51 protein-coding genes (1 of these 51 cut by a window edge) are annotated in these 55,964 nt (G+C 70.8%); 26 read left to right on the forward strand and 25 right to left on the reverse strand.

Features of this window, described 5'->3' with window-relative positions; genetic code table 11:
- The first annotated feature begins 146 nt into the window (after positions 1–146).
- The 5 genes from AB0M02_RS18960 to AB0M02_RS18980 all read left to right on the forward strand — a co-directional run bounded on the left by AB0M02_RS18960 (position 147) and on the right by AB0M02_RS18980 (position 5,652).
- Complete coding sequence (locus AB0M02_RS18960; protein ID WP_364228379.1) at positions 147–2,183, forward strand: GAF domain-containing sensor histidine kinase; 2,037 nt, start codon at positions 147–149, stop codon at positions 2,181–2,183.
- Positions 2,180–2,827 carry a response regulator transcription factor gene (locus AB0M02_RS18965; protein WP_364228381.1) on the forward strand — a complete coding sequence of 216 codons (648 nt, stop codon included), beginning with the start codon at positions 2,180–2,182 and terminating at the stop codon, positions 2,825–2,827. The genes AB0M02_RS18960 and AB0M02_RS18965 overlap by 4 nt, the downstream gene beginning before the upstream one ends.
- 242 nt (positions 2,828–3,069) lie before the next feature.
- Positions 3,070–3,765: a response regulator transcription factor gene (locus AB0M02_RS18970; protein WP_364228382.1), complete on the forward strand. Its 696-nt coding sequence runs from the start codon at positions 3,070–3,072 to the stop codon at positions 3,763–3,765.
- The gene (locus tag AB0M02_RS18975) at positions 3,758–5,113 is read left to right on the forward strand and encodes a histidine kinase dimerization/phospho-acceptor domain-containing protein (RefSeq protein ID WP_364228384.1); all 1,356 of its coding nucleotides are present in this window, start codon (positions 3,758–3,760) and stop codon (positions 5,111–5,113) included. The genes AB0M02_RS18970 and AB0M02_RS18975 overlap by 8 nt, the downstream gene beginning before the upstream one ends.
- A gap of 35 nt (positions 5,114–5,148) precedes the next feature.
- Positions 5,149–5,652: a hypothetical protein gene (locus tag AB0M02_RS18980; protein WP_364228386.1), complete on the forward strand. Its 504-nt coding sequence runs from the start codon at positions 5,149–5,151 to the stop codon at positions 5,650–5,652.
- Positions 5,653–5,660: 8 nt separating this feature from the next.
- On the opposite strand, the gene AB0M02_RS18985 is transcribed toward AB0M02_RS18980, so the two are convergent.
- Both AB0M02_RS18985 and AB0M02_RS18990 read right to left on the reverse strand, forming a co-directional pair.
- Positions 5,661–6,431: a DUF5995 family protein gene (locus AB0M02_RS18985; RefSeq protein ID WP_364228388.1), complete on the reverse strand. Its 771-nt coding sequence runs from the start codon at positions 6,429–6,431 to the stop codon at positions 5,661–5,663.
- A gap of 176 nt (positions 6,432–6,607) precedes the next feature.
- On the reverse strand, positions 6,608–9,421 hold the full coding sequence (locus AB0M02_RS18990; protein WP_364228390.1) for an AAA family ATPase: 2,814 nt from the start codon (positions 9,419–9,421) through the stop codon (positions 6,608–6,610).
- Between the two features lie 176 nt (positions 9,422–9,597).
- Here AB0M02_RS18990 and AB0M02_RS18995 point away from each other — a divergent pair, with 176 nt between their 5' ends.
- The 3 genes from AB0M02_RS18995 to AB0M02_RS19005 all read left to right on the forward strand — a co-directional run bounded on the left by AB0M02_RS18995 (position 9,598) and on the right by AB0M02_RS19005 (position 14,995).
- The gene (locus tag AB0M02_RS18995; protein ID WP_364228392.1) at positions 9,598–10,266 is read left to right on the forward strand and encodes an adenylate/guanylate cyclase domain-containing protein; all 669 of its coding nucleotides are present in this window, start codon (positions 9,598–9,600) and stop codon (positions 10,264–10,266) included.
- Positions 10,267–10,379: 113 nt separating this feature from the next.
- On the forward strand, positions 10,380–12,461 hold the full coding sequence (locus AB0M02_RS19000) for a DNA topoisomerase IV subunit B (RefSeq protein WP_364228393.1): 2,082 nt from the start codon (positions 10,380–10,382) through the stop codon (positions 12,459–12,461).
- Positions 12,462–12,475: 14 nt separating this feature from the next.
- Positions 12,476–14,995, forward strand: a complete 2,520-nt coding sequence (locus AB0M02_RS19005) for a DNA topoisomerase IV subunit A (protein ID WP_364228395.1) — start codon at positions 12,476–12,478, stop codon at positions 14,993–14,995.
- A 259-nt stretch (positions 14,996–15,254) separates the two neighbouring features.
- Here AB0M02_RS19005 and AB0M02_RS19010 read toward each other — a convergent pair whose 3' ends face one another.
- Positions 15,255–15,698 carry a MarR family transcriptional regulator gene (locus AB0M02_RS19010; protein WP_364228397.1) on the reverse strand — a complete coding sequence of 148 codons (444 nt, stop codon included), beginning with the start codon at positions 15,696–15,698 and terminating at the stop codon, positions 15,255–15,257.
- Between the two features lie 70 nt (positions 15,699–15,768).
- On the opposite strand from AB0M02_RS19010, the gene AB0M02_RS19015 reads away from it, so the two are divergent.
- Complete coding sequence (locus AB0M02_RS19015) at positions 15,769–16,143, forward strand: cupin domain-containing protein (RefSeq protein WP_364228398.1); 375 nt, start codon at positions 15,769–15,771, stop codon at positions 16,141–16,143.
- Between the two features lie 286 nt (positions 16,144–16,429).
- Here AB0M02_RS19015 and AB0M02_RS19020 read toward each other — a convergent pair whose 3' ends face one another.
- The gene (locus tag AB0M02_RS19020) at positions 16,430–17,386 is read right to left on the reverse strand and encodes an aldo/keto reductase (RefSeq protein ID WP_364228400.1); all 957 of its coding nucleotides are present in this window, start codon (positions 17,384–17,386) and stop codon (positions 16,430–16,432) included.
- Between the two features lie 165 nt (positions 17,387–17,551).
- Between AB0M02_RS19020 and AB0M02_RS19025 the strand changes: the two genes are divergently transcribed.
- Positions 17,552–18,052, forward strand: a complete 501-nt coding sequence (locus AB0M02_RS19025; RefSeq protein ID WP_364228402.1) for a hypothetical protein — start codon at positions 17,552–17,554, stop codon at positions 18,050–18,052.
- Here the strand turns inward: AB0M02_RS19025 and AB0M02_RS19030 are convergent, their stop codons facing one another.
- The 10 genes from AB0M02_RS19030 to AB0M02_RS19075 form a co-directional block, all read right to left on the reverse strand.
- Entirely contained in the window at positions 18,053–18,253 is a 201-nt protein-coding gene (locus tag AB0M02_RS19030) for a hypothetical protein (protein WP_364228403.1), read from the reverse strand.
- A gap of 53 nt (positions 18,254–18,306) precedes the next feature.
- A complete protein-coding gene (locus AB0M02_RS19035; protein ID WP_364228405.1) occupies positions 18,307–19,137 on the reverse strand; it encodes a class I SAM-dependent methyltransferase in 831 nt (276 codons plus the stop codon).
- Positions 19,134–20,453, reverse strand: a complete 1,320-nt coding sequence (locus AB0M02_RS19040; RefSeq protein WP_364228406.1) for a GH1 family beta-glucosidase — start codon at positions 20,451–20,453, stop codon at positions 19,134–19,136. Before AB0M02_RS19040 ends, AB0M02_RS19035 begins: the two co-directional genes overlap by 4 nt.
- Before the next feature lie 67 nt (positions 20,454–20,520).
- Positions 20,521–21,528, reverse strand: coding sequence for an ABC transporter ATP-binding protein (locus AB0M02_RS19045; protein WP_364228408.1), 1,008 nt, complete (start codon positions 21,526–21,528; stop codon positions 20,521–20,523).
- Positions 21,525–22,586: an ABC transporter permease gene (locus AB0M02_RS19050; protein ID WP_364228410.1), complete on the reverse strand. Its 1,062-nt coding sequence runs from the start codon at positions 22,584–22,586 to the stop codon at positions 21,525–21,527. Before AB0M02_RS19050 ends, AB0M02_RS19045 begins: the two co-directional genes overlap by 4 nt.
- Positions 22,587–22,589: 3 nt before the next feature.
- Positions 22,590–23,570 carry an ABC transporter permease gene (locus AB0M02_RS19055; protein WP_364228411.1) on the reverse strand — a complete coding sequence of 327 codons (981 nt, stop codon included), beginning with the start codon at positions 23,568–23,570 and terminating at the stop codon, positions 22,590–22,592.
- Positions 23,567–24,622, reverse strand: coding sequence for an ABC transporter ATP-binding protein (locus tag AB0M02_RS19060; RefSeq protein ID WP_364228413.1), 1,056 nt, complete (start codon positions 24,620–24,622; stop codon positions 23,567–23,569). Before AB0M02_RS19060 ends, AB0M02_RS19055 begins: the two co-directional genes overlap by 4 nt.
- 73 nt (positions 24,623–24,695) lie before the next feature.
- The gene (locus tag AB0M02_RS19065) at positions 24,696–26,381 is read right to left on the reverse strand and encodes an ABC transporter substrate-binding protein (RefSeq protein WP_364228414.1); all 1,686 of its coding nucleotides are present in this window, start codon (positions 26,379–26,381) and stop codon (positions 24,696–24,698) included.
- A 149-nt stretch (positions 26,382–26,530) separates the two neighbouring features.
- Positions 26,531–27,532 carry a LacI family DNA-binding transcriptional regulator gene (locus AB0M02_RS19070; protein WP_364228416.1) on the reverse strand — a complete coding sequence of 334 codons (1,002 nt, stop codon included), beginning with the start codon at positions 27,530–27,532 and terminating at the stop codon, positions 26,531–26,533.
- Positions 27,533–27,675: 143 nt separating this feature from the next.
- Positions 27,676–28,530 (reverse strand): NAD-dependent protein deacetylase, encoded by an 855-nt coding sequence (locus AB0M02_RS19075; protein WP_364228417.1) that lies wholly within the window; start codon positions 28,528–28,530, stop codon positions 27,676–27,678.
- A 104-nt stretch (positions 28,531–28,634) separates the two neighbouring features.
- On the opposite strand from AB0M02_RS19075, the gene AB0M02_RS19080 reads away from it, so the two are divergent.
- From AB0M02_RS19080 to AB0M02_RS19090, 3 genes are all read left to right on the forward strand, one after another.
- Positions 28,635–28,970: a hypothetical protein gene (locus AB0M02_RS19080; RefSeq protein WP_364228418.1), complete on the forward strand. Its 336-nt coding sequence runs from the start codon at positions 28,635–28,637 to the stop codon at positions 28,968–28,970.
- A 77-nt stretch (positions 28,971–29,047) separates the two neighbouring features.
- Positions 29,048–29,740: a hypothetical protein gene (locus AB0M02_RS19085; protein WP_364228420.1), complete on the forward strand. Its 693-nt coding sequence runs from the start codon at positions 29,048–29,050 to the stop codon at positions 29,738–29,740.
- Positions 29,741–29,839: 99 nt separating this feature from the next.
- Positions 29,840–30,886, forward strand: a complete 1,047-nt coding sequence (locus tag AB0M02_RS19090; RefSeq protein ID WP_364228422.1) for a phosphatase domain-containing protein — start codon at positions 29,840–29,842, stop codon at positions 30,884–30,886.
- Between the two features lie 4 nt (positions 30,887–30,890).
- On the opposite strand, the gene AB0M02_RS19095 is transcribed toward AB0M02_RS19090, so the two are convergent.
- A complete protein-coding gene (locus AB0M02_RS19095) occupies positions 30,891–31,052 on the reverse strand; it encodes a hypothetical protein (RefSeq protein WP_364228423.1) in 162 nt (53 codons plus the stop codon).
- 17 nt (positions 31,053–31,069) lie between these two features.
- On the opposite strand from AB0M02_RS19095, the gene AB0M02_RS19100 reads away from it, so the two are divergent.
- The 3 genes from AB0M02_RS19100 to AB0M02_RS19110 are packed head-to-tail and all read left to right on the forward strand — an operon-like array spanning position 31,070 to position 35,077.
- A complete protein-coding gene (locus tag AB0M02_RS19100; RefSeq protein ID WP_364228425.1) occupies positions 31,070–31,720 on the forward strand; it encodes a hypothetical protein in 651 nt (216 codons plus the stop codon).
- Between the two features lie 5 nt (positions 31,721–31,725).
- Positions 31,726–34,485 (forward strand): AAA family ATPase, encoded by a 2,760-nt coding sequence (locus tag AB0M02_RS19105; RefSeq protein ID WP_364228427.1) that lies wholly within the window; start codon positions 31,726–31,728, stop codon positions 34,483–34,485.
- A gap of 34 nt (positions 34,486–34,519) precedes the next feature.
- On the forward strand, positions 34,520–35,077 hold the full coding sequence (locus AB0M02_RS19110) for a YceI family protein (protein WP_364228429.1): 558 nt from the start codon (positions 34,520–34,522) through the stop codon (positions 35,075–35,077).
- 85 nt (positions 35,078–35,162) lie between these two features.
- Here AB0M02_RS19110 and AB0M02_RS19115 read toward each other — a convergent pair whose 3' ends face one another.
- The gene (locus AB0M02_RS19115) at positions 35,163–36,860 is read right to left on the reverse strand and encodes a DEAD/DEAH box helicase (RefSeq protein WP_364228431.1); all 1,698 of its coding nucleotides are present in this window, start codon (positions 36,858–36,860) and stop codon (positions 35,163–35,165) included.
- 178 nt (positions 36,861–37,038) lie between these two features.
- Between AB0M02_RS19115 and AB0M02_RS19120 the strand changes: the two genes are divergently transcribed.
- Positions 37,039–37,890, forward strand: a complete 852-nt coding sequence (locus AB0M02_RS19120) for a sigma-70 family RNA polymerase sigma factor (RefSeq protein WP_364228433.1) — start codon at positions 37,039–37,041, stop codon at positions 37,888–37,890.
- A gap of 54 nt (positions 37,891–37,944) precedes the next feature.
- Here the strand turns inward: AB0M02_RS19120 and AB0M02_RS19125 are convergent, their stop codons facing one another.
- A complete protein-coding gene (locus AB0M02_RS19125) occupies positions 37,945–38,460 on the reverse strand; it encodes a hypothetical protein (RefSeq protein ID WP_364228435.1) in 516 nt (171 codons plus the stop codon).
- A gap of 172 nt (positions 38,461–38,632) precedes the next feature.
- On the opposite strand from AB0M02_RS19125, the gene AB0M02_RS19130 reads away from it, so the two are divergent.
- Complete coding sequence (locus AB0M02_RS19130) at positions 38,633–40,936, forward strand: ATP-binding domain-containing protein (RefSeq protein WP_364228436.1); 2,304 nt, start codon at positions 38,633–38,635, stop codon at positions 40,934–40,936.
- Between the two features lie 50 nt (positions 40,937–40,986).
- Positions 40,987–41,829 carry a GNAT family N-acetyltransferase gene (locus tag AB0M02_RS19135; RefSeq protein WP_364228438.1) on the forward strand — a complete coding sequence of 281 codons (843 nt, stop codon included), beginning with the start codon at positions 40,987–40,989 and terminating at the stop codon, positions 41,827–41,829.
- Positions 41,830–42,136: 307 nt separating this feature from the next.
- Here AB0M02_RS19135 and AB0M02_RS19140 read toward each other — a convergent pair whose 3' ends face one another.
- Positions 42,137–43,060 carry a sigma-70 family RNA polymerase sigma factor gene (locus AB0M02_RS19140; RefSeq protein WP_364228440.1) on the reverse strand — a complete coding sequence of 308 codons (924 nt, stop codon included), beginning with the start codon at positions 43,058–43,060 and terminating at the stop codon, positions 42,137–42,139.
- 202 nt (positions 43,061–43,262) lie between these two features.
- Here AB0M02_RS19140 and AB0M02_RS19145 point away from each other — a divergent pair, with 202 nt between their 5' ends.
- Positions 43,263–43,763: a DUF456 domain-containing protein gene (locus tag AB0M02_RS19145; protein WP_364228441.1), complete on the forward strand. Its 501-nt coding sequence runs from the start codon at positions 43,263–43,265 to the stop codon at positions 43,761–43,763.
- Between the two features lie 185 nt (positions 43,764–43,948).
- Here the strand turns inward: AB0M02_RS19145 and AB0M02_RS19150 are convergent, their stop codons facing one another.
- Positions 43,949–45,205, reverse strand: a complete 1,257-nt coding sequence (locus AB0M02_RS19150; RefSeq protein WP_364228939.1) for a D-alanyl-D-alanine carboxypeptidase — start codon at positions 45,203–45,205, stop codon at positions 43,949–43,951.
- A 5-nt stretch (positions 45,206–45,210) separates the two neighbouring features.
- Positions 45,211–45,642: a hypothetical protein gene (locus AB0M02_RS19155; protein ID WP_364228442.1), complete on the reverse strand. Its 432-nt coding sequence runs from the start codon at positions 45,640–45,642 to the stop codon at positions 45,211–45,213.
- Between the two features lie 200 nt (positions 45,643–45,842).
- Here AB0M02_RS19155 and AB0M02_RS19160 point away from each other — a divergent pair, with 200 nt between their 5' ends.
- Complete coding sequence (locus AB0M02_RS19160; protein WP_364228444.1) at positions 45,843–46,193, forward strand: Lsr2 family protein; 351 nt, start codon at positions 45,843–45,845, stop codon at positions 46,191–46,193.
- A gap of 119 nt (positions 46,194–46,312) precedes the next feature.
- Here AB0M02_RS19160 and AB0M02_RS19165 read toward each other — a convergent pair whose 3' ends face one another.
- The 4 genes from AB0M02_RS19165 to AB0M02_RS19180 all read right to left on the reverse strand — a co-directional run bounded on the left by AB0M02_RS19165 (position 46,313) and on the right by AB0M02_RS19180 (position 49,374).
- Entirely contained in the window at positions 46,313–47,194 is an 882-nt protein-coding gene (locus tag AB0M02_RS19165) for an LLM class flavin-dependent oxidoreductase (protein WP_364228446.1), read from the reverse strand.
- 21 nt (positions 47,195–47,215) lie between these two features.
- A complete protein-coding gene (locus AB0M02_RS19170) occupies positions 47,216–47,671 on the reverse strand; it encodes a MarR family transcriptional regulator (protein WP_364228448.1) in 456 nt (151 codons plus the stop codon).
- A 55-nt stretch (positions 47,672–47,726) separates the two neighbouring features.
- Complete coding sequence (locus tag AB0M02_RS19175; protein ID WP_364228449.1) at positions 47,727–48,869, reverse strand: PP2C family protein-serine/threonine phosphatase; 1,143 nt, start codon at positions 48,867–48,869, stop codon at positions 47,727–47,729.
- 106 nt (positions 48,870–48,975) lie between these two features.
- The gene (locus AB0M02_RS19180; protein ID WP_364228451.1) at positions 48,976–49,374 is read right to left on the reverse strand and encodes an ATP-binding protein; all 399 of its coding nucleotides are present in this window, start codon (positions 49,372–49,374) and stop codon (positions 48,976–48,978) included.
- A gap of 131 nt (positions 49,375–49,505) precedes the next feature.
- Here AB0M02_RS19180 and AB0M02_RS19185 point away from each other — a divergent pair, with 131 nt between their 5' ends.
- Entirely contained in the window at positions 49,506–51,308 is a 1,803-nt protein-coding gene (locus AB0M02_RS19185; RefSeq protein ID WP_364228453.1) for a sigma-70 family RNA polymerase sigma factor, read from the forward strand.
- A gap of 9 nt (positions 51,309–51,317) precedes the next feature.
- Positions 51,318–52,313 carry a glucose-6-phosphate dehydrogenase (coenzyme-F420) gene (gene fgd, locus AB0M02_RS19190; protein ID WP_364228455.1) on the forward strand — a complete coding sequence of 332 codons (996 nt, stop codon included), beginning with the start codon at positions 51,318–51,320 and terminating at the stop codon, positions 52,311–52,313.
- A gap of 4 nt (positions 52,314–52,317) precedes the next feature.
- Here the strand turns inward: fgd and AB0M02_RS19195 are convergent, their stop codons facing one another.
- Positions 52,318–53,340 (reverse strand): glycosyltransferase family 2 protein, encoded by a 1,023-nt coding sequence (locus AB0M02_RS19195; protein ID WP_364228457.1) that lies wholly within the window; start codon positions 53,338–53,340, stop codon positions 52,318–52,320.
- Between the two features lie 209 nt (positions 53,341–53,549).
- Between AB0M02_RS19195 and AB0M02_RS19200 the strand changes: the two genes are divergently transcribed.
- The 3 genes in view from AB0M02_RS19200 to AB0M02_RS19210 are tightly spaced (at most 49 nt apart) and all read left to right on the forward strand, a layout consistent with a single transcriptional unit that may run on beyond the window.
- Positions 53,550–54,407: an LLM class F420-dependent oxidoreductase gene (locus AB0M02_RS19200; protein ID WP_364228458.1), complete on the forward strand. Its 858-nt coding sequence runs from the start codon at positions 53,550–53,552 to the stop codon at positions 54,405–54,407.
- Positions 54,404–55,063, forward strand: coding sequence for an HAD family phosphatase (locus AB0M02_RS19205; RefSeq protein ID WP_364228460.1), 660 nt, complete (start codon positions 54,404–54,406; stop codon positions 55,061–55,063). Before AB0M02_RS19200 ends, AB0M02_RS19205 begins: the two co-directional genes overlap by 4 nt.
- A 49-nt stretch (positions 55,064–55,112) precedes the next feature.
- On the forward strand, positions 55,113–55,964 hold the 5' portion of the coding sequence (locus AB0M02_RS19210) for a sodium:solute symporter family protein (RefSeq protein ID WP_364228462.1). The gene runs 804 nt beyond the window's last position; the window shows 852 of its 1,656 coding nt (coding positions 1–852); the start codon lies at positions 55,113–55,115; its stop codon lies beyond the right edge, outside the window.

Raw genomic sequence — 55,964 nt, forward strand, 5'->3', positions numbered from 1 at the left:
TGTCTCGTTGACGGGGAGAACTCTGTCCGGGACGCGTCCCGGGCGGTCAGGGCCGCGCGTCACCGGGTGCGTCCCCACGTTTGTCCCGGGCCGGCCGGGACAAACGCCTAACGACCGGGGGACACCCTGCCTGCGACGATGGGCGCGTGAAGAAGGCAGCGGTCGCGGTCGTCGCGGTTTCGGTGGTCGCCCTGGTCGTCGCGAGCGTGCTCGATCTCGCGGTGCCGTCCGCCTACCGGGCGGAGATCGACTCCGACACTGCGTGGAACGCCGCGCTGGCCGGGCTCGGGCTCGCCGTACCGGGCGCGCTGCTGCTGCACCGGATGCCCCGGCACCCGATCGCGTGGCTGCTCTGCCTCGCCGGGACGCACTGGAGCCTGGACGCCGCCGCGTGTTCCTGGCTCACCTACTCCAGCCTGCACGATCTGCCCGGTGCCTCGACGTCGTTCTGGATCTACCAGCGGCTCGGCGCCACGCTGATGGTCTGGGTGCCGCTGCTGCTGGTCCTCTACCCGGCCGGGCGGCTGCCGGACGGCCGGTGGCGGATCGCCGCGTACGTCAGTCTCACCCTGTCCGCCCTGATGCCGCTCGCCGTGCTGCTGGTCCCGTCGGAGGTCGCCCAGGGCCGTGCCGGTGTCCCGATGCCCGAGCCGCTCCAGGAGCTCAACCTCGACCCGCTCACCCTCCCGCTGCCGGACGGCTGGTGGCCGGCGCTGCTGGACCTGAGCTTCGTGGCGCTGCCGTTCGGCATGCTCGTCGCGTTCGCCGTGGTGGCCGGCCGGTTCCGCGGTTCGGCCGGCGAGGACCGGCTGCGGATGCGCTGGCTGCTCTGGGCCGCGATCGTCAACCTGCTGGTGGTCGGCGGCGTGCAGACGGTTCCCGAGCTGTCGGACCTGGCACTCGGCCCGGTGGTCGGCTTCACCGGTGTGGTCGTCGCCGTGGCGATCGCCCGCCCGCGCCTGCTCGACATCGACCGGTTGCTCGGGAGCACGTTCGTGTACGCCGCGCTCGCCGCCACCGTGCTCGTGGTGGACGCGTCGGTGCTCGCGCTGACCGGGCTGCTGCTGGGGCAGAGCCTTCCCGAACGGGACGCGGCGGTGGTCGCGCTGCTGCTGGTCAGCATCGGGTACGGCCCGCTGCGGCACCGGCTGTGGCTGCTCTCGCGGCGGCTGGTGCTGGGACGGCGCGACGACCCGTACCGGGTGGTGGCGGGCCTCGCCGAGCAGCTGGAACGGTCCCGCTCCGAGGAGGACGAGCTGCTCACCGTGGCCTCGGCGGTCGCGTCGGCGTTCAAGTCGCGGTTCGTGTCGGTGGAGGTGGACCGGCCGGACGGCAGCAGGCTGATCGCCGGGCTGGGTACGGTCGCGGGGGAGACCACGACGCTGCCGATCTCGTACCGGGGCGAGCCGGTCGGGCGGGTGATCCTGCCGGCCGGCGGCCCACGGGTGGCGCTGTCGCCGCAGGACGAGCGGCTGCTCGGCGACATGGTGCGGCAGGCCGCGATCGCCGCGCGGCACGCGCATCTGCTGCGGGAGCTCCAGCACAGCCGGGAGCAGATCGTGACCGCGCGGGAGGAGGAGCGGCGCCGCCTGCGCCGGGACCTGCACGACGGTCTGGGGCCCATGCTCGGCGGTGTGGCGCTGCGCATCGAGGCGGCCCGCAACCTGGTCGGCCGCAACCCCGGCGAGGCGGACAAGCTGCTGAAACAGGCCCGGGAGGACGCCGGCACGGCGGTCGCCGACGTGCGGCGGCTGGTGCACGACCTGCGGCCGCCGGCCCTGGACGACGTGGGGCTGGCCGGGGCGGTCCGGCAGCAGGCGGCCCGGCTGCGAGCACCGGGTCTGAGCGTGACGGTCGACGGCGGGGACGATCTCGAGCAGTTGCCGGCGGCGGTGGAGGTGGCGGCGTACCGGATCGCCTCCGAGGCCCTCACGAACGTGGCCCGGCACGCCTCCGCCTCGATCTGCCGGGTCCGCCTGGAGGTGGTCGACGGTGCGCTGGAGCTGGAGGTCACCGACGACGGTGCCGGGATCCCGGCCGGCACACCCACCGGCGTGGGGCTGGTCTCGCTCCGGGAACGCGCCGCTGAGCTGGGCGGGGAGTGCCGGATAGAGTGCCCCGGCGAGCGCGGCACGGTGGTGCGGGCCCGTCTGCCCCTGCCCGTTCCAGCGGAGGTGTCATGACCGAGCCGATTCGCGTCCTCGTCGCGGACGACCACCCGATCTTCCGGGACGGGCTGGCGATGCTGCTCGCGACCGTCGACGGGCTCGAGGTGGTCGGCACCGCCGCGGACGGTGCCGAGGCGGTGGCCGCCGGGATCCGCCTGCTGCCGGACGTCGTGGTGATGGACGTGCAGATGCCCCGGCTCAACGGCGTGGAGGCGACCCGGAAACTGGCCGGCGAGGCACCCGGCGTGGGCATCCTCGTGCTCACCATGTCCGAGGACGACGGCACCGTGTTCGCGGCGATCCGCGCCGGCGCGCGGGGTTACCTGGTCAAGGGCGCGGAACAGGACGAGATCGTACGGGCCATCACGACGGTGGCGGCGGGCGGCGCGGTCTTCGGTGCCGCGCTGGCACGCCGGATCACCGAGTTCTTCGCGGCCGGCCCGCCGGCGCCGACCGAGGCGTTCCCGCAGCTCACCGCGAGGGAGCGGGAGATCCTGGAGCTGCTCGCCGCGGGCCGGTCGAACGCGCAGATAGCGGCCACGCTGTATCTGTCGCCGAAGACCGTGCGCAACAACGTCTCCAACGTCTTCACCAAGCTGCAGGTGGCCGACCGGGCCGAGGCGATCGTCCGGGCCAGGGAAGCCGGTCTCGGACTTTAGGTGGGCGAGGCATCCCCCCGTGTGCGACGCCTCGCCCGGCTCAAGGGGGTGGTCGATTACATCGAAGCCGACAAACGGTCGCCTGTGCAGGACAGGGTGTCCGGCGTCTTTATAGCACGGATTGGAGAGCGCTTTCCCGAACAATGGGAGCGTTCCCATAGGTCACTTCATAGGTACTGATCAATACACTGAGCTCAGAGCTTACGTTCCCCGAACATCGGCGGGCGCTTCCCGGCGGCATGATGAGGGCCGTGACCGACGCGCCCAAGGGACTGGTCCTCGTGGTCGAGGACGAACGCCCGATCGCCGACCTGGTGCGGCTCTACCTCAGCCGTGAGGGCTTCGGCGTGCACGTCGAACAGGACGGCACGGCCGGGCTGGCGGCGGCCCGGCGGCTGCGCCCGGTCGCCTGCATCCTGGACATCGCGCTGCCCGGCCTGGACGGCACCGAGATCTGCCGGCGGATGCGCGCCGACAACGACTGGACGCCGGTGATCTTCCTGACCGCGCGGGACGACGAGGTCGACCGGATCCTCGGGCTGGAGCTGGGCGGGGACGACTACGTCACGAAGCCGTTCAGCCCCCGCGAGCTGGTCACCCGGGTCAAGGCGCTGCTGCGCCGCGCGGCCGGTCCGTCCGAGGCGGAGAGGGTACGCGTACTCGGCCCGCTCGCGCTCGACCCGGGACGGCGGCTGGCAACCGTGGACGGCACGCCGCTGAACCTGACGGCTACCGAGTTCGACCTGCTCGCACACCTGCTCGGGCGGCCGGGGCGGGTGTTCACGCGGGAGGAGCTGCTGGCCGCTGTCTGGGGATACGCGTCGCATGCGGGTACGCGTACCGTCGACGTGCACGTGGCGCAGGTCAGGGCCAAGCTCGGCGGGGCCGCGTCGTTGATCCGCACCGTTCGTGGAGTCGGGTACTGCGCTGATGCGTGACTTCTTCCGTACGCTGACCGGCCGCACCGTGCTGGTCACCGCCGCCACCGCGGTCGTCGCCGTGATCGTGACCGCCCTGGTCGCCGTGCCGGTCGCGGTCCGCACGGTCAACACCCAGATCCGCACCGAGCTGATGGCCAAGACCGCCCTCGCCGTCGAGCTGCTCGCCGACGAGCGACCCGCCGCGCGGGAGCGGATCGCGTCCCGCCTGCGCCAGGACAAGATCGAGATCTACCTGATCCGGCGTGGTGTCGCCGACCACTCCGGTCTGCCCGACCGGGTCGTCGAGCAGATCGCCGGCGGCGGCCTGGTCGACACCCGCGCCCTGGTGAACGACCGCGCCTCGTTCATCGCCGGCCGGCCGCTCTCCGGCCGCAACAGCGGTGTCGTGCTCACCCGGGCCGTCGCCTCCGGCACCGCGGTCCGCGTCCTCGGCAGCGTCTGGGTGGCGCTGCTCGCCGGCCTGCTCGGCGGTGTCCTGGCGGGCGCCCTGCTCGCCCGGTTCCTGGCCCGGCCGCTCACCCTGGCGGCCGCCGCCGCGGGACGTCTCTCCGCCGGCGACCACTCGGTACGGATCTCCCGCTCCGGCCCGGCCGAGTCGGTCCGTCTCGCCGACGCGATCAACCAGCTCGCCTCGGCGCTGCAGACCAGCGAGGGGCGCGAGCGGGACTTCCTGCTCTCGGTCTCGCACGAGCTGCGCACCCCGCTGGCCACCATCCGCGGGTACGCCGAGGCGCTGGCCGACGGCGTGATCGAGCCGGCGGACGCGTCCCAGGCCGGGTCCACCATGCTCAACGAGGCCGAGCGGCTCGACCGCCTCGTCTCGGATCTGCTGGTGCTGGCCCGTCTGGAGGCGGCCGACCTGCCGATCCACGTCGTACCGGTCGACCTGGTCGAGCTGCTCCGGGAGGCCGGTCGTGCGTGGGCGGCCCGGTGCGGGCCGGACGGGCCGGCGCTGACCGTGGACCTGCCGGACCGGCCGATCACCGTGGACACGGATCCCGGCCGGATCCGGCAGGTGCTCGACGGGCTCTGCGAGAACGCGTTGCGGGTCGTCCCGGCCGGTGCGCCGCTCGTGCTGGCGCTGCGGGCCGGCCCGGAGCACGGGATCGTCGAGGTGCGCGACGGCGGGCCGGGCTTCACCGACGACGACCTGGCGGTGGCGTTCGACCGGGGCGAGCTGAACCGCCGTTACCGGGGGATCCGCGAGGTCGGGAGCGGACTCGGGCTCGCGCTGGCGGCCCGGCTCGTGGGGCGGCTCGGTGGCCGGATCAGCGCGGGGCACGCGCCGGAGGGCGGGGCGATGTTCACCGTGGAGCTGCCTTACCGAACTCGAACAATTCCCTGACCGGGGCTGAGTGGGGGGCGTCCAGGATGCCTTGCATGACGCGTACCCGAATCGTTTTGAGCATCTGCACCGCCGCCACGCTGATCCTGACCGGATGCGGCGTGGCCCGCTCCGGCGCCGATTCCGCGGCGCCGGCGCCGGTGATGGACGAGGTCTCCGCCGAGTTTGTCGCCCTCCAGGAGGTCGGCTTCACCGAGGAGGAGGCGAAGGACGACGCGAAGAAGGACGGCCCTCGCCCGCGGGCGATCCGCAAGCAGCTGCGCAAGAACACCCTGCACGGCGAGATCGTCGTCGAGACGCGCGAGGGCGTGCGTACGGTAGTGGTGCAACGCGGCACGGTCACCGCGGTCACCGAGACCGGTCTCACCCTGAAGTCCACCGACGGCTTCGAGCTGACCTGGACCTACGGCGACCCGCTGCGGATCGTCAAGAACCGGGAGAAGGTCGAGCGGGACGCGCTGAAGACCGGCGCCGAGATCGGTGTGGGCGGCCTGCGCGAGGGAACCGCGACCACCGCCCGCCTGATCATCCTCAAATAGTCACTGCGTCACTGGAGGAAGTCGGCGAACGGTGAGAGCAGCAGCTTGCCCAGGCCGGTGGCGGTCCGGTCGAGCCGGCGGCGCTCCTTGTCCAGCGCGATCAGGTCGTGGCGGATCGCCCAGACCTTCTGGGCGTTGCGCCAGGCGACGTTGCGGGTGTACTCCACCATCTCGCCCTGCCACCAGTCGTCCAGGTCGCCGTTCATCGTGTCGATGAGCAGCTGCCACCGGTCCAGATAACCGCGGCGCAGGCCCGGGATCTCCTCCGCGAAGATGTCGTTGACCTGGAGGTAGTCGTGGTGCTGGTCGCTGCCGTCGATCGGGTCGCTGCCCAGGTGGTCGAACGTGGTCACCAGCGCGAACGGCAGGTCGAAGTTGATGTGCGCGTTGACGCCCGCGACGGCGGACGGCAGCGGGCGGGCGTCCGGGCCCGGGATGCGGCCGAACAGGCCGGCCCAGACGCCGGGACAGGCCGGGCTGCCCTCGGTCCAGTACCGCAGGGCGTCGAAATACCGCGTGGCGAACTCGACGTCCAGCCGCGACAGGAACGCCGGGTCCTTGAACTTGCCGGCGTAGAGGCGCTCGAGCACGTTCTCGGTGATGGTCAGGTAGAGCTTGTTGAAGTCGGCCAGCGGGTTGCTGTTCAGCAACGGCGGCACGCGGCACAGCACTACCTGCAGCTGGGCGAGCTGGTCGACCACTCCGGGTACGTCGTCGGGGTGGTGTCGCAGGATGTCGGACATCTCCTGCTGCACCGGACCCCAGATGGGCTCGGTCATCGGATCCTCCACGGGGTGATGCAGAAATGCGGAGGGCCCCCAGCACCGCCCGGTGGAACGAGGCCACCGGGCGGTGCTCCCCCGTGGCTTACACCCTTCCACCGGGGGAGCACCGGGGGATCGGTAGAACTACGTATTCCACATACGTATGTCTCGGAAAGGTAACGATCGCCTGGTCAGGCGGCTGTCAGATAGACCCGGCTCGCCTGCACGCGGGTACGTACCTGGAGCTTGTCGAAGATGTGTCCCAGGTGGACCCCGACCGTACGCTCGCTGATGAAGAGCTTCTCACCGATCTCCCGGTTGGTCAGCCCCTCCGCGACGGCGGCCAGGACCTCGCGCTCGCGGCCGGTCAGCACCGAGAGCTCGTCGACGATCTGCTCCGGCGCGGCCATCGGGACGGTCGGGATGTCGTCGGCCAGCGGGACGCGGTAGCGCTGTGCCACGCCACGGATCTCGTTGGCGAAGGGCTTGGCGCCCATGGCGGTGGCGGTCGCGTACGCCTGGCGCAGCCCGGAGATCGCCGCGGCCCGGCGCACCTTGCGCTGCAGTGAGGCCTCGGCGTGGCGCAGCCGCGCGTAAGCCGCCGGATAGGGCTGCTGGTGCCGGTCCCAGATCCGGGCCGCCCGGTCCCACGGCGCCGGATCCTGCCGGTCCTCGATACGGCTCAGCTCGGCCGCGCACAGATCGAGATAGCCCTCCACCACCGCGCGCGCCGCACCGGCGTTGTTCACACCCTCGAGCAGGCGGCCCTGCACGGTTTTCAGACGCCGGACCGCACCGGGATCGACCGGTTTGCCGGCGACGTGCGCCTCGGCCTCCGCGCGCAGGCCGTGCCAGGCCAGCACGCCGAGAAGCACCAGGTCGTCGGAGCGTGTCTCGGTGAGACCGCGCTGCACGGCCGCCCGCGCGTCGGCGTGCTCGCCGAGCCACATGGCCAGGCCCGCGCGCAACGTCAGCATCGGCAGCACATGCCGGGCGCCGCCACCGGCCAGCAGTGTCGCCACCGCGTCCAGGTCACGGCCGGCGTTGTCCAGCTCGCCGAACCCGACCAGGAGCCGGCACCGGGCGAGCAGCAGCTCCACCGCGTCCGCCCCGGACGGGCGGTGCCGCATGGCGGTCTGCAGCATGGTGTCCGCCTCGGCCCACTGGCCGGTGCGGAACAGCCCGTTCGCGGCGATGGCGAGCAGCCGGGTCTGATAGGTGCGGCCGACACCCAGCTGCGCGAGCCGGTCGGCGCCGCGGCGTGCGACCAGCACGCCCTCCTCGATGCTGTTCAGCGGGCCGGTGAGCAGCTCGGCGAGGTGCAGATAGGCGACGCCCAGGTCGTCCGGGTGGCCGGAGCGCTCGGCGATCTCCACCGCGTGCCGGATGACGGCCAGACCGGCGTCCGGGTCCTCCCGGAACGCGGCGCTGAAGCCGAGCGCGGCACTGGCCCGGACCAGGTCGGCGGTCGAGCCGTTCACCGCGGCCAGCTCCAGGGCCTCGCGGGCGCGCTGGTTGGCGTCGGCGTACCGGCCCAGGTGCAGGAGCAGCTCGGCGAGGAAGGCGGCGGCGCTGGCCCGCTGGCGCGGGGTGCAGTCGGGGGCCTCGAGGGCCAGTTCGTACTCCGTCTCGGCGGTGGCGGAACGGCCGGCGGCGGCCAGGTAGCGGGCCCGGCGCAGGTGCAGGTCGCACTGGCCGGGCGCGTCCGGGCGGCCGGCCAGCTCGCCGAGCCTGGACAGTGCCAGCAGGTGCTCGCCGCACTGGTGCGCCGACTCGGCCGCGTTGCCGAGCAGCCCTGTGCGCTCCCGGTCCTCCTCGGCGGTCAGCTGGAGGGCGATCGTCCAATACCGATGGGCCTCGGCGAAGCCGTAGAGGCCCTCGGCGGAGCGGGCGGCGGCGACGACCGGGGGCAGGGCACGGGCCGGCACACCGGCGCGCTGCCAGTGGAACGCGAGCCGGGCGTGGTCGGGCTCGCCGTCGCGGGCCTCCAGGGCCTCCGCGTACCGCCGGTGCAGGGAGGCGGCCTCGGCGGGCAGCACCTCCTGCTCCAGGACCTCGGCGACCAGGCGGTGCCGCAGGCGGTAACCGTCGCCGTCGCTGGACACGAAACGCTGGGCGATCGCGGCCCGGATCGCCTCGATCAGCTGGTCCTCGGGCAGCGGGACCACGCGGGACAGCACGGCGTGCTCCACCGGCTCCACACCGGCGGCCAGAGCGTGTACGACGGCATGCGCGTTCGCCGGCAGCTCGTCCACCCGGGACAGGAAGATCTCGCGCAGCGTGTCGGACAGCTCGACCCGGCCGTCGCGCAGGTCACGCGCCAGCTCCTCGGCGACGAACGGGTTGCCGCCGCTGCGCTTGTAGACCCGGTCGGCGTCCTCGATCGCCACGTTGCCGCCGACGATCGCGGAGACCAGCTCGCGGGTGTCGTCCTGGGTCAGCGGCTGCAGGTCGACGACCCGGACCGAGCGCAGCCGGCGCAGCTCGGCGAGGACCCGGCGCAGCGGGTGGGTGCCGTGCAGTGCCTCGGCGCGGATCGCGGCGAGCACCGAGACGCGCACGTCACCGAGGCCGGCCAGCAGATAGAGCAGCAGCTGGCGGGTGCTGCGGTCGGCCCACTGGAGATCGTCGAGCACCAGCAGCAGGCGCTTGTCGCCGGCGATCGCGCGCAGGTCGTGGGAGACCCGGTCGAGCAGGGCGCCGGCGTCGTCGGCGGTGGCGGCCGGTGCCGGTGCGGACTCGTCGTGCCGGCGCAGCGCCTGCAGCACCGGGTGCAGCGGGGACGCGTCGCCGATGTCCAAACAGGTGCCGGACAGCACGGCGAAGCCGCTGCCGCGCAGCGACTCGGCGGTCTCCCGCAGCAGACGGCTCTTGCCGACGCCGCTCTCCCCGGTCACGAACACCGCGGCGGTCCCGCCGGGACCGACGTCACGCAGGTAGGACTGGACGTCGGCCAGCGTGCCGTCGCGTCCGACAAGCGGCCCGTCGTCCTCCTGGCTGGCCATGAAGGGCAGCCTAATCGGAAAGGGCGTATCACGTTGTCGTCGGTTCGGACTGTTCTGCGTCACAAAAATGACCGGTGCCGATGCTGTCAGAGATACGTCGTTCTGCGGATCCGCGTCGTCAACTGGGCTGGCACCGTTCTCCCGGTCAGCGCCAGTGATCTGGGGGAGCGTGAGACATGACCACCATCACCATGGCCGTTCAGGAGCGGCGCCAGGACGTCACCGTGCTGTTCGTCGACATCGTCGGCTTCACCTCGCTGGTGGACCGGCTCGACTGCGCGGAGGTGCGTGCGCTGCAGCGGGACTACTTCTCGGTGGTCTCGGGCGTGGTCCGCGCGTGCGGCGGCATCGTGGAGAAGTACGTCGGTGACGCGGTGATGGCGGTGTTCGGCGCCGGCGAGGACGGGTTCGGCCCGGAGGCCGCGGCCTCGGCGGTGAAAGCGGGCCTGTCGGTCCAGGAGTCGTTGAGGGGGCGTCTCCTGGCCGGCAGGTTCCGCGTCAAGACCCGGGTCGGTCTGGCCACCGGCGAGGTGATCGTCGACCCGATGGCCGCCTTCGACGGCGGGTACGCGATGGTCAGCGGCAGTGTGGTGGCCACGGCGGCGCGGCTTCAGGCGTACGCGCCGCACGACACCGTGGTGGTCTGCTCGGCCACCCGGGAGGCGACCGCCACGCGGATCGCCTATCAGGAGCTGCCGCCGGTGTCGGTGCCGGGCAAGTCGCGCCCGCTCGATCTGTTCCGTGCCCTCCAGCCGCAGACGATGCCGCGGACCATGCCGACCGCGGTGGGGCAGCGGACCGTGCAGATCATGCCGCGGACCGGACCACTGATCGGCGTGTCTTAGGCCACACTTTAGTACCGTTCATCCCGATTTGGGCCACGGTGTGGTCTAGACCTGGCTCGCCTGGGGCAGAAGTGTCGGAGGCGCCGGGTAGGCTCGCGCCGTCTTGACCACCCATGGCCGATCGGGAGTGCCGCCTCGTGACCGCACAGCCAGAGACCTTGTACGGGGCTGACGACCTCACGCACCTCGAAGGGCTGGACGCTGTCCGGAAACGCCCTGGGATGTACATCGGGTCGACCGACAGCCGGGGCATCAACCACCTGGCCAACGAGATCATCGACAACTGCACCGACGAGGGTGTCGCCGGCTACGCCACCCGGATCGCCGTCACGCTGCACGCCGACAGTTCGGTCCAGGTCGACGACGACGGCCGGGGCATCCCCACCGACGTGCATGCCAAGTCCGGCCTGAGCGGCGTCGAGCTGGTGCTGACCCGCCTGCACGCGGGCGGCAAGTTCGGTGGCTCGGGTTACAAGACCTCCGGTGGCCTGCACGGCGTCGGCGCCTCCGCGGTCAACGCGCTCTCGCTGCGCTTCGACGTCACCGTGAAGCGTGACGGCAAGGTGCACGAGATCTCGTTCCAGCGCGGAGTGCCCGGCGTCTTCGACGGCCCCGGGCCGGACGCGCCGTTCAGCCCCGAGCCCGGCCTGCGCGTCACCCGCCGGATGAAGCGGGGCGAGCCCAGCGGCACCTCCATCCGGTATTGGTACGACGCCCGGTTCTTCGAGGGCGCCGCCCGCCTGGACGTCGAGTCGGTGCGCGCCAAGCTGCGCAACACCGCCTTCCTGGTCCCCGGCGTGCAGTACACCCTGTTCGACGCCGGCGCCGAGGAGCCCGCCACCGAGTCCTTCCACTACCCGAACGGGCTCACCGACATGGTGGAGTTCCTCACTCCACAGGGTGACAAGCCGGTCTCCGGTGTCCTCCTGGTCACCGGCGAGGGGACCTACAAGGAGAACGCCGCCGACGCCAACGGCGTCATGCAGGCGAACGTGGTCCGCCACGCCCAGATCGAGGTCGCCTTCCGGTGGGGCACCGGTTACGAGCGCACCGTCGAGTGCTTCACCAACACCATCCGCAACATGCACGGCGGCACCCACCGCAAGGGCTTCGAGCGCGCCCTGGTCCGCGCGCTCACCGAGGCCATCCGCAACACCCGTGGCCTGCTCAAGCCCAAGGAGGAGCCACCGGTCCTGGACGACCTGCTCGAGGGGATGACCGCGGTCATCCACGTGCGGGTGCCGGAGCCGCAGTTCACGTCGCAGACCAAGGACGAGCTCTCCACCGCCGGCGTCACCCGGGTCATGCAGGCCCTCGTCGAGTCCTATCTGAAGGAGTGGATCGACGGCCGCCGGACCAAGACCGAGGCGCGCACCGTCCTGCAGAAGGTGGTGGACGCCGCCCGGGTCCGCCTCACCCAGAAACAGCAGAAGGACGCGGCCCGCCGCAAGACCGCCCTGGAGGGCGCGTCGATGCCGGCCAAGCTGGTCGACTGCCGTGCCATCGGGATCGACCGGTCCGAGCTGTTCATCGTGGAGGGCGACTCGGCCCTCGGCACCGCCCGGATGGCCCGCAGCTCGGAATACCAGGCGCTGCTGCCCATCCGCGGCAAGATCCTCAACGTGCAGAAGGCCAGCCTGCAGCAGGTGCTGGACAACGCCGAGTGCTCGGCGATCGTGCAGGTCCTCGGCGCCGGCTCCGGCCGCACGTTCGAGATCGGCAACCTGAGGTACGGCCGAGTGCTGATCATGGCCGACGCGGATGTCGACGGCTCGCACATCCGGACACTGCTGATCACGCTCTTCGCCAAGTACATGCGGCCGGTCATCGAGCACGGCCGGCTCTTCGCCGCCATGCCGCCGCTGCACAAGGTGGTCACCAAGGGGCGTAACTCGGAGACCATCTTCACGTACACGCAGCAGGAGATGGAGAGCACCGTCGCGCGCATCGAGCGGGGCGGGCGCCAGGTGCAGAAACCGGTGCCGCGGTTCAAGGGCCTCGGTGAGATGGACGCCGACGAGTTGTGGGAGACCACGATGAACCCCGCGGCGCGGACCGTCCGGCGGATCACCATCGAGGACGCCGAACGGGCCGAGGCCACCCTCGAGCTGCTGATGGGCGAGCGGGTCGAGCCCCGGAAGAACTGGTTGATCGAGGCCGCCGGCCGGATCGACCAAGAGACGATCGACGCCTGAGAGGTCCGCTACCAATGGCACGCCGCAAATCCGAGAACCGCGTCGACCTGTCCGCGTTCGACCAGGCCGGCGCCCGGGTCATCGACAACCCCCTCACCACCGAGGTCGAGGACTCCTACCTGGAGTACGCGTATTCGGTGATCCACTCCCGGGCGCTGCCCGACGCCCGGGACGGCCTCAAGCCGGTGCACCGGCGGATCCTGTGGTCGATGTCCGAGCAGGGCCACCGGCCCGACCGGGCGTACGTGAAGTCGGCCCGCGTCGTCGGCGACGTGATGGGTAAGTACCACCCGCACGGCGACGTGGCGATCTACGACGCCCTGGTCCGGCTCGCCCAGGACTTCTCGCTGAACACGCCGCTCATCGACGGCCACGGCAACTTCGGATCACCCGACGACGGCCCGGCCGCCGCGCGGTACACCGAGGCGCGCATGTCCCGCGAGGCGATGCTGCTGGTCGGCGAGCTCGGCGAGGGCACGGTCGACTTCAAACCGACGTATGACGGTTCCGACCTCGAACCCAAGGTGCTGCCCGCCGCTTTCCCGAACCTGCTGGTCAACGGCACATCCGGCATCGCGGTCGGCATGGCGACGAACATGATCCCGCACAACCTCGGCGAGGTCGTCGCGGCCGCCCGGCACCTGATCACCCATCCGGAGGCCGATCTCGACCAGCTGATGCGCTTCGTGCCCGGTCCCGATCTGCCCACCGGCGGCCAGCTGCTCGGCCTCGACGAGGTGCGCAGGGCGTACGAGACGGGTCGCGGCGTCGTCCGCGTCCGCGCGCGCGCCCAGACCGGCCTGCTCGAGGGCGGGCGGGGACGTCAGGCGATCACGGTGACCGAGCTGCCCTACGGCGTCGGCGCCGAGAAGATCATCGAGGCGATCACCGACGAGGTGAAGGGCAAGCTGATCACCTCGGGCCCGCGGCGCGGCCAGCGACAGGCCGCCCGCCTGCAGGGCATCGCGGACGTCAAGGACCTCACCGACCGCGAGCACGGCACCCGCCTGGTCATCGAGTGCAAGGTCGGCGTCAACCCGCAGGCGCTGCTCGCCGACCTCTACCGTCTTACCCCGCTGGAGAGCTCGTTCGGCATCAACAACCTGGTGCTGGTCGACGGCCAGCCGCGCACGCTCGGGCTCAAGGCGCTGCTGGAGGTCTTCGTCCAGCACCGCTACGAGGTGGTCACCCGCCGCACCACGTACCGCCGGACCAAGCGCGAGGACCGGCTGCACCTGGTCGACGGCCTGCTCATCGCCCTGATCGACATCGACCGCGTGGTCGCGCTGATCCGCGCCAGCGACGACGCGGCCGCGGCCAAGACCGGCCTGATGAGCGAGTTCGGCCTCTCCGAGATCCAGGCGACGTACATCCTGGACACCCCGCTGCGCCGGCTCACCCGCTTCGACCGCATCGAGCTGGAGACCGAGCAGGAGCGGCTGCGCAACGAGATCGCCGACCTGACCCGGATCCTGGACAACGAGGACGTCCTCAAGAAGGTCGTCTCCGACGAGCTCGCCGAGGTCGCGAGCGAGTTCGCCACCCCGCGGCACACCACGCTGATCGACGGTGACCTCAAGGAGGTCCTCGCCGCCTCGGTGCCGGCCGGCCCGCTCGAGGTGGCCGACGACCCCTGCCAGGTGATCCTCTCCGCGACCGGGCTGATCGCCCGCACGGCCGCCGAGAGCGAGGAGTCCACGGAGGCCCGCAAGCGCAGCGGCCGCGTCAAGCACGACGCCGTCCGCGCGGTGATCCACTCGACCGCCCGGGGCCGCATCCTGCTGGTCACCAACCGCGGCCGCGCGTTCAAGACCGACGTCCTCCCGCTACCGGTCCTGCCCGAGCAGTCGGGCACGGTCTCCCTGCGCGGCGGCATGTCCGCCTCCGAACTCGTCCCGCTCGAGAAGGGCGAGAAGGTCGTCGGCCTGGCCCCGCTGACGTCCGGCGACTCCCCGGGCATCGCACTCGGCACCCGCCTCGGCGTGGTGAAGGTCTGCGCGCCCGAGTGGCCGGTCCGCTCCGACGAGTTCGAGGTCATCACGCTGAAGGAGGGCGACGAGGTCCTCCAGGCCACCTGGCTCACCGACGGCGCCGAGTCCCTCGTCTTCGTCACCTCCGACGCCTCCCTGCTGCGCTTCCCGGCGAAACTGGTCCGCCCCCAGGGCCTCAAGGGCGGTGGCATGGCGGGCGTCAACCTGACCCCGGACTCCGAGGTCATCTCCTTCAACGCCGTCTCCACCTCCGACCCCGAACACGGCGAGCCCATGGTCGTCACCTCGACCGGCACGCAGGTCAAGGTCTCACCGTTCGCGTCCTACCCGGCCAAGGGCCGGGCGACGGGTGGGGTCCGGGTGCAGCGCTTCCTCAAGGGGGAGTCCCGCCTTACTGTCGCCTGGGTCGGGCCGCGCCCGATCGGCGCCAGCAGCACCGGCGACCCGGTCGAACTCCCCGAACCCGACGCTCGCCGCGACGGCTCGGGCAATGCTGTGCTGATGGGCCCGCAGCTGATCGGCCACCAAATCGAACGGGACTGACCCTCGCTGGTCTGCGGAGTGGGCGCTCCCTTCCCCTGGGCGGGCCTTCGCCCGGGGCGGCCTTCTCTCCGGGCGGGCCTTCGCCCGGGGCGGCCTTCTCTCCGGGCGGGCCTTCGCCCGGGGCGGCCTTCTCTCCGGGCGGGCCTTCCTCCGGGCGGGCCTTCCTCCGGGCGGGCCTACTTCTCCGGGCGGGCCTTCCTCCGGGCGGGCCTACTTCTCCGGGCGGGCCTTCCTCCGGGCGAGGGCTTTCGCTGAGGGGTCACCAGGTGGGGCGGATGCGGCCCGGGGTTGCGAGGCGGGAGAGGGCGGAGCGTAGGGCGGTGAGCTGGCCGGGGGCCAGGGAATCGGCCCAGGGGCGCAACGTCTGCTCGGCGGCGGCGTCGGCGGCGCGGGTGCAGGCGATGCCCTTTGAGGTCAGCACGAGTAGTCGGGCGCGGGCGTCGGCGGGGTGGGGTAGCCGTTCGACGTAGCCCTTGCGTACCAGCTCGTCGGCCATCTGGCTGGCTGCCTGTTTGGTGATCTCCAGGTGCTCGGCGAGTTCGTTGACGGTTGCGCCGGTGCCGGAGAGCCGGACGAACGCGAATCCGTGTGCGGGGCGGAGGTCGGTGAAGCCGGAGGCGCGTACGCCGGCATCTATCCCGTCGACAAGCGCGCGTGCGGCGCTCAGCAGGAGCACCGGAAGGTCTTGGAGATCGTCTCGCACGGAAAGAGTTTGACATGCCGGTCAAGCTGCTTGACTATATGGTCAAGTGACTTGACTAAATGGAGGACTGATGCCGATCTATCGCAGTGAGGACGCCGTGCAGCATCGGTTGCACGGGACGGTGTTCCACGCCTACGCGTCGCCGTCCACCGGCAGCCGGGAGCTGTGCACGTGGCGTGTCGAGATCGCCGGCGGCACCGAGGGGGTTCCGCATCGCGTGGGGCGGGACGAAGTGTTCATCCTGGCCGCCGGGCGCCTGTCGGTCACCCTGGACGGGGTCGCCGGGCGGCTGGAGCCGGGAGATGTGCTGGTGGTGCCGGCGGGGGCGGAGTTCCGCGCCGACAACGAGGGTGAGCTACCGGCCGAGGCGTGGGTGACCACCAGCGCCGGCTTCGAGGCCACCCTCCCCGACGGCTCCACCCTGACGCCGCCCTGGGTGAGCTGACCCGGCACCTGACCGGCGGCCGGCGGGTGCGAGCCGTGCCCTAGCCCCCTGGTTGTGGGGTGTGGAGGGGGCTGGGGCGCGGCCGGCGTGGGCGAGCCGTGCACTGGCCCCCTGGTTGTGGGGTGTGGAGGGGGCTGGGGCGCGGCTGGCTTGGACGAGCCGTGCCATAGCCCCATGGTTGTGGGGTGTGAGGGAGCTGGGGCGCGGCTGGCGTGGGCGAGCCGTGACCTAGCCCCCTGGCTGTGGGGGTGGAGGGGGCTGGGGCGCGGCTCGCCGGGGGTGGGGGCTAGCGAAGAGCCTCGACAGCGGCCACCTCGGAAGGCGAGAGCGGCCCCCGCTCCTCAGCAGCCACGCACTCCGCGAGCTCGGCGCGGTTCTTCACGCCCAGCACCACCGTCGCCACGCCCGGGACGCTCAGCGCGTAGCGATGAGCCAGCGCCGCCGGCGTCTCCCCGAACTCCGCCGCCAGCTTCCGGTACGGCGAAGCCCGCTCGAAGTCCACCGCCGCCGGGTGCCGCGGGTCCAGCGAACGATCGAGCGCCCCGGTCAACGACCCCGCCGCCACCGCCCGGATCCCCACGACCGACACGTCGTTCGACACGGCCGTCCGCAGGATCGACGCGTTGTCCGGTGAGACCGAGGATCCATAAACCCACAGATCCCCGTTCATATCCAACGGATTCACTACAACCTGGGCCGCATCCGGCCGAGGACCCGTCGACAACGCCGCAACCACCGAGGACGGATGCGCGATCGCCGTGATCCCCCACGCCCGAATTGTCCCAGATGATCGCTGTCGATCGAGCTCCGAGGCCACCACTGTGTAGTCATCCCAGTCGAGGTCGTCCGGCACGTAGGACGACGGCGTCCGCGGCCGCAACTGCGTGTGCAGCAGGAACAGGTCAAGGTGATCCCGGCCGATCCGCGCGAGACTGTCCCGCAGGCTCGCCCGGATCCGCGCGGCCCAATCGGTGCCGCCGGGCTTGGTCAGCTGCACCTTGCTGGTGATCATCACGTCCGGTGCGGGGCGGTCGCGCAGTGCCTGGCCCACCGCCCGCTCCGACTCGAAGTCCGATCCGTAGCTGGGCGCCAGGTCCAGCATCGTGATTCCCGCGTCGATCGCCGCGTGGACAGTGGACACCGCCTCGTCGCGATCCGTGCTGCCCCACACCCCGGCGATGCCGCCGCCACCCAGCGTGAGCGAGCTGATCCGGCCGAGACGTCCGAAGTTCCTGGTCTCCATGATGGTTCCCCCTCTTTGAGAGAAACCGTAGAAGCTGGAGCGCGCTCCAGCTCAAGTCCGAGAATCAGTTCGGCGCGCCGAGCGGCGTGAAGGTGTCCACCAGGTGAATAATCCGTGCTCTCGCTGGCTGCACCAGGGAGAATTGCCCTGCGGGAAGGGGGAGCAGTGGATGTCGTCGCACAGTGGGTGAGCACTGAGTGGACCAAGCGCTCCCGCGGCGGTCCGGATGCCGCGCGCCGCCATGCGGCGCCGGTGGGGTTTCGCCTGCCGGCCCTGCGGACCGGCGTCGTGCACGAGGTGGTGATGGCGGAGCGTAACGGCTTCGAGCCGATCGAGTCCCTGGGCGCGGAGCCGGCGGAGCGCGAGCCGAGTGCGGCGCGTTGCGGTCTGCGGCTGGTTCGCAAAGGCGAGAGGGTACGTGTGGAGCTCCTCCCCGCCAGGGGTGGCACCACCCAGGCAGCGAGCCGCCGCCCCTCCGGGATCTGGCTGGCACCGGGCGAGTGGCTGCGGTGGCAGGTGAACTATCGGGTGTCCTGGCCACTGATCCAGGATGGACGGTGGAGTTACCGCCAGGACACGCTCAATCTGGCACTGGGCCTGGTGCACCCGGAGCTCTTCTTCGGTACGCCCACCCGCCACGTCGACGAGCGGGCGTTCCTGAGGTGATTACTTGCTCGGCTCCGGGACGTCACAGGTGATCTTCGGGTTGACGCCCATCCAGTTGAGCGGCCCGGCGATCGTCGTGATGATGACCGTGCCGGCTTCCGCGCAGCTCGCGTCGCCGTCGTCCTTGAAGTAACCGCGCTGGAAAGCGGCGACGACGCCGAGCGCGAGCCAGATGACCAAAAGAACAGCACCGATACGCATCGGGGACCTCCTCTGCCGGGGATGGGCGGCAGATACCCCGCAACGGCTGATCTCTAAACGGCGCCGGGCTTGCGGGCCTGCAGGGTGTAGGTGTGCGGGAGTCGTTCCGGCCGGTCGCGGAGCTGGAACTCGCCGCCGCCGATGTCCCGCATCAGACCGGGCAGCGCCTCCCACGGCACCGAACGGTGTTCCTCCAGCCCGGTCAGTTCCAGGCCGGCCGAAAGTACCGCGGTGACGATCTCGCCGAGCCCGTGGTTCCACTCGTGGGTCACGTTGTTGGTGAACTCGGCGTCGGCGGACACGTACGTGCCGCCCTCGTCGTAGATCTGCGGTTCGGCGGTCTCGAAGTACGGCTCGGAGAGCACGACCAGGTCGTCGGGCCGGTCCTGCTCGGCCGCCCACAGGATCGGGTGGCCCTCGCGGATGAACAGCCTGCCGCCCGGCGCGAGCAGCGACGCGACTGTCCGGGCCCATCGCTTGATGTCGGGCAGCCAGCCGAGCGCGCCGATGCCGGTGAAGACCAGGTCGAAGTCGCCGTCCAGAACCTCCCGGGCGGCGTAGACGTCGCTCTGCACGAACGGGATGTCGGCGCCGGCCCGAGCAGCGATGGTCCGGGCCTGCTCCAGCGAGACGCCGGAGAAGTCGAGCCCGGTCATCCGGGCGCCGAGCCGGGACAGCGAGACCGTGTCGGTGCCGATGTGGCACTGGAGGTGGACCCCGCGCAGCCCGGCGATGTCGCCGAGCCGCGGCAGGTCGAACCGGACCACGTCGCTGAGGTACGACGGGTCCTGGACGAAGTCCTCGACGTGATAGAAGTCAGACGCTGCGTGCGAAGGGGCCCGCTCGTCCCAGTTTGCCCGATTCAGGTCGAGGTAGTCGGTCATGGCCGAGAGAGTATGCGATCACGGAACCAGAGCGCGCTCTGTTTTGGCGTACGCGCCTGGGTCTCGTAGTCGACGTGGACGAGGCCGAACCTCTTCGCGTACCCCTCGGCCCATTCGAAATTGTCCATGAGTGACCAGGCGAAATAGCCCCGCACGTCAGCGCCCTCGGCGCGTGCGGCGAAGACCGCGTCGACGTGGTCGCGCAGGTACGCGGTCCGCGCCGAGTCCGCGACGAAGCCCGACGCGTCCGGGTGGTCCTCGTAGACCGCGCCGTTCTCGGTGACCGCCAGCGGGAACCCGTAGTCGTGGTGCAGCCGCAGCAGCAGCTTCGTGAACCGGTCCGGGGTGATCGGCCAGCCCAGGTCGGTGACCGGCGCGTCCGGCTTGATCTCGCGGACGACCGGCCGCCCGAGCGCGTCGATCGTGTTGCCCTCGAGGTCGGTGCCGGCGAAGTCCTGTCCGAAGTAGAAGTTGACCCCGAGCAGGTCGATCGGCCGCTCCGAGATGATCTCCAGATCGCCGTCGTGGACTGGCAGCGTGTACCCGCGTGCCGCGAGGTCCTCGACCACGTCGGCCGGGTACCGGCCGTGCCGCAGCGGGTCCAGGAAGATCCGCGCGACGTTGCCGTCGGCCCGCCAGGCGGCCGCCACGTCGACCGGGTCGTCGGACGCGGGGGTGGAGGTGCCGATGTTGAGCGCGATGCTCACCGTGTTCTCCGGCGTCCAGATCTGCCGCGCCACCAGACCGTGCGCGAGCAGCAGGTGGTGGGTGGCGGCGAGCGCCGCACCGAAGTCACGCCGGCCGGGTGCGTGCACGCCGTGCTCGTACCCGAGGTACGCCACGCACCACGGCTCGTTGACCGTGCCCCAGTTCCGCACCCGGTCCTTGAGGCGCTCGTACACCAGCATCGAGAGGTCCGCGAACCGGTACGCGGTGTCCCGGTGCGGCCAGCCGCCGGCGTCCTCGAGCTCCTGCGGCAGGTCCCAGTGGTAGAGCGTGACCCACGGGTCGATCCCGGCAGCCAGCAGCTCGTCCACGAGCCGGTCGTAGAAGGCCAGGCCGGCCGGGTTGGCCGGGCCGCGCCCGCCGGGCTGCACGCGCGGCCAGGAGATCGAGAAACGGTACGCGTCCACGCCCAGACTCTTGATCAGCTGCACGTCGTCCGGCATCCGGTGGTAGTGATCGCAGGCCACGTCACCCGTCTCGCCGACCACCTCCCGGCTGAAGGTGTCCCAGATGGACGGAGTCCGCCCGTCCTCCGCGGCCGCGCCCTCGATCTGGTACGCCGAGGTGGCCACGCCCCACGTGAAAGTCATGCAGCTCTCCAGAACACATGGTGAGGGCCGGTCCCGACGGCAAGGGACCGGCCCTCTGCTCAATGAATCAGCCGACCGGCTGTTCAGTCGGGTGCAGCCAGCAGGCGACCGTGCGGGAGTCCCCGTCCGGGGTGCCGGGGTGGCCGAGCACCGGGATGTTGCCGGAGCACGGCTCGAACGCCTTCGGGCACCGCGGGTGGAACGAGCACCCGCTCGGCATGCCCTTGAGGTCCGGCGGTGAGCCGGGGATGCCGGTCAGTTCCCGCCGCGGCCCGCGCAGCGCCGGGAAGGACCCGAGCAGCCCGGCCGAGTACGGGTGCAGCGCGTCAGCGTAGATCGCCTTGGCCGGGGCCTCCTCGACGATCCGCCCGCCGTACATGATCGCGATCTTGTCGGAGAACTCGACAAGCAGCGACAGGTCGTGCGTGATGAAGATGACCGAGAAGCCCAGCCGTTCCCGCAGCTCGATGAGCTGGCCGAGGATCTGCCGCTGCATCACCACGTCGAGCGCGGTGGTCGGCTCGTCCATGATCACGACCTGCGGCTGCAGGATCAGCGCCATGCCGATCATCACGCGCTGCCGCATGCCGCCGGAGAGCTGATGCGGGTACGCGTCCATCCGGTCCGCGGCGATGCCGACGAGCTTGAGCATCTCCCGGGCACGCGAGTTGCGCTCCGCCTCGCTCATCCTCGGATTGTGCGCCTTGAGCACGTCGGTGAGCTGGGTGGAGATCTTGTGTACCGGGTTCAGCGAGTTCATCGCGCCCTGGAACACGATCGCGGTCTCGTTCCACCGGAACTGCCGCAGCTGCAGGTCGGTGAGCGCGAGGACGTCGTACGGGTCGCCGTTCTCCGGGTGGTAGATCACCTGACCGCCGGTGATCACGCCGGGCGGCGGGAGCAGCCGGGTCATCCCGTACGCCAGCGTCGACTTGCCGGAGCCGCTCTCGCCGGCCAGGCCCAGCACCTCGCCGCGGTGCAGCGTCAGGTTGACGTCCCGGACCGCGCGCACGCCCTGCTCGCCCAGCCCGTACCCGACGTTCAGGTTCCTGATCTCGATGACCGGCTGACTCATGAGGTCACCTCTTCCTTGCGCAGCACCGGCGTCGGCTTGGCGTGCGTGTGCGGCTCGGCGGAGTTGCTCAGGACCGGGGTGAAGCCGATGCGCATCCGCACCGTACGCCCGCTGTTGGTCTTGATCTTGGTTTTGCCGGCGCTGCGAAGCCGGGGGCTGACGAACTCGTCGATGCCGAAGTTGATCAGGGACAGCGCGGTGCCGAGGATCGCGATGGCCAGACCGGCCGGCACGAACCACCACCAGGCCTCCTGGGCGAGCGCCTGCTGGCCCTGCGCCCAGAACAGGATGGTGCCCCAGTTCCAGGTGGTGGCCGAGGTGACACCGATGAACGCCAGGGTGATCTCGGAGAGCACGGCGAAGATGACTGTTCCGACGAAGCCGGAGGCGATCACCGCGGTCAGGTTCGGCAGCAGCTCGAAACCGATCACCCGCCAGGTTCGCTCGCCGCTGGCGCGGGACGCCTCGACGAAGTCTCGCCGGCGCAGCGAGAGCGTCTGCGCGCGGAGCACCCGGGCGTTCCAGGACCACGAGGTGAGGCCGATGACCAGGGCGATCAGCCAGTCCTCGGCGTTCTCCAGGGTGGACGTGATGATGATGATCAGCGGCAGCGCCGGGATCACCAGGAAGACGTTGGAGAGCGCGGAGAGCACGTCGTCGGTCTTGCCGCCGACATATCCGGCGGTGACGCCGATGATGACCGACAGCACGGTCGCCACGATGCCGGCGAAGAAGCCGACGAAGATGACGCTGCGGGTTCCGGTCAGCAGCTGGCTGAAGACGTCCTGGCCGAGGTGGGTGGTGCCCATCCAGTGGTCGGCCGAGGGCGGCTGCACCAGTTGGTTGCCGCGGGCACTCGGGTCGTACGGCGCGATCCACGGCCCGACGACCGCCAGCACCAGGTAGACGCTCATGATGATCAGGCCGATCATCGCCTTGCGGTTGGCGATGAACCGGAACCGCTGCCGCTTCGCCTTGGCGGGCTTGCCGGCTTCCGGCTGGGCCATCGAGCCCTGGCCGGGGATGACCTGCTCGATGCTCGAGGTGGGAATCGTCATCGCTCAGCCCTCCTTGCGGGTGCGCGGGTCGAGGAGGATGTACGCGACGTCCGCCAGCAGGTTGGCCACCAGCACCGAGATCGTGATGATCAGGAAGATGCCCTGCATGAGCGGGTAGTCCGACGCGCCCAGCGCCTGGAAGAGCTGGAACCCGACGCCCGGGTACGAGAAGACGATCTCCACGAGCAGCGTGCCGCCGACGATGAAGCCGAGCGAGAGCGCGAAGCCGGAGACGTTCGGCAGCAGCGCGTTGCGAGCCGCGTAGCTCATCGCCACCCGCCGGTCCTTGAGGCCCTTGGCGTGCGCGACGGTGATGTAGTCCTCGGAGGAGACGGTCACCATCATGTTGCGCATGCTCAGGATCCAGCCGCTGACCGACGAGATCAGGATGGTCAGCGCGGGAAGCAGGCTGTGCTGGATGGCGCTCGGGATGAAGTACTGGTCCCAGGCCGGCACCAGGCCGCTGTCGAAGCCGCCGGACGACGGGAAGAAGCTGTCCGGGCCGGTGAGCAGGTAGATCGCGATGATGCCGAGCCAGAAGTACGGCACCGAGGAGAGGAACGTGGTCACCGGCAGCAGGCCGTCGGCCCACGAGCCCCGTCTCCACCCGGCCAGGATGCCCAGGCCGGTGCCGAGGAAGAAGCTGATGATCGTCGTGATGCCGACCAGCAGCAGCGTCCACGGGAGGCTGTTGCTGATCACCTCGGAGACCGGCGTCGGGAAGAACGTGAACGACAGGCCGAGGTCACCGGCGAGCAGCTGCTTCCAGTAGTTGACGTACTCCTCCCAGATGTTCGCGTCCTTGTCCAGGCCGAACAGCACGTACAGGGAGTCGATCGCCTTGCTGCTGAGCTGGCCCTGGTACTTCGTGACCAGCGCCTGCACCGGGTCGCCGGGGATCATCCGGGGGATGAAGAAGTTCAGCGTGATCGCGGCCCAGGCGGTGAAGATGTAGAACGCGAAGCGCTGCAGGAAGTACTTCACGAGGACACCTCGCTCTTGTCGTACAGCCAGCACGCGGCCCAGTGGCCGGGCACGTCACCGATCTCGAGCGGGACGGGCGTCTCGGTGGAGCATCGCTGCATCGCCATCGGGCAGCGCGGGTGGAAGCGGCATCCGGCGGGCGGGTGGATCAGGCTCGGCGGTTCACCGTTGCCACGATCCTCGCCTTCGGCTTCGGAATCACCGATGAGGCGGTCCGGGTCCGGCGCGGAGTCGATCAGCAATTTCGTGTACGGGTGCGCGGGCGACTGTGTGACGGTTTCGCTGTCGCCGCCCTCCACCATCCGGCCGGCGTACATGACCATGGTCTGGTCCGCGAAGTAGCGGGCCGACGCGATGTCGTGGGTGATGTACAGGATCGCCAGGTTGAGGCGTTCCTTCAGATCGCGCAGCAGGTTCAGGACACCGAGCCGGATCGAGACGTCCAGCATGGACACCGGCTCGTCGGCGAGCAGTGCCTCGGGTTCGGCACCGAGCGCCCGGGCGATCGCCACGCGCTGCCGCTGGCCGCCGGAGAGCTCGTGCGGGAACTTGTCCAGGTACCGCTCGGGCGGGGTGAGCGACACCCGCTCCAGCAGTTCGTGCAGCGCCTCTTCGAGATGGGCGTCGGTCGTACCGGCGTTGCCGTGGATCTTGAGGGCCCGGGTCAGGTGGTACCGGATCGTGTGCACCGGGTTCAACGAGGCGAACGGGTCCTGGAAGATCATCTGGACCCGCGAGCAGTACTGCCGGAACGCCGAGCCCGACTTGACCTTCGTCGACGCGCCGTGCAGCCGGATGTCGCCGCCGGTACGGGGATAGAGCTGGGCGAGCAGCCGGGCCACTGTGGACTTGCCCGAGCCGGACTCGCCCACGAGAGCCACCACCTGACCGCGGCGGAGGGTGAGGTTCACATCGTCGACGGCGTGAACCGCGTCATGGCGGTTGGAGAAGAGGTCGCGCAGTTTCCGGCGGACGGGGAAGTGCTTGGTCAGGCCGATCGCCTCGAGCACCACCTCGTCGGCCGGCGCCTTGGCGTCCGGGATCGACGTCATGCCGGTGTCCTTAGAAGTCTTCGTGCAAGCGGAGGCGGGCGCCCCGGCGAGAACCGGGGCGCCCGCGAGGCGATCAGGAGTTGGCGGGCTTGAGCTTCAGCACGACCGTCAGAGCGCCGGCCTGGGTGGGCTGCATCGGCGCGTACGAGTCCGCGTCCGAGGGCCAGCCGACCCAGTTCTTGGTGCTGTAGGCGCCACCGACGTTGTCGGAGCCGACCGGCAGCATCGGGGCCTGCTCTACGAAGATCTTCTGGATCGTGGCGAGGGCGGTCTTACGGGCGGCGTCGTCCGTGGCGTTCGAGTACGCCTTGAGGGCGGCGGTCGCCTCCGGGCTGTTGAAGCGGCCGAAGTTGCCCTGCTGGGCGGCGGTGCCGATCGGCTTCATCAGGTCGCCGTCCATGACGGTCTGGTAGATGTCGAACGGCGTCGAGCCACCGTTGGTCCACCGCATGGTGGCCTCGAAGTCGCCCTTCTGGACGTTCGCGTCCCAGACGTTCTGGTTCGGCTTCTCCACCGTGGCGGCGATGCCGATCTCGGCCAGGTTGCTCTTGATGATCTCCAGCGAGGTCTGGTAGTCCGACCACGGCGCCGGGTCGCTGAGCTTGATGGTCACGGCCTTGCCGGTCTTGTCCTTGAGGACGGTGCCCTCCAGCTTGTAGCCGGACTCGGCCAGCAGCTTCTTGGCGCCCTCGACGTCGACCGAGAAGGTCTTGCCCTTGTACTCGTCGGCGATGTAGGCGTCGCCGGCGCCCTCCGGCAGACCGGTGACGCTCTTGATCTCCGGGTGGAAGTAGCTGGCCTCGGCCTGCACGAAGATGTCGTTGCGGTTGATGACCATGTTCATGGCCTGGCGCAGCTTCGGGTCGTCGAACGGCTTCTTCGTGGTGTTGATGTAGAGGCCGTGGATGCCCAGTACGCCCGGCGCCCAGACCTTGTAGTGCTCCGGGTCCTTGGACACGAAGGTCTGCTCGTAGTTCGGGATGAAGACGAAGCTCCACTCCGCCTGGCCGCTGGCGAGAGCCGTGGCCTGAGCGTTGTTGTCCGCGTAGGAGGTGTAGCGAAGCTCCTTAACAGCGGGTTTGTCACCCCAGTAACCGCTCTCTCGGGCGGCAAGAATCGTGGCCTGCTGGCTGAACGACTTCAGGGTGTACGGGCCACTGCCCACCGGCTCCTTGATCGGGTCGGTGGCCGGGTCGGCGATCTTCTCCCAGATGTGCTTCGGCACGATCGGGGTCTGGCCGATGACCTTGTGCTGGGTGGTGAACTGCGAGGTCTTGAAGGTCATCTTGACCTTGTTGCCGTCCGCCGTGATCGCGTCGTACGGAATGGCGAAGATGTTGAGCGCCTCGTTGCTCTTGATGAGGTTGTGGGTGTACACCACGTCCTCGGCGGTCAGCGGCTTGCCGTCCGACCAGGTCGCGCCGTCCCGGATGACCAGGTCGACGGTCTTGTAGTCGGCGGACCACTTGATCTCGCTGGCCAGCCACGGCGTCAGCGGGTCGGCCGGCTTGGTGTTGTTCCACTGGCCGAGGGGCTCGTAGATCATCCACCGGTAACCGAGCGAGGCGCCCGCGGACGTACCGATGAACGGGTTGTTGTTCTCGGTGACCGTGCCGTTCGGCATGCCGATCGAGAGGAAGTCGACCTGCTTGCTGTTGGCGTTGTTGGCGTTCTCGTTCGGCGAATCACCGCACGCGGCGAGTCCACCCGTGGCGAGCACGCCCGCCAGCGCGACCGCGAACAGTTTCCTTCTCTGCATCGCAAATACTCCTCGGGATCTATTGCGGGGTGAGAGGGGTGTGAGAGGGGTGCCCGAAGGCGTGCGCTACCGAGCGGCCGGCCCATGGCCGGTCGCGAGGTCTCGCCGGGTTGGCCGCCAGGGCGGCCGGAAATGCTGTTGTGTCAGGGTCAGGGTGCGGTCGAGGCCCGTGCCGTGAAGGTGGCCGGGATGACGGTCGGGCGGTTGGGCAGCGGCGTGCCCTCGAAGTGGGCGAGAAGCGTGCGGGCCGCGGCCTCGCCCATCTCGCGCATGGGCTGGTGGACCGTGGTCAGCGGCGGGCTGGCGTGCGCCGCCATCGGGATGTCGTCGAAGCCGACCACCGCGACGTCCTCCGGGATCCGCCGTCCGGAGTCCTGAAGCGCCTGCATGGCGCCGGTCGCGGAGATGTCGTTGTGGCAGAAGACCGCGTCGAAGTCGACGCCTGCCTGGATCGCGTGCCGGATGTTGTTCACGCCGGCGGCGAAGGTGAAGTCACCGAGCGTCAGCCGCTCGTCCGGGATGGGGTGACCCGCCTCGGCGAAGACCGAGGCGAAGCCGTCCGAACGCTGCTGGGTGCAGCCGAAGCGGGACGGGCCGGTGATCATGAGCGGCTTGCGGCGCCCGATCTCCAGCAGGTGACGGGCCGCCGCGGCGGCCCCGAGGTGGTTGGTCGTGCCGACACTCGGGATCTGGCCGGAGACCTGGTCACGATCGTCGATGAGCACCATCGGCAGGCCCCGGGCGTGCAGCGTGGCGATGTAGTCGAAGGTGCCCTCCGGCTCGATGACCAGGAGCCCGTCGAAGGACTTCGCCGCGACCTGAGCGTTGAACTGGCGCATCGAGTCCTCGCCGCGGTTGCACGTGAACAGCAGCAGGCCGTACTCCTCGGCCTCGAGCACGTCGACCGCCCCCTGCACGACCTCGCCCATCCAGGGCCAGGTGAGCGAGGGGACCAGCATCCCGACCACCCGGGTGCGCCCGCGGGCCAGGTTGACCGCCCGGGCGCTCGGAACGTAGCCGAGCTCCTCGATGACCGCGCGCACCCGGGCGGCGGTGGACTCGTCGAGCTCGCCCTTGCCGTTCAGCACCCGGGACACAGTCGTCTTGCTGACCTTGGCCCGGGCCGCCACATCGGCGATGGTGATCGGCACAGCTCCTCCGGGGTGTGACTTCGGGGTTGCGTTGGCGTTTCGGAACCGGTTTCGGGACCGGTTTCGGCAGTCAACCCCAGTGAGGGCCGTCACGTCAATGTGCCAAGAGATCTATTTAGATTTCGAGACGGTAACCATGCTTGTTACGGCGAGATGAATCGGTACGTATCGGTATCTGCCGCAAGATTCGGCAGTACCACACCGAGAGGGGCGTCGATGACCAGATCGGCGTACGGCTCGCCGCGCGTCACGCCCCGGTTGACGATCGCCACCCGGATGCCCTCCCGGACCGCTCGCAGCACGAACCGGCGCCCCGACATGACGGTCAGCGAGGAGCCCAGGATCAGCAGCGTCCGAGCCGCCTCCACCTGCGCGAACGCGATCTCCACCCGGTCCGCCGGGACGGTCTCGCCGAAATACACCACGTCGGGCTTGAGCACGCCGTCGCACGAGCGGCAGGGCACCACGGAGAACCCGTCCAGCTCGGCGTCGTCCAGCTCCACGTCGCCGTCCGGGTTGATCGAGGTGGCCTCCGCGGCGAAGTGCGGGTTCGCCAGCGTCAGCCGCGCCTCCAGCTCCGCGCGCGAGGTCAGCTCGCGGCAGTCCAGGCAGACGATCCGGGCCAGGTTGCCGTGCAGCTCGACCACCTCACGCGCGCCGGCGGCCTGGTGCAGCCCGTCCACGTTCTGGGTGATCACCCCGCCCAGCAGGCCGAGCCGCTGCCAGCGGGCCACCGCGAGATGCCCGCCGTTGGGCCGGGCGTCGCCGATCGTCCGCCAGCCGAGGTGGCTGCGCGCCCAGTAGCGGCGCCGGGCGAGCGCGTCCGAGGTGAAGGTCTGGTACGTCATCGGCGTGCCCCGCCGGGCCGAGCCGGACGGCCCCCGGTAATCCGGAATACCGGAGTCGGTGGAGAGACCCGCGCCACTGAGGATCGTCACGCCGCCCTCGGCGAGCCAGTCGTTCAGCCGCGCCACCTGCTCCACCACCTGTAGGTCCATGCCTCCATGGTCCCTCGTCCGGGTGACCGGATCCGATATCCAAAGAGTGGCCGTGACCTCATCGTCCGGTGCGCGTTCACCTGTCCACTAGTAGGTTGATATTCGTGATCGCGGACGGGCAGCGTTTGCTGCGTTTCCTCACCAGCCTGGCGCTGCTGGCGCTCGCGGTCACCCTGCGCCTGTCCGGCCCGGCCGCGGTCACTCCGGCCGCCGCACCGGACCCGGCGCCGCCCGCCGCCGCCGTGACATCGGTCACGCGGCCGGCCCCCGCCGAAGAGACCACCGCGAGCAGCGACACGGCCGCTCCCGCGCCGGAGCGTCACCGCCCGGAGTTCCCGGCCACCGCGACCGCCGCCACGGTGATCGCCGCGGCGCCGCAGCACCTTCCCGCCGGCGAGGCCCCGCAGGGCACCGCACCCCGCGCACCCCCGGCCGTCTGACACCGGCGGGCATCGGCCCGTCCGCGTCGATTCCGGTCGTTGATCCTTTCTTCTGGGGGTGTTCCATGGATTCCGCTTTGCAGAGTTTTCTGAGCGCGGTGCCGCAGGCCGCCGCGATCTGGTTGATCATCCTGTTGGTTCTGGCCGTCGCGGTCGCCACCGCGAGGGTGCCGCGCGCGTTCACGCCGGCCGCCGAGGCCGAGGAGAAGGAGAACCGGCTCGCGACCGAGCTGGAGGCCGCCGCACGGGAGGCCTCGGTCACCGCCGGCCGTCGCCGTGCCGAGTGGCTGGCCGCGCAGGAGGCCGTCGAGTCGGCGTGGACGGCGTACGAGGAGGCGGACCGGACGGCCCGGCGTGTCTCCGCGGCGACGGCCTACCCGCTGATGAGCCGCCGGCGCAAGCCGGGGGAGAACGTGGACCGGCAGCGCTACCTGCACCGCGCCGCCACCGAGCTGTGCCGCACCCAGGACCTGTCGATCGGCCAGCTCAACGACGTGTACGCGCATCGCGGCTGGAACCCGCGCCTGCACCCGGTCCAGCAGGAGCCGGTGCTGCGCAACGCGGCCCGTACCTACCGGCTGGACGCGTACCGGCGGGCGGTTGCGAAGGAGCAGGCGGCGTGGCGGGGCGCCGAGGCCGCCGCCGAGACGTTGCGGAACCTGCGCGCCGAGGCGGCCGCCGCCCGGCTGCGCGACCCGGCCGCCGAGCCCGCCGACCAGCACTGGTGGACCGAGCAGTGGACGCCCGCCGAACTTCCGGCTGCCGCGTGATGTCCATACCGGACCCGAAGACCTTTCCCGTTCGCCTGTGACACCGGCCCGGTAACGTGGCCGGACGGGATGGGCGGTACGCAGACGGGTAAGGAGGCGATGGTGACGGTAACCCCCGCAGGTGGAAACCCTCCCGTGGTCCGGATGCACCGGGCCGCTCGGATCGAGGACGCGGTACACGATCTCATCGAGCGCCGGCTGCGCGCGCGGGGCTGGACGCCGTACATCACGGCGTACACCGGCTACGGCGCCCCCGGCTGGGTGCGGGTGATGGGCCGGGTGTTGCTGGCCCGGCCCGGCATGGTCCGCAAGCGCCGAGAGAAGGTACGCGGCTGGCGCTCGTTCACCACGACGCCGGCCGCCGACGTGGTGGTCCGCATCGAGGTCGGCGGCACGGTCACCGAGGGGCGCACCGACCGCAGCGGATACCTGGACTGCCGGGTCAAGGGTGACCTGGACCCGGGATGGGGCAACGCGAAACTGTCCACCGAGGGCGGTGCCCCGGTGGAGGCGCCGATCCGCGTGATCGACCCGGCCGTCAAGTTCGGGGTGATCTCCGACATCGACGACACCGTCATGGTCACCGCGCTGCCGAGGCCGCTGCTGGCCGCCTGGAACACGTTCGTCCTCGACGAGCACGCCCGCACCGCGGTGCCGGGCATGGCCGTCCTCTACGAGCGGCTGGTGAACGCCAACCCGGGCGCACCGGTCGTCTACCTCTCCACCGGCGCGTGGAACGTGGCGCCGACGCTGACCCGCTTCCTCAGCCGGCACCTCTACCCAGCCGGGCCGATCCTGCTCACCGACTGGGGACCAACCCCGGACCGCTGGTTCCGCAGCGGTCAGGAGCACAAGCGCAAGACGCTGCGCCGGCTCGCCGAGGAGTTCCCCGACACCCGGTGGCTGCTGATCGGCGACGACGGCCAGCACGACCAGGAGATCTACTCCGAGTTCGCGCGGACCCACCCGGAGAACGTGGCCGCGGTGGCGATCCGCCGGCTGTCACCCACGCAGGCGGTCCTGGCCGGTGCCATCCCCGGCCCGTCGGAGACGGCCGAGGTCGTGCCGTCCGGCGGCAAGACGTGGTTCTCCGCGCCGGACGGCGCCGGGCTCTGGTCCCTGCTGCGCGACACCCCGCTCGTGTGAGAAGTCAGTCCTTCTTGTCGGTAACCTCGGCGACGCGCTCGTGCAGTTTGCTCCGGATCTCCTCCGGTGTGTACGCCCGGCGCCGCCGCTCCGCACGAGCGATCACCACGCCCGTCGCCGCGACGCCCGCCAGGCCTGCCAGTCCCGCTACCTTCCACCAACGCATCAGCTGAGGATAGTCACGTGGTTGCCGAACTCAGCCTCGACGAGGCGATTGACCTGACGCGTACCGGCGATATCTGGATCTTCCGCGGCCGCTCCGGCCCGGACCGAGCCATCCAGACGCTGACCAACAGCCCGGTGAACCACGTGGGCATGTCGCTGGTGATCGAGGACATGCCACCCCTGATGTGGCACGCCGAGCTGGGCAAATCACTGCCGGACCTGTGGTCGGGCAGCTTCCAGCGCGGCGTGCAGCTGCACGACCTGCGCGACGCGGTGACCGTCTGGGCCCGCCGGTACGGCCAGCGCGGCTGGTTGCGCCAGCTCGAACCCGGTGTCACCCGCACGATGGAGGACAAGGCGCTCAAGACGGTGGCCCGGCTCGACGGCACGCCGTTCCCGTCCACCTCCCACCTGGCGTGGCGCTGGATCCGCGGCCGGGTGCCGCAGATCCGCCTGCCCTGGCAGGAGGGCGAGGTCAGCGAGGCCACCCTGGAGAAGGCGTACTGCGCCGAGGTGGTCGCCATCACCTACGAGGACATGGGTCTGCTGCCCGGCAACCGCAAGGCGAACTGGTACGACCCCGGCCGTTTCTGGAGCGGCGACGAACTGGAGCTCTGCGCCGGCTTCCAGCTGGGCGACGAGATCACGGTACGCGTACCGGAGGCCTGACGATCATGGGCGCGGGCCTGGTCGCGCGGGTGGCCGAGGTGGTCGCCCTGGACCGGCTGCGCGCCGACGCGGCCGCCGGCAACGGCTCGGTCGCGCTGCTGACCGGCGAGGCCGGCATCGGCAAGACGACCGTCGTCGAGGAGGCGGTGGCCCGCTCGTCGGCGGCCGGAACCACCGTGCTGACCGGCCGCGCCGACCCGGACGAGGGCGCACCCGCGTTCTGGCCCTGGTCGCGCCTGCTCGACTGCGACGTCCCCGGCCTGACCCCGGCCCTGCTGGACACCGGCGACACCGCCGAGGCGCCGGCCGCTGCCCGGTTCCGGGTCATGCAGGCCACCGTCCGGGCGCTGCGCACGGCCGCCGCTGGTTCCGCCGGCGGACTGCTGCTCGTCCTCGAGGATCTGCACTGGGCCGACCCCGGATCACTCACCCTCCTCGGCATGCTGGCCCGCGAGATCGCGGACAGCCCGCTGCTCGTGCTCGCGACCGCCCGCATGTTCCCGGCCGAGGTGCCCGGCGCGCGGGTCCTGGCCCTGGCGCCGTGGGACCAGGCGGCTGTCGCGGCCTACCTGACCCACGTGTCCGCCGCCCCGGTCCACTCCTCCTGGCCGCCGGTCATCCACCGTCTCGGGGGCGGCAACCCGCTCTACACCCGCGAACTGGCCCGCCTGCTCACCGTCGACGACCGCCTCCGCCGTGCCGCGGGCAGCGTCGAAATCCCCGACGGGCTCCTGCGCGTGGTGAGCCGGCGCTTCACCACGCTGCAACCCGCCACCCACGACCTGCTGGGCCTCGCCGCCGCCCTCGGCACCGACGTCGACCTGACCGTCCTGACCCGCCTGGCCACCGGCGAGACCCGACCCCGACCCACCGGCCCGTCCCGCACTGAGGTGCAGCCGACCGAGCTGTTGCTGACGGAGGCCATCGACGCTGGGCTGCTGGCCGAGGATCCGTGGGCGCCGGCGCGGCTGCGGTTCACGCACGAGCTCGTTCGGGAGGCCCGCTACGCCGAGCTGAGTCGCGCCGAGCGCATCGACGCGCACGCCCGGATCGCCGCGGCGCTCACCGAGGCCGGGGCGCGGGCCGACGAGATCGCGCGGCACCGGGTTCGGGCGGCGGTCGGTGACGAGTCGCGGCGGGCGGCTCGGGAGGCCTGCGAAGCGGCGGCGCGGGCGGCCGCGCGGGCATTGGATCACCGGGCCGCGGCGGCGTGGCTGGGGCAGGCCCTCGATCTCTTCCCGGCCGATCCGTGGTTGCGGCTGGCCCGGGCCGAGGCGGTCTGCCGCGACGGGCGTCTCGGCGTCGCGGTCGCGGACTGCAACGCGATCATGGAGGTGGCCGAGGCCGAGCGGCGGCCGGACCTGGCGGTCGCTGCGGCCCTGGTGGTACGCGGCTTCGGCGGCCAGGTCGCGCACACCCTGGTCCGGCTCTGCGAACGGGCGCTCGCCCTCGAACCGGATGTCACCGACGGGACCATGGCCCAACTGCTCGCGCATCACGCGTACCTCCTGGTGGAGATCGGTGCACACGCCCGCGCCGAACCGATCAGCCGGCGGGCGATGTCGCTCGCCGAAGGCAGCGGCGAGCCGGACGCGATGGCCGCGGCCGTGCACGCGCGGCACGAGGTGCTCGATCTGACGCTCGCGACCGAGGAGATCCTCGATCTGGCCCGGCGCAGCTGCGATCTGGCCGCGGCGGGTGGCCGGGTGGAGGCGGAACTCTGGGGACGGCTCTGGCGCCTCGACGCCCTTCTCACCCTCGGTGACATCACCGGCTTCGACGCGGAGACCGCGGCGCTGGCGGTCCTCGCGGAGCGTATCGGGTGGCCGGTCGCCCGCTGGCACGTGCTGCGCACCCGGGCGGCCCGGTTCCTGCTCGCCGGCCGGATCAGCGCGGCGGAGGAGACGTCCGCGGAGGCGTTCGCGCTGTCCGGGACGTTCGAGGACCAGCCGGCCCGGGAGCTGCACGCCGCGTTCCGCGCCGGCCTGGCGGTCTTCACCGGGTACCTCCCCGAGTGGCCGAGCGGGCTGGCCGCCGCACTGATCACTTTCGGTTCGGAGCCGATCGCGGTCGCTCAGATCGGGCGTCTGGCCCAGCTCGGTGACGATCGGGTCGTCGGCGCCGAGTGCGCACGCATCCTCCGCGACATGCTGCCCGGCCTGCCACCGGACAGCCGGCGCGGGTTCGTGCAGATCACCACCGGTGAGATCGCGGTCTGGCTGGGCGACGCCGATCTCGCCGAGGACGTCTACACCCGCTCGCTGCCGATGGCGGGGCGTTATCTCAACACGGTCACCGCCTGTCATGGCGCGGTGGATCGGTCACTCGGGGTCATGGCCGCGGCGTTCGGCGACCGGGACGCCGCCGAGCGTCATCTCACGACCGCGATCACGATGGAGGAGAGGCTGGGTGCGGCGCCTTTCGCGGCGAGCGCTTTTCTGGCGTACGCAAGAACGCTTGTGAAGACCGACCCGCGCCGAAGCCGGCAGCAAGCCGGGAAAGCCCTGCTCATCGCCCGCCGGCTCGGACTGAACGCGACAGCCTCGGCGGCGGCCGAGCTGACCCGCGACGACCTGACCGCCCGCGAGCGGGAGATCGTCACGCTGGCCGCGGAGGGGCTGGCCAACCGTGTCATCGCCGAGCGGCTGCACATCTCCGAGCGGACCGTGGAGACGCACGTCCGCAACGCCCTGGCCAAGCTCGGTGTCGCCAACCGCACTCAGCTGGCTGCGCACCTGCGTGCCGGAACTCAGTACCAGCACTGAGGCGCCCGCGGTCCGGCCGTCACAGGCTGTCCGCATGACAATCTTCGACATCCGTACCGGCACCTACCGCATCGACCCGGCCCGCTCGGCCTGCCGGTTCACCGCGACACACGTCTTCGGCCTGAAACCCGTCGCCGGAACGATGGACGTCATCGGCGGCACGGTCGCCGTCGCCGCCAACCCGGAACACTCGATCGCCTCCGCCGAACTCGACGCGGCCTCCTTCACCACCGACGACCCACGCCGCGACCGCGACATCCGCGGCCGCCGGTTCCTCGACGCCGCACACCACCCGGAGATCGGCTTCCGCAGCACCCGCGTCCGCCGCACCCCCGAGGGCTGGCAGATCACCGGCGTCCTCGGCGTCCGGGGCGGCTCCTGTGAGGTGGCCCTGGATCTGGTCACCGGCGAGGCGGTGGACGACGGTTACCGCTTCGTGGCGAGCTGTGTCGTGGACCGGGTGGCAGCCGGTGTCCCGGCCGGGCGCATGGTGGTCGGCCGCCTGGTCCACATCAACCTGGACCTCCACGCGGTCCCGGTCCGCTCCCCGGCCCACCACGCCGACCCGTCCTGGCCCGCCGAAGCCCACTGACGTTGCTGTCTGGGCAGCCCGGCCGGCGCTGGTCCACCTCACGTCGCCGGGGTTGGGTGCGCGCCAGCCGAGTGGGCTGGTTGGTTCAGCGGCCGGAGCGGCGGCCGCCTGCCCGGGCGGAGAAGGCAGCGGCGCCGCCTCCGGTCGAGGTGGTCCGCTGCTGGGAACCCGTGCGGTGCGCCGCCGGACCGGCGCCCCGTGCCTGGCCGGCGGCTCGCGCCTGGCCGGCGCCACGTGCCGCCTGGGCGCCTCGCTGTGACTGCGCGCCTCGCTGTGCCTTCCCTGCATCGCGTGTCGCGCCGGCGTCCCGGGCCGCGCCGGCGTCACGGGCCTGGGAGGTGCCTCGGCTCCGGGCGGGAGCTGTGTCCGGCGCGGTGGAGGACGTCACGGCCGCTGCGGAACCCGCCGCGCCACGGCCCCGGCCGCCACGCCGCCGTGCCGGACGAGACTTCCCGGCCGCCGCGTCACCGGCGGCTGGACGAGACCTTCCGGCCGGTGTGTTCTCGCTCACCGAGTCCGGGTCGGAGGACGTGCGGGAAGCGGGCACCGACACCGACGAGGCGCGGGACGACGATGCGCGGGACGAGGAGCGGGCGGGTGCCGCGGCGGTCGGGGCGACGAAGGTGCGCTCGCCCGGAGCCAGTTCCGAAAGCAGGGCGTCCCCGGGGCGCACGCGGCGGGTCGACGGGCGGATTCCGGCTTTGCGCGCGAGGTCGCGTACATCTGCTTGCTGTTCGTCTGTCATCAGTGTGATGACAGTGCCTCGGGCGCCGGCTCGCGCTGTCCGCCCCGACCGGTGCAGATAGGCCTTGTGCTCGACGGGCGGGTCCGCGTGCACCACCAGGGCCACGTCGTCCACATGGATGCCGCGGGCCGCGATGTCCGTCGCCACCAGGGTCGGCGCCGAACCGTCCGAGAAGGCCGACAGGTTGCGGTTGCGGGCGTTCTGCGCCAGGTTGCCGTGCAGCTCGACGGCCGGCACCCCGGCCGCGATGAGCTGGCGGGTCAGAACCTTGGCCCGCCGCTTGGTACGCGTGAACACCACCGACCGCCCCGGCGCCGCGAGCAGGTCGACGAGGACGCCGAAGCGGTCGTCGTTCTGTACGTGCAGGACGTGATGGTCCATCTCGATCGGCGCCTGGGCGGCCGAGTCGACGTGGTGGGTGACCGGGTTGCGCATGAACCGCTGCACCAGCACGTCGACGCCGTTGTCCAGGGTGGCCGAGAAGAGCAGGCGCTGGCCGCCGGACGGTGTCTGTCCCATGAGGCGCCGGACCACCGGCAGGAAGCCCAGGTCGGCCATGTGGTCGGCCTCGTCGAGCACGGTGATCTCGACGGCGTCCAGCGTGGCGTGCCCGTTGCGGATGTGGTCGTCGAGCCGGCCGGGGCAGGCCACCAGCACGTCGACGCCCGCCTTGAGTGCCTTGATCTGCGGTGTCGCGCCGACGCCGCCGAAGACCACGAGGGTACGCAGCCCGGCCGCCTCGGCGAGCGGGCGCAGGGTGGCCTCGATCTGGGTGGCGAGTTCGCGGGTGGGCGCCAGGATCAGCGCGCGGGGACGGCCGGGCCGGGCCGGTGTCCGGCGTGCGGACAGGCGGGCGACGACCGGCAGCACGAACGCGTACGTCTTGCCGGACCCGGTGCGTCCACGACCCAGGACGTCGCGGCCGGAGAGTGTGTCGGGCAGCGTGGCGGCCTGGATCGGGAACGGAGTGGTGATTCCGAGCCGGGTGAGTGCCGTGGTGAGAACGGCGGGCACGCCGAGCTCGGTGAAGGTGGTCATAAAGGTGGGGACTCCCAAAAGCCGATGTCAGGCGCTTCGATCATTGTAACCGCTGGTGTCCGCCGGCCCTCCGCAACCTTTTCGCACCCGAAGGCGAACCGGTTCGCACTCAGCGCGCCCGATCTTTTTCCTCAGCGCCGGGCACCCCCAACCCGGCAGGGAACTGAGGAGAGCCCTGATGACCGGTGAAGTACCCGTCACGGAGCGTCGTCGTGAGGACATCGTGCGAGCGAACATGCCGCTCGTAGGCCATCTGGTGCGGGAGATGCTCGCCCGGGTTCCGGCCCACGTGAACCGCGACGACCTGCTCTCCGCCGGATACGCCGCTCTCGTGGCGGCCGCCCGAGGGTTCGACCCGGAACGTGGTGTCCCGTTCCCCCGGTTCGCCGCGGCCCGGGTCCGTGGAGCACTGCTGGACGAGTTGCGCGGGCTCGACTGGGCCAGCCGTTCGGTACGCCAGCGTGCCCGCCGCACCGACTCGGCCCGTGAGGAGCTGACCCGCGAGCTGGGCCGTACCCCCACGGTCCCGGAGGTCGCCGAGCGTCTCGGCTGCACGGTCGAGGACATCGAGCACGCCGAGGACGACGTGCACCGCGCGACCGTCTTCAGCCTGCAGGGCTTCGCGACCGCGACCGCCGACGACATCGTCACCGAGCCGGGCGCCGGCCCGGAGGAGATGCTGATCCGCCGGGAGCGCCTCGGTTACCTGCGGCACGCCGTCGAGTCCCTGCCGGAACGGTTGCGGGTGGTGGTGCAGAGCTACTTCTTCGACGAGCGCCCGATGGCCCAGATCGCCGCGGAGCTGGGTGTCAGCGAGTCCCGGGTGTCGCAGCTGCGTGCCGAGGCGCTGGTGCTGCTGCGGGACGGGCTCAACACGCACCTCGACCCGGCCCTCGCCGCCGAGAACCCGCCCAAGGAGGGCTGTGTGGCCCGCCGGCGGTCGGCGTACTACGACCGGATCGCCAGCCGCGGCACCCTGCGCACCCGGCTCGCGCTGACCGGGCTGGACGGCATCCCGGTCGCCGCATAGAACGTCCGCGCAGGAATGTGGCCCGCCGCGATGCGCGGCGGGCCACACATAATCTCAGGCGTTCGCGCAGGTCCCGGCTTTCTTCTGCGCGGCGATGGCCTTGTCCGCCCCGAGCTTGTAGAGCGCCAGGCCCTCCTTGGCCGGCTCCAGCTTCCAGGCGTCACCCTCGTAGACCATCGTGTACGACTGCGCCGCGACCAGCTGCTTCGCGATCACGATGGCCTTGTCGGTGCCCTCCATGCGCGCGCTGGTCAGCTGGATCGCCAGCCCCTTGCGGGAGCAGGCCGTGTTCAGCTTGATGTAGTCGTCCTTGCTGATGGCCTGCTTGCCGGCCGAGGTGTACATCTCCCACGCGCCGGCGAAGTCCCCACCGCTGAACCGGTCGAACATGGTCTGCGCGGCGGTCTTCGCGCCGTCGAGGGTCTTCTGCTCCGGACCGCCCGCGGCAGCGGCGGCGGCGTTGCCGGCCGGCTCCTCGGCGTCGTCGGAGCAGGCAGCGGTGAACGTGATCGTGGCAGCCCCGATGAGGGCCAATGCGAACAGGCGGGAAGACGGGTGGTTGGTGTCCATGTCCCGGTTAATCCCGTCCGTGGGCCGGGCGTAACGGGCCCGGCGTGTCGAGACGGATTCCGGACAGTCGCACCGCGGGCCGTAACCCTGGCGGCCTCGGCTATTCTGGTCGTTTGCAAATGCTGTGCCGCAAACACAAAAAGGCAACCATGAAATGGTTGCCAGCGCCGGAATGATAGCACGAAAAGGGGCGACTTTGTCAAGCTCGAACGCCGATATCGATTCCGAGCAGGCGTACTTGACCGCGCTCTACCAGCGTTTGGATCAATTGCGTGAGCAGGCCGACACCCGGCTGCGCGCGATCCTGCTGGAGGCCGGCGGCACTCCGCAGGGCCGGGCCCAGCGCGAGGCCACCCGCAGCCACTACGCCGAACAGCTGGCGCAGTTCAATTCCGTCGAGAACGGGCTCTGCTTCGGGCGGCTGGATTTCGCCTCGAGTGAGCCACGTTACATCGGGCGTCTCGGTCTGTTCGACCGCGACCGCGACCCGCTTCTGGTCGACTGGCGCGCGCCGGCCGCCCGCCCGTTCTATCTGGCCACCGCGGTCAACCCGCACGGGGTGACCCGCCGCCGCCATCTGCGGACCCGCGGCCGGTTGCTGACCGGTGTCGACGACGAGGTGCTCGACCTGGACGCCCGCGACGGGCGCGGGCGCGAGGACGTGACCGGCGAGGCGGCGCTTCTCTCCGCGCTCACCGCGAACCGGACCGGCCGGATGCGCGACATCGTCGAGACCATCCAGGCGGAGCAGGACGACGTGATCCGTTCCGGACTCGCGGGTGCGCTCGTGGTCCAGGGCGGGCCGGGCACCGGCAAGACCGCCGTGGCACTGCACCGCGCCGCCTACCTGCTCTACACGTACCGTGAACAGCTCACCCGCAGCGGCGTGCTGATTCTCGGGCCGAACACCACGTTCCTGCGCTACATCTCCCAGGTGCTGCCGTCGCTGGCCGAGACCGGCGTGCTGCTGGCCACCCTCGGTGACATGTTCCCCGGCGTCCGCGCCCGGGCCGTCGAGTCGCCGGCGACGTCGGCGCTCAAGGGCCGCCTGCACATGCTCGACGTGCTCGAGAACGCGGTGGCCGACCGGCAGACCGTTCCGGACGACTTCGTCGAGGTCGACCACGACGGTTACCCGTTGCGGATCGAGCGAGCGGTGCTGGAGGACGCCCGCTCCGCCGCCCGCCGGTCCGGGCGCCCGCACAACGTGGCCCGGCAGATCTTCGTGACCGAGGCGATCCACGCGCTGTCGCTGCAGATCGCCGAGCGGATCGGCGCCGACCCGCTGGGCGGGGAGAACCTGCTCTCCGAGGCGGATCTCGCCGAGACCCGGCGGGAACTGCGCGAGGACATCGACGTGCAGCAGGCACTCTTCGAGTTCTGGCCGGTGCTGACGCCGCGCCAGGTGCTGCGCGATCTGCTGACCGACGAGGACCGGCTGGAGTCGGCCGGGCTGACGGCGCCGGAGCGGACGCTGCTGCTGCGGGACTCCTCGGCCGGCTGGGCGCCCGCCGACGTGCCGCTTCTGGACGAGCTGGCCGATCTGCTCGGGGTGGACGACACGCTCAAGGTGCGTGAGCAGAGCCGGCAGCGAAAGGCCGCGATCGAGTACGCGGAGGGCGTGCTGGAGATCGTCGAGGGCTCCCGGTCGCTGGACTTCGAGGACGTCGAGGAGGAGATCCTGTCGGCGATCGACGTCGTCGACGCGAGTGCCTTTGTGGAGCGTCACGAGGTGATCGACACGCGTACCGCCGCGGAGCGCGCCGCCGCCGACCGGACCTGGGTCTTCGGTCACGTGATCGTCGACGAGGCGCAGGAACTGTCCCCGATGGCCTGGCGCCTGCTGATGCGCCGCTGTCCCAGCCGGTCGATCACCGCGGTGGGCGACGTCGCGCAGACGTCCGAACTGGCCGGCAGCACCACCTGGGACCAGGTCTTCGAGCCCTACGTGGCGCAGCGCTGGCGGTTGGTCGAGCTGAGCGTGAACTACCGCACGCCGGCCGAGGTGATGGCGGTCGCGGCCGACGTGCTGGCCGCGGTCGATCCCGCGCTGCGACCTCCGCGGTCGGTCCGGTCGGCCGGCGTGACGCCGTGGGCGCGCCGGGTGCCGCCGGGCGCTCTTTCCGAAGAGCTCATTTCAGATGTACGGAAGGAAGCCGCCATCATCGAGGAGGGCCGCCTGGGCATCATCGTCCCGGAGGCGCTGGAGGCCACTCTCGGTGCCGACCTGGTGGCGGCCGTGCCCGGCGCGGCCGTCGGCGAGCAGCCCGACCTGCTCAACCACGTGGTGCTGATGACCGTTCGCCAGGCCAAGGGTCTGGAGTTCGACTCGGTCCTGGTGGTCGCGCCCGAGGAGATCGTCACCGAGAGCCCGCGCGGTCTCTCCGACCTGTATGTGGCGATCACCCGGGCAACCCGCCGCCTCGGCATCCTGCACACCGCGGACCTCCCGAAGGTGCTCAGCTCGCTGGCTTGACCGGGGGATAACTCCCTTAATTCCGGCATATCGGAAGCTATGGTGGCGGCATGGGTAAGTTCACGGTGTCGACGGCCAGCGCGGACGACATGAAGCTGATCGCGGACTGGGCGGCGAACGAGGGATGGCACCCGGGCGACGGCGACGAGGGCGTCTTCTTTGCCACCGACCCCTCCGGCTTCCTGGTCGGCCGGCTCGACGAGCACCCGATCAGCGCGATCGCGGCGATCCGGTACGGGTCCGGCCTGGGCTGGATCGGGCTCTACCTCACCGTGCCCGAGTACCGGGGGCACGGGTACGGCATGCGTACCTGGCAGGCCGGCATGGAACGGCTGGCGGGCCGGGTCGTCGGGCTCGAGGGTGTGGTCTCCCAGCAGGACAACTACCGGAAGTCGGGCTTCCGGGACGCCTGGACCACGACTCGCTTCGAGGGGGTGCTGGCGGGCGCGGAGGCGGCGCGCGGCATCGAGGTGGTGGAGGCGGGCGAGGTGCCGTTCGGCGAGCTGGCCGAGTACGACCGGCGGTTCTTCCCGTCCGCGCGCGACACGTTCCTCGCGCTGTGGATCACCGAGCCGGGCCGGCACGGCGTGGCGGCGATCCGGGACGACCGGGTCGTCGGCTTCGCGGTACGCCGCCCGGCCGCTGACGCCGACCGGATCGGCCCGCTCTTCGCCGACGGTGTCGACGTGGCCGAGTCGCTGCTGGCCGCGCTCAGCACCGACTACGACATGCCGGTCCTGATCGACGTGCCGGGCACCAACCCGGAGGCGGCCGAACTGGTCCAGCGGCTGGGCCTCAAGCCGTCCTTCGACACCGCCCGCATGTACACCGGCCCCACTCCCTCAACCGACCTCCCAGGAACGTTCGCGATCACCACCCTGGAACTCGGCTAACCCGCCAACCCGCGTGTGGATTTGCGCCCCGCTCCACGCCTCAACTTCACACGCAACGTGTTGAAGCTTGGTGTGTGGAGTTCGGCCCTCCTGCGCACCTCAACTTCACACGCGGGGTGTTGGAGCTTGGTGTGTGGAGTTCGGCCCTCCTGCGCGCCTCAACTTCACATGCGGGGTGTTGGGGCTTGGTGTGTGGAGTTCGGCCCTCCTGCGCGCCTCAACTTCACACGCGGGTTCGTGCAGTTTGGGCGTACGCAAGGAAAGAGCTCGGCGTCCGAAAACGCCGAGCCCTCTCACGCAGGTCTGGTCACGCGGCCGGGGTGGGTTCCTTGCTGAGGCCGCGGCCGATCGCGGTGTGGCCGTGCGCGTTCGTCATCGCGAGCCGGCTGTGCATGGTGGTGTTGCTGGCGATGCTGGCGTAGTAGGTCGCGCGCCGCCGGGCCGTGATGCTGTCCGGGTTCTCCGGCACCGGGGCCAGATCCGGGTTGAGGTGCGTGTTCAGGCCGTCCTTGAGCAGCGACAGAGCCTCCGCGCGCAGCTGGCTGACCCGGCTCTCGGTGACGCCGAGGTCGGCGGCGATGTCGGCCATCGGGCGCTCGTTCAGGAAGTACTCGGTCACCACTGTCTGCAGGCGCTCCGGCAGCGAGCCGATCGCGTGGTGCAGGTACCCGATCTGCTCGCGGCGCAGCAGCATCTCCTCCGGGCCGGGCGTGGGCTCGGTGACCAGGTCGTCGGCGCTGCTGGTGGTGAAGCCCTGCAGCGAGAGCACGGTGGCGCGCTGCACGTCGGTGTCGGTCTGGTGCAGCTCGTTCGTGGTGGTGCCGAGTGCCTGGGCCAGCTCCTCCGGCGTGGGGGTACGGCCCAGCGTGGTGGTGAGCTGCTGGCGGGTGACGTCGGTGTTGCGTGCCTTGGACCGCACCGAGCGGGTCGCCCAGTCCAGCGCGCGCAGCTCGTCGAGGAGCGCGCCGCGGATCCGGGTGCCGGCGAAGCGGTGGAACGGCACGCCGCGCGCCGGGTCCCAGCCGCGGACGGCGGTGACCAGGGCGTGCAGGCCGGCGCTGGTCAGGTCGTCGCGGTGGATGTGGTTGGGGATGCGGCTGAGCATGTCCCGCACGAGGTGGCCCACGAGCGGCATGTGTGTACGGATCATCTCCTCCTGCTCGGCGGCGGAGAGCACCGGCGTGGCGGTGTCGGCGATGGCGTCGGCAGCGGTCGTCACGGTGCTGGTCATGTCGTTTCCCCCGGTCTCGTCGGCGCCCTGTGGCTGGTGGGCGTCGGCTGGCAGGGGAAACTCTCCGGCGCGGAGGGTGCACGTTCCGGTCACGCACAGTTGCGTGCCAGTTGCTCTCGCACCCGCTTCCCGGCGTTGGTGATCCATCGGCGCGCGGCGGGGCTGGTTGAGGGTTCCGGTCCGGTCGTGCAGGGTGTGCCGCATGGATCTCACGGACACCGGTGGACTCGTCGCGCTGCTCTCCGGGCTGCTGATCGCGACCGGGGTGGTCGGCGTGATGCTGCCGATGCTGCCCGGCCTGCTGCTCACCTGGTCGGGCGTGCTGCTCTGGGCGCTGCTCGGCGACGGGAGCGCGGGGGTCCGCTACACGGTGCTCGCGGCGGCGACGGTGATCGCGGGCGCCGGAATGGTGATCAAGTTCCTGTGGCCGGGCAAGAAGCTGCGCAACAGTGGAGTGCCCACCTCGGCGCTGATGGCGGGTGGGGTGCTGGGGCTCATCGGGTTCTTCGCGATCCCGGTGATCGGGCTGGTACTCGGGTTCCTGCTCGGGGTGTGGCTGGTCGAGCTGAACCGGCTGGGTTCGGAGCGGGCGTGGCCGTCGACGCGGGCGGCGCTGGGCGCTGTCGGGTTGTCACTGATGGTCGAGTTCGCGGCGGCGCTGGGCATCGCGGTCGTGTGGGTGTTCGGCCTGATCGTCGCCTGAGCGAGGTTGCGTGTGGAGTTCGGGTGCGGAGCGGGGCCGAACTCCACACGCGGGGTGCGGGGTGAGGTTGCGTGTGGAGTTCGGGTGCAGAGTGGGGCTGAACTCCACACGCGGGGCGCGGGCCGGGTGCGGGGTGAGGTGCGTGTGAAGTTCGGGTGCGGAGCGGGGCTGAACTCCACACGCGATTAGCGGGCGCGTGACGGGCTGCGTGGCATCTCGCGGGAGAGCCTCCGCCTGCGGCGCTGAGTGAGCAGCAGGAGGAGTGGCGCCGCCGTCAGCACCACCGCAACCGAGATCGCCGCCGCCACCGACAGGCCGCGCGGCGCTCCCGGACGGGTGTTGCCCGCCTTCTCGCCCGGCGCCGGTGCTGCCGCCTCGCCGGCGTCCGTGGTGGCCTGCGCCGCCGCCACCTCCTCCGGCGTCACCAGGTTGCCGACCGAGGTGCCCTTCGGCAGCGAGAAGCCCCAGTCCAGAAGCTTGGCGCCCTGCTCCCAGCCGCGCAGCGGGCGGGCCTCGGCCCCGAGCACCGTGACCACCAGCCGGCGCCCGCCGCGCTCCGCCCCGCCGACGTAGCTGTGCCGCGCCAGCTGGGTGAATCCGGTCTTGCCGCCGAGCGCGCCCGGGTAGTTGTAGATCAGCTTGTTCTCGTTCTGGAACTGGAACCCGCCGACCTTGCGGCTCGCCGTCTTCTGGGCCGGCATCTGCGCCGTCCTCGTCAGCGCGTACTTGCGGAAGTCGGCGTTGTTGAGGCACACCCGCCCGATCAGCGCCAGGTCGTACGCGCTCGTGAACTGTCCCTTGCCGTCGAGGCCGGACGGGGTGACCGCGTGTGTCTGGTTGGCGCCGAGGGAGGCGGCCAGCGCGTTCATCGCGGCGACCGTGTTGGCCACGCCGTCCTTGCCGCCACCGCCGGCCACCCGGGCCAGCGCGTTGGCGGCGTCGTTGCCGGAGTTGAGCAGCAGGCCCAGCCAAAGGGTGGAGATCGGGTACTTGCCGCCGACGATCAGGCCGACCGCCGAGCTGCCGGGCTCGATGTCGAGGTCGCCGCGGGTGACGGTGACGACCTGCTTTGGGTCGAGCTGATCAATAGCGGTCGCCGCCAGGAGCGTCTTCTGCACGCTGGCCGGGGTCTGGTAGCCGTGCGGGTCGCAGGCGCCGAGGACCTCACCGGTGTCCAGGTCGGCGACCAGCCAGGTGCTGGCGGTGATCGCCGGAGGTTTCGGGCTGCCCTCGGGAACGACCAGGCCGTGCGTGGCGAGGGCGTCGCCACCGACCGCCAGGTCCGCCGGGTCGTCCGCGGGGACGGCCGGGCGGGGTGGTCGGCTGGGCGCCGCGACCTTCGGTTTCGGGCAGGGGATGTCCGCTGCCGCGGCAGGTGCGGGGATGAGGAACAGCGGTGTGGCCAGCAGGCCGGCGATGAGCGCCGCGAGGGGTCGGCGGATCGAGGTCACGGCCAGTGGGCTCCCGCGTCCAGTCGGCGCTCGAGCAGGTGCCCGAGCGGAATCGGTTCACCGTCACCGCCGCCCGCGCCCACGATCATCCGGGGCATGCTGGGGGAGAGGTCCGCCCCGGCGAACCGGGCGCGCAGCGATGACGGGACTGTCAGGATGTAGTACTCACCGGTCTCGCCGACGGCGACGGAACGGTCTGACTTCAGGTACCACCCGCGGACGTTGGTCCTGTAGGTGGCGCGGCTGTCGAGGGCACGAGCGGTCAGGGTGTGCGGCTGGAGGCCGCGCTCACCGGCCCGGCGCACGAAGTCGTCGAGCAGCGCGGCGGCCTGGCGTGCCTCGGCGGCACGATCGGCCTCCAGCGCGGCGGCCCGGCTGGCCGCCGCCCGCTGCTGCTGCTCGCGCCAGGCGGCCCGCTCGTCCTGCATGGCGCCGACCCTAACGTGAACCCCGGCCCCTCGGCCAACCGGGCTTTGCCGGATTCCGGTGCTAATACGGCCGCCCTATTGTGATAACGAACGGGTTCGCCGAGCGGAAAGAAATTGCGCGGATCGCGGCGGGGAGTTGCGCGGCACACGGGTGGCGAGCGAGACTGAGCGCGGTTGATTAATTTCTCTCGGGAGTCGTTATGGCGCGGCAGGTAATCACTACCCTGATCGACGATCTGGACGGCAAGAAGGCGGATCGGACCGTTGAGTTCAGTCTCGACGGCGTCAGCTACACGATCGACCTTTCCGAGGCGAATGCCGGAAAGCTGCGCAAGGCCTTGGATCCGTACATCAACGCCGGCACTCGCTTGGGCCGCAGCGCCGCGGGGCGTATCGCGTCGCGGGGCGCCGCACCGGCCCGGACCGCGGGTTCCCGCGACGAGAACCGGTTGATCCGCGAGTGGGCGATCCGCAACGGGCACAAAATCTCCGAGCGGGGGCGTATTCCGCAGGAGGTCAGCAGCGCCTACCGGCAGGCGCACGGTCGCTGAAACAGCACAGGTCGCTGAAACAGTGCGTTGTGGCTGTGCCGGTGCCGCGCCGCCGGCACAGCCCTCGGGCTACTGCGACCAGTTGACAACTGTGTGTGATATTTAAAGTCCGAATTGGACTAAACAGAGCGGAAAAAGGAAAGCTCCGCGGCCACCGCTTCGAGGACCTTCTCGTCCCCGGTGTACCAACTCGACGGCCTCGGCCAGTGCGTGATGACGTCGGTGAAACCGAGTTCCGCGGCCCGCCCGACCGCGTCGCGGAACGCATCCACGCTGGTCATCGAGTACACCGGTGACGTGTCCAGATTGAGGTAGCGCTCCACCGAGTCGAGCGGCCGCCCGGCGGCGCTCAGCGCGTCGTCGAAACGGTCCCGCGCCGAAGCGACCGAATTCCACCACTCCTGCTCGGTTTCCACGTTGTGGTCGCCGGTCGTGACCCATCCGTCGCCGTACTTCGCGGCGAGCCGCATGGCCCGCGGACCGTTGGCGGCCATCACGAACGGCGGCCGTGGCTGCTGGACCGGCCCCGGGATGCTGCGGGCGTCCACCGCCGAATACCAGTTACCGGACCAGGTGGTGGCCGGCGTACGCAGAATCGTGTCGAACAACTCGACGAACTCCGCGAACCGGTCCACCCGCTGTCGTGGCGTCAGCTCCGGCTCGCCCAGCACCGCCGAGTCGAAGCCGGTCCCGCCGGCGCCGAGCCCGAGGATGAGCCGCCCGCCGGAGATGTCGTCCAGCGCGATCGTCTCCCGGGCGAACCGCACCGGGTGCCGGAAGTTCGGCGAGGCGACGTAGGTGCCCAGCCGGATGCGCGAGGTCACCGTGGCGGCGGCGGTCAGCGTCGGCACCGCGTCGAACCACGGCCCGTCCACCAGATCACGCCAGCCGAGGTGGTCGTACGTCCACGCGTGGTCGAAGCCGTACTCCTCGGCGAGCCGCCACCGCCGGCTCGACTCGGACCAGCGCTGGTCGGGGAGGATCACGATGCCGATACGCACTCGGGCAGCGTATCGGGGCCCTCAGGCCGTACGCAGGCCGGACTCGGGGAACTCGGTGGCCGCCGCCTCGAACGCCTGCAGCGCGTGCACGAGTTCCTGCCGCGCCTCCGGTGTCATTCGCTCCAGCACCTCGGCGAGCGCGACCCGGCGCCGCTCCTGCAGGTCCGCGAGGAGCCGCCGGGACGCCGAAGTGAGCAGCAGGCGCACCTCGCGGCGGTCCCGGGGGTCGGCGACGCGGCGCAGCAGCCCGGTCGCCTCCAGCCGGTCGCACAGCCGGCTGGCCGAGGAGGGCACCACGTCGAGGGCCTCGGCGAGGCGGCTCATGTTGGTGTGCCGGTTACCGGCCACGATCGTGAGCACCCGCAATTGGGCGGGTGGGATCGCAGGCGTGTGCGCGAGGCGGGCCCGGTCCAGGACAGCGACCAGCGCCTCCACCGACGACTCGACCGTCGCGGCGTCCTCGGTCGCACGCTCCATGCCGTTCCCCGCTTTTTGAGTCGCGGACATATGAGCCTGTACCCCTACCCGTAAATCAGCGCCGCCAGTCCAGGCAGACCGTAACCGCGTCATCTTCCGGCTCGGCGCCGGCGTGGTAGTCGCGCAGGCTACGCATCACGGTACCCACCGCCTCGGTCGCCGGCTGCAACCGTGTCCGGCGAAGTGCGCTGAGCAGGGCGAATTCGCCGAATGCGGCACGTTTGCCAGGTATCGCTCCGTGCACGCCGTCGCTGACCACCAGCATCCGGTCGCCGGGCTCCAGCGTGAACCGCTGAATCTCGTAGCGGGCCTCGGCGAACATGCCGAGCGGCAGCTGCTGCTCCAGCTCGACCGCGGTGACCTCGCCGCCGCGGGCGATCATGCAGCGCGGTGATCCGGCGTCGACGGCCGAGACACCGCCGCCGATCAGGTCGATCTCCAGGAGCAGGGTGGCGACGTGTGCGGCACCGCCGTGCCGGCCGTGCACCGCGTCGGAGGCGAGTTCGGCCTGCTCGACGATGTCCGCGCCGCAGCGGCGGGCGTTGCGCATCGCGTTCACGGTCAGCGAGGTGAGCAGGGCCGCACCCATGCCGTCGCCGGATCCGTTGAGCACCGTGACGGTCAGCCGGTCGTCGTCGAGGGACCAGTCGAAGTGGTCGCCGCGGACGTCGTACGCCGGTTCCAGCTGCCCGGCCACCAGGAAGCGCTCGTCGCCGAGGGATCGGCCGGGCAGCAGGTCCCACTGCAGCTCAGCGGCCATGGTGAGCCGGGAGCGGCGCTGGGCCCGACGGTACCGGTCGGTGTTGTCGCCGGCCGCGCGGATTGCGATGGCCAACTCGTCGGCGTTCGCGGCGAGTTGCTCGGTGAGCTCCGGCTCGGGCCGGTGCGGCAGGTCCAGGCGCAGCACGCCGACCCGCTCGCCCCAGCAGTTGAGCGGCAGGTGCAGCCGGGTCTCGCCGGTGGCGGTGGCCTGGGTGTCCGGCCGCTGGCTGCCGAAGCAGCGCAGCACGGCGGGCTCGGTGGCGGTGGCCTCGTCGCCGAGCAGCGGGCGGACCGCGGAGAGCGTCAGGTCGGGTATGAAGATCTCAACCCGGTCGGCACCGTAGTGCCGGCGCAGGTGATCGGCCGCCACCTCGGGGAGCCGGTCGGGTGGCACGGCTCTCAGTAGGGCGCCGAGAGGCGCCGGGCGGTCGGACACAGCAACTCCTTTCCGATGGCGAGTACGATGGCGAGTATTTGTTATACGGCAAACACTTTTGGCCGGACAGACCCCCATGGGGGTCCGTCCGGCTCGGGGTTGAACCTCAGGCGAACGACTTCTCGAAGTGGATCAGACTTCCCATACGCGGGCTCGACTGCATGCGTACGTTTTCACCGAGCGCCTTGATCAGGAACAGGCCACGCCCTCGCTCGCTGTCCGGAGCGGGTGACGTGCCGTCGTCCGCACCCGGATCGAATCCTCTGCCCTCGTCGACCACGTCGATCGAGCAGTGGTCTTCGCCGACGTCGAGGCGGACCTCGAACTTCTCCGTACCTCCGGCGTGCTTGACCACGTTGGCGCAGGCTTCGGTGAGCGCGATCTCCAGATCGGTGCCGGCCTGTCGATCCACTCGCAGGATCGACAGAGCGCAACGCAACAGTCGGCGCACGGCTGGGACGCTGTCCACCTCGCGGGGAAGGTTGAGCCGGACCGACATGCGCATGGCCGTTTCTGTGCCCGATCAGCGCTCCGGCTAATCGTGAGGGGAGACGCACTCCCCGATTCGTGTTATCCATGGTCCCCGCAGCCGTCTCCCTTACCGGCGCGGATGCGCGGGTCAGAGAGGTGGCACAGATGACGAGACAACCGGACACCGCGACGGTGCTGGCCGCCCGGGCCGGGGACCCGGCCGCGGTCGACCGTCTGATCGCCGGTTATCTCCCACTCGTCTACACGATCGTCGGGCGGGCGCTGGAGGGGCACGCGGACGTCGACGACGTCGTGCAGGAGGTCATGATCCGGGTGCTGCGCAGCCTCGGTGAGCTCCGCGACCCGGAGGCCTTCCGCTCCTGGCTCGTGGCGATCACGGTGCGGCAGGTGCGTGAGCGCTTCCGCACCCGGCAGAGTGCCCCGGACGCCCTGCTCGACGAGGACCTGCGCGACCCGGGCGCCGACTTCACCGATCTGGCGATCACCCGCCTCGAGCTCTCCGGCCAGCGCCGGGAGACAGCCGAGGCCACCCGCTGGCTCGACGAGGAGTACCGCGAGCTGCTCTCGCTCTGGTGGCTGGAGGCCTCCGGCGAGCTGACCCGGGACGAGATCGCCGACGCCGTGGGGGTGAACCGCCAGCACGCCGCGGTCCGGGTCCAGCGGATGAAGGCGCAGCTGGAGACGGCTCGGGCGGTGGTCCGGGTGCTGAACCGCGCGCCCCGCTGCCCCGACCTCATGGTCCTCACCCAGAACTGGGACGGCCGGCCGGGTTCGCTGTGGCGCAAGCGCATCGCCCGGCACACCCGTGAATGCCGCCTCTGCGCCCCGGCCTGGGACAACCTGGTTGCCGCGGAACGCTTGCTGGCCGGCATGGCCCTGGTGCCGCTTCCGTCCGGCCTCGGCTCCGCCTTCGGCCACACCCTTTCTGGTACGGCTACGAGCGCGGCGAAGTCCGTCGGAGCGAAGATCGGCGCCACCATGGCCAACAAGGTGCTGGCCGGTGTCCTCGCGGTCGGCGCTGTCGGCGGTGGCACGGCGGCGGTCCTGGCCACCCAGGAGGACCCGGCGGTGCCGATCTCCCCGGCGGCCGTCGCCACCCTGGTGCCCTCGGCCCCCGCCCCCACGACCCCGTCGCCGTCCCCGTCGGTCACGCCGTCGAAGTCCCCGTCCGCCAAGCCGAGCGCCCCGGCACCGCCGCCGCCCGCCGAGAAGTCGGCGAAGAAGGGCGCCGCGGTCTGGAAGTTCGCCGGTTCCAAGGGCGCGCTCAAGGACGTCGGCGCCTCCTGGTACTACTCCTGGTCGCCCAACGACAACGAGGTGCCCGGCCCGGCCGGCGTCGAGTTCGTCCCGATGATCTGGGGCGCTCAGAACGTCACCGACGCCACCCTGAAGGAGGCGAAGGCCGAGGGCGACGGTGTGCTGCTCGGCTTCAACGAGCCGGACCTCGCCGAGCAGTCGAACATGTCCGTGGAGGCCGCCCTCGACGCCTGGCCCAGGCTGGAGGCGACCGGCATGAAGCTGGTCAGCCCGGCGGTGGCGTTCGGCGGTGACACGCCCGGTGGCTGGCTGGACCGCTTCATGACGGGCGCGTCCGACCGGGGCCTGCGGGTCGACGCGATCGCCCTGCACTGGTACGGCTCCGACTTCAGCGCCGCCTCGGTCAACCAGTTCCTCGGTTACGTCGACGCCGTGCACAAGCGCTACGACAAGCCGATCTGGGTCACCGAGTTCGGCCTGATCAACTTCGGCGGCTCCCCGAAGTACGCGAGCGACGCGCAGAAGGTCCGCTTCATCAAGGGCACCACCGCGGGCCTGGAGAAGCGCTCGTTCGTCCAGCGGTACGCCTACTTCGGTCTTCCGGCCGTCGGCGACAGTGTGGATTTCGGCCTCTACAGGAACGCGACGACTCCCACCGAGGCGGGGAAGGCGTACCGGGCAGCGGGATAGTCTTCGAACATGATTCGGTTCGGGTACAAGGCGTCGGCGGAGCAGTTCGCGCCGGCGGAACTGCTCAGGTACGGCATCCTCGCCGAAGAGCTGGGCTTCGACTCGGTCTTCGTCAGCGATCACCTGCAACCGTGGCGGCACGACGGCGGGCACGCTCCGGCAGCACTCCCGTGGCTCGGCGCGCTCGCCGCGCGTACCCAAAATGTTTTGATCGGAACAAGCGTGCTCACGCCGACGTTCCGCTACCACCCCGCCGTGGTCGCGCAGGCGTTCGCCACGCTCGGATGCCTTGCACCGGGCCGCGCCATCCTCGGCGTCGGATCCGGCGAGTCTCTCAACGAGGTTCTGCTGGGCACCCAGTGGCCGGACGGCAAGGAGCGGTTCGCCCGTCTCAAGGAGGCGGTGCTGCTGATCCAGAAGCTGTGGGCCGAGGACCGGGTCAGCTACGAGGGCCAGTTCTACCGGACCGAGAACGCCACCATCTACGACAAGCCGGCGACGCCCGTCCCGATCTACATCGGCGCCTCCGGCCCGGCCGCCACCCGTCTGGCCGGCCGGATCGCCGACGGCTTCATCACCACCAGCGGCAAGGGCCACGGGCTCTACACCGACACGCTGCTGCCGGCGGTCACCGAGGGCGCCGAGAAGGCCGGTCGCAAGATCGACGACCTGGACCTGCTGATCGAGGTGAAGGTCTCGTTCGACGACGACCTGGACCGGGCGCGCAACGACACCCACTACTGGGGCGCGCTGGCCCTCTCGCCGGAGGAGAAGACCGGCGTCGAGGACCCCGTCGAGATGCAGCGCCTCGCCGACGCCCTGCCGGTCGAGCGGACCGCCACCCGGTGGATCGTCTCCTCCGACCCGGAGGAGCACGCCGCCAAGGTCGCCGAATACCTGGACATGGGCTTCAAGCACCTGGTGTTCCACGCGCCCGGCCCGGACCAGGAGCGGTTCCTGCGGCTGTACTCGACGGAGATCCTGCCCCGCCTGCGGGGCCGCTGAGGAGTCAGACGGACCGGAGGTGCCCCCGGGTGCCCCCGGTCCCGCTGCCCTCGCCGTTGATCACGCGCAGGTTGGGCCGGCCCTGGACCCGGCGCCGCGCGGTGCCGGGCTCCCGATCCGGGTTGCTGTCCGGTTTGTCCCGCCACCGGCGGCGGTTGAACAGCTCGGCGTCGGTGGGCTGGACCGTCCCGGCGAACCGGGTCATGGCCGGCAGCGGACCGGCGGCCCGAGGCGGGTTCGGTGCCGGCCAGGCACGGGTGGGGCTGCCCAGCCAGCGGTCGTTCACGTGCGGCTTGTTGACGATGCTCTCCGGCGTGGTCCCACCGGTCATGATCACGATGCTCTCCGGCTCGGTCCCGGCGTCGCGGCGGTTCTTGCGCTCGGCGAACAGAGCCCGCAGCGCCGGGAGCAGGGGAGCACCGGCCCGCCCGACCCGCGGATAGGCGGAGGTGGGCAGTTCCGCCACGTGCAGCCCGGCCAGGCCGGTCCGCACGGTCAGCAGCGGCTCGATCTCGCGCCCGTCGCCGTGGACCGGTTCGGTGCCGGCCACCCGCGGCAGGCCCAGCCGGTCGGCGCTGTCGCGCCAGAACGCCCGGTACCCGAAACCCGGGTCGGTGGGCCGGCAGCCGAAGAGCACGTTCACGAACCAGAGCACGATCAGGTCGGCCCACCGCGCGAACGAGCCCGAACGGGTCCCGGCCAGGTAGCGCGAGCCCTGGACCACGTCGGCGTCGCCGTCGCGCAGCGCCGCCACGAACCGCGTCACGTCGGCCGGGTCGCACGAGCCGTCGGCGGCCAGCGTGACCACCACGTCGCCGGTGGCGGCGGCGACACCGCAGGCCATCGCGTTGCCGACACCGGTGCGGGTCTGGCGGATCACCCGAGCGGCCCGCGGCAGCGCGACCGAGGTCTCCTCGCCCTGCTCGACGACCACGATCACCTCGTGCGCCGGCGGCAGGGCGCCGAGCAGCAGCGGCAGCGCGGCGGTGGTTCCGGCGGGAATCACCACGCTCACGGAGGGTGACATCGGACGGCTTCCAGCCGCAGCGCGTCGATTCAGCGGGACTGACATCTGGAAAGGCTCCCGTGCTCGGCGTCGGTGCACGGACGAAGCTACCGGGCGGCAACCGGGCGGCAACCGGCCGAAGGGTTGATGGTGATCATCCCGGCGGGCCGAAGTGTTGGCGTTGGTCACTGTGCGTACAAGGTGCCGTCGGCGCGGGTAAGGTGATCGATGTGAAAATCGGACTCCATATCTCGAACTTCACCTGGCCTCAGGGCGCACCCCAGCTCGGTCCCACTCTCGGCGCGATCGCCACCGCCGCCGACGAGGCCGGATTCGACCGGATCAGCGTGATGGACCACGTGTGGCAGATCGGCGTGAACGGGCCGCCCGAGCTCGACATGCTGGAGGCGTACACGGCACTCGGTTTCCTGGCCGCGCACACCCGCCGCGCCAGGCTGCTGACCCTGGTCACCGGCGTGACGTACCGGGATCCCGGCCTGCTCGCCAAGGCGGTCACCACGCTGGACGTGCTTTCCGGCGGCCGGGCCATCCTCGGCATCGGCGCCGCCTGGAACGCCGAGGAGTCGGCCGGGCTGGGCCTGCTGTTCCCGCCCACGGCCGAGCGGTTCGAGCGTCTGGAGGAGGCGCTGCGGATCTGCCGGCAGATGTTCGACGGCGACGAGACCGCGTTCGCCGGCAGGCACTACCGGCTGGACCGGCTGCTCAACTCGCCGCTGCCGCTGAGCCGTCCCCGCGTGCCGATCCTGGTCGGCGGCGGCGGGGAGAAGAAGACACTGCTGCTGGTCGCGAAGTACGCGGACGCCTGCAATTTGTTCCCGACCCCGGAGCTGCAGCACAAGCTCGACGTGCTCAAGCGGCACTGCGACACGGTCGGCCGGGACTACGACGAGATCGAGAAGACGATCCTCTACCGGTTCACCGACGACGTCGCCCAGGTCGTCGAGGACGCGCGGCGGTTCGCCGCGATGGGCGTCTCGGTCCTGCACGGCGGCGTGCGTGAGCCGTGGGACACCAAGCGGTTCGAGCTGTTCCGCGACGAGATCGTCCCCGCCCTGGAGGACCTGTGAGCGGGATCAAGGCGGTCGTCTTCGACCTCGACGGCGTCATCATCGACACCGAGGAGGTCTGGGAGGAGGTCCGGCGCGGCTACGTGGCCGAGTTCGGGCGCGAGTTCCTGCCGGACAGCCAGGACCGGATGATGGGCATGAGCACCGGCGAGTGGTCGGCGCACCTCGCCGACGAGGTGGGCGTGCCGCGAACCGCCGAGCAGGTGGCGGCCGACGTGCTGGGCCGGATGGCCGGTCGCTATCGCGAGGCGCTCCCGCTGATCCCCGGTTCGGTCGAGGTCGTACGCGCTCTCGGCGCCCACTACCGGCTGGCCCTCGCCAGTTCGTCGGCCCGGGTCCTGATCGACCAGGTGCTGGAGACCGCCGGACTGACCGGCGCGTTCGAGGTGACGCTCTCCACCGAGGAGGTTCCGCGTGGCAAGCCGGCGCCGGACGTCTACCTCACCGCAGTCGCCAAGCTCGGCCTCGCACCGGCCGACTGCGCGGCGATCGAGGACTCCAGCAACGGCCTGCGCTCGGCAGCCGCGGCCGGCCTCACGGTGATCGCGGTGCCGCACGGCGTCTACCCGGCGGCGCCGGACGCGCTGGCCGGCGCCAGCCTCGTCGTCGGCGGCATCCGTGAGGTGACTCCCGAGGCGGTCGCCGCGCTGGTGTGAACGTTCTTCGATACGGGTATTCGCGGGCCGACTGCTGGGAGGTTGGCCCGTGGATGAACTCCGGCTCGACGTAGGACTCGTCGACTACCTCATTCTCACGATCTACTTCGTCACGGTGCTGGGCGTCGGCTTCGCCGCCCGCCGGGCGATCAAGAACAGCTCGGACTTCTTCCTCTCCGGGCGCTCGATGCCCGCCTGGGTCACCGGCTTGGCATTCATCTCCGCCAACCTCGGTGCCCTCGAGATCATCGGAATGTCCGCCAACGGCGCCCAGTACGGCATGATGACCGTCCACTACTTCTGGATCGGCGCCGTACCGGCGATGGTCTTCCTCGGCATCGTGATGATGCCCTTCTACTACGGCTCCAAGGTCCGTAGTGTCCCCGAGTTCCTGCGGCTGCGGTTCAACCGGCCGACGCACCTGTTCAACGCGGTCAGCTTCGCGGTGGCCCAGGTGCTCATCGCCGGCGTCAACCTGTACGCCCTCGCGCTGATCCTGCAGGCGCTGCTCGGCTGGCCGCTCTGGACGTCGATCGTGGTCGGCGCCGCGATCGTGCTGGTGTACATCACGCTCGGCGGCCTGTCCTCGGCGATCTACAACGAGGTGCTGCAGTTCTTCGTGATCCTGGCCGGCCTCATCCCGGTCACCGTCATCGGCCTGATCAAGGTCGGCGGCGTGGACGGCCTGTTCGAGAAGGTGCGGCAGAGCCCGTTGGGGGAGGCGGGGCTGCACACCTGGGCGGACACCGGTGGTACCGACAACCCGCTCGGTGCGAGCTGGATCGGCATCGTGTTCGGCCTCGGCTTCGTGCTCTCGTTCGGGTACTGGACGACGAACTTCGCCGAGGTGCAGCGGGCGCTGAGCGCCAAGGACATGAATGCGGCCCGGCGTACGTCGATC

This window comes from Actinoplanes sp. NPDC051861 (assembly GCF_040681145.1).
Classification (GTDB): domain Bacteria; phylum Actinomycetota; class Actinomycetes; order Mycobacteriales; family Micromonosporaceae; genus Actinoplanes.

What these genes read in the sequence shown, in the direction of transcription:
- AB0M02_RS18965 (WP_364228381.1), top strand. Translation starts at nt 2,180, where the DNA reads ATGACCGAGCCGATTCGCGTCCTCGTCGCGGACGACCACCCGATCTTC.
- AB0M02_RS18970 (WP_364228382.1), top strand. Translation starts at nt 3,070, where the DNA reads ATGAGGGCCGTGACCGACGCGCCCAAGGGACTGGTCCTCGTGGTCGAG.
- AB0M02_RS18975 (WP_364228384.1), top strand. Translation starts at nt 3,758, where the DNA reads ATGCGTGACTTCTTCCGTACGCTGACCGGCCGCACCGTGCTGGTCACC.
- AB0M02_RS18980 (WP_364228386.1), top strand. Translation starts at nt 5,149, where the DNA reads ATGACGCGTACCCGAATCGTTTTGAGCATCTGCACCGCCGCCACGCTG.
- AB0M02_RS18985 (WP_364228388.1), bottom strand. Translation starts at nt 6,431, where the DNA reads ATGACCGAGCCCATCTGGGGTCCGGTGCAGCAGGAGATGTCCGACATC.
- AB0M02_RS18990 (WP_364228390.1), bottom strand. Translation starts at nt 9,421, where the DNA reads ATGGCCAGCCAGGAGGACGACGGGCCGCTTGTCGGACGCGACGGCACG.
- AB0M02_RS18995 (WP_364228392.1), top strand. Translation starts at nt 9,598, where the DNA reads ATGACCACCATCACCATGGCCGTTCAGGAGCGGCGCCAGGACGTCACC.
- AB0M02_RS19000 (WP_364228393.1), top strand. Translation starts at nt 10,380, where the DNA reads ATGGCCGATCGGGAGTGCCGCCTCGTGACCGCACAGCCAGAGACCTTG.
- AB0M02_RS19005 (WP_364228395.1), top strand. Translation starts at nt 12,476, where the DNA reads ATGGCACGCCGCAAATCCGAGAACCGCGTCGACCTGTCCGCGTTCGAC.
- AB0M02_RS19015 (WP_364228398.1), top strand. Translation starts at nt 15,769, where the DNA reads ATGCCGATCTATCGCAGTGAGGACGCCGTGCAGCATCGGTTGCACGGG.
- AB0M02_RS19020 (WP_364228400.1), bottom strand. Translation starts at nt 17,386, where the DNA reads ATGGAGACCAGGAACTTCGGACGTCTCGGCCGGATCAGCTCGCTCACG.
- AB0M02_RS19030 (WP_364228403.1), bottom strand. Translation starts at nt 18,253, where the DNA reads ATGCGTATCGGTGCTGTTCTTTTGGTCATCTGGCTCGCGCTCGGCGTC.
- AB0M02_RS19035 (WP_364228405.1), bottom strand. Translation starts at nt 19,137, where the DNA reads ATGACCGACTACCTCGACCTGAATCGGGCAAACTGGGACGAGCGGGCC.
- AB0M02_RS19040 (WP_364228406.1), bottom strand. Translation starts at nt 20,453, where the DNA reads ATGACTTTCACGTGGGGCGTGGCCACCTCGGCGTACCAGATCGAGGGC.
- AB0M02_RS19045 (WP_364228408.1), bottom strand. Translation starts at nt 21,528, where the DNA reads ATGAGTCAGCCGGTCATCGAGATCAGGAACCTGAACGTCGGGTACGGG.
- AB0M02_RS19050 (WP_364228410.1), bottom strand. Translation starts at nt 22,586, where the DNA reads ATGACGATTCCCACCTCGAGCATCGAGCAGGTCATCCCCGGCCAGGGC.
- AB0M02_RS19060 (WP_364228413.1), bottom strand. Translation starts at nt 24,622, where the DNA reads ATGACGTCGATCCCGGACGCCAAGGCGCCGGCCGACGAGGTGGTGCTC.
- AB0M02_RS19065 (WP_364228414.1), bottom strand. Translation starts at nt 26,381, where the DNA reads ATGCAGAGAAGGAAACTGTTCGCGGTCGCGCTGGCGGGCGTGCTCGCC.
- AB0M02_RS19075 (WP_364228417.1), bottom strand. Translation starts at nt 28,530, where the DNA reads ATGGACCTACAGGTGGTGGAGCAGGTGGCGCGGCTGAACGACTGGCTC.
- AB0M02_RS19090 (WP_364228422.1), top strand. Translation starts at nt 29,840, where the DNA reads ATGGTGACGGTAACCCCCGCAGGTGGAAACCCTCCCGTGGTCCGGATG.
- AB0M02_RS19095 (WP_364228423.1), bottom strand. Translation starts at nt 31,052, where the DNA reads ATGCGTTGGTGGAAGGTAGCGGGACTGGCAGGCCTGGCGGGCGTCGCG.
- AB0M02_RS19105 (WP_364228427.1), top strand. Translation starts at nt 31,726, where the DNA reads ATGGGCGCGGGCCTGGTCGCGCGGGTGGCCGAGGTGGTCGCCCTGGAC.
- AB0M02_RS19110 (WP_364228429.1), top strand. Translation starts at nt 34,520, where the DNA reads ATGACAATCTTCGACATCCGTACCGGCACCTACCGCATCGACCCGGCC.
- AB0M02_RS19115 (WP_364228431.1), bottom strand. Translation starts at nt 36,860, where the DNA reads ATGACCACCTTCACCGAGCTCGGCGTGCCCGCCGTTCTCACCACGGCA.
- AB0M02_RS19120 (WP_364228433.1), top strand. Translation starts at nt 37,039, where the DNA reads ATGACCGGTGAAGTACCCGTCACGGAGCGTCGTCGTGAGGACATCGTG.
- AB0M02_RS19125 (WP_364228435.1), bottom strand. Translation starts at nt 38,460, where the DNA reads ATGGACACCAACCACCCGTCTTCCCGCCTGTTCGCATTGGCCCTCATC.
- AB0M02_RS19130 (WP_364228436.1), top strand. Translation starts at nt 38,633, where the DNA reads ATGATAGCACGAAAAGGGGCGACTTTGTCAAGCTCGAACGCCGATATC.
- AB0M02_RS19135 (WP_364228438.1), top strand. Translation starts at nt 40,987, where the DNA reads ATGGGTAAGTTCACGGTGTCGACGGCCAGCGCGGACGACATGAAGCTG.
- AB0M02_RS19140 (WP_364228440.1), bottom strand. Translation starts at nt 43,060, where the DNA reads ATGACCAGCACCGTGACGACCGCTGCCGACGCCATCGCCGACACCGCC.
- AB0M02_RS19145 (WP_364228441.1), top strand. Translation starts at nt 43,263, where the DNA reads ATGGATCTCACGGACACCGGTGGACTCGTCGCGCTGCTCTCCGGGCTG.
- AB0M02_RS19155 (WP_364228442.1), bottom strand. Translation starts at nt 45,642, where the DNA reads ATGCAGGACGAGCGGGCCGCCTGGCGCGAGCAGCAGCAGCGGGCGGCG.
- AB0M02_RS19160 (WP_364228444.1), top strand. Translation starts at nt 45,843, where the DNA reads ATGGCGCGGCAGGTAATCACTACCCTGATCGACGATCTGGACGGCAAG.
- AB0M02_RS19170 (WP_364228448.1), bottom strand. Translation starts at nt 47,671, where the DNA reads ATGGAGCGTGCGACCGAGGACGCCGCGACGGTCGAGTCGTCGGTGGAG.
- AB0M02_RS19180 (WP_364228451.1), bottom strand. Translation starts at nt 49,374, where the DNA reads ATGCGCATGTCGGTCCGGCTCAACCTTCCCCGCGAGGTGGACAGCGTC.
- AB0M02_RS19185 (WP_364228453.1), top strand. Translation starts at nt 49,506, where the DNA reads ATGACGAGACAACCGGACACCGCGACGGTGCTGGCCGCCCGGGCCGGG.
- fgd (WP_364228455.1), top strand. Translation starts at nt 51,318, where the DNA reads ATGATTCGGTTCGGGTACAAGGCGTCGGCGGAGCAGTTCGCGCCGGCG.
- AB0M02_RS19195 (WP_364228457.1), bottom strand. Translation starts at nt 53,340, where the DNA reads ATGTCACCCTCCGTGAGCGTGGTGATTCCCGCCGGAACCACCGCCGCG.